50 protein-coding genes, 4 tRNA genes and 1 other RNA gene (2 of these 55 cut by a window edge) are annotated in these 57,671 nt (G+C 60.1%); 38 read left to right on the top strand and 17 right to left on the bottom strand.

Features of this window, described 5'->3' with window-relative positions; all coding sequences use genetic code 11:
• Positions 1-1,881 carry the 3' portion of a DNA helicase Rep gene (rep, locus tag EKL15_RS21895; protein ID WP_004934177.1) on the top strand. The gene continues 144 nt to the left of window position 1, outside the view, so 1,881 of the gene's 2,025 nt are visible here — the last part of the coding sequence; the start codon falls outside the window, past its left edge; its stop codon occupies positions 1,879-1,881.
• A gap of 178 nt (positions 1,882-2,059) precedes the next feature.
• Here the strand turns inward: rep and ppx are convergent, their stop codons facing one another.
• Positions 2,060-3,556 carry an exopolyphosphatase gene (gene ppx, locus EKL15_RS21890; protein ID WP_047729463.1) on the bottom strand — a complete coding sequence of 499 codons (1,497 nt, stop codon included), beginning with the start codon at positions 3,554-3,556 and terminating at the stop codon, positions 2,060-2,062.
• 5 nt (positions 3,557-3,561) lie between these two features.
• Positions 3,562-4,848 carry an ATP-dependent RNA helicase RhlB gene (rhlB, locus tag EKL15_RS21885; RefSeq protein WP_060424233.1) on the bottom strand — a complete coding sequence of 429 codons (1,287 nt, stop codon included), beginning with the start codon at positions 4,846-4,848 and terminating at the stop codon, positions 3,562-3,564.
• 131 nt (positions 4,849-4,979) lie between these two features.
• On the opposite strand from rhlB, the gene trxA reads away from it, so the two are divergent.
• The 20 genes from trxA (at position 4,980) to EKL15_RS21785 (ending at position 22,741) form a co-directional block, all read left to right on the top strand.
• A complete protein-coding gene (gene trxA, locus EKL15_RS21880) occupies positions 4,980-5,306 on the top strand; it encodes a thioredoxin TrxA (RefSeq protein WP_004934187.1) in 327 nt (108 codons plus the stop codon).
• A gap of 400 nt (positions 5,307-5,706) precedes the next feature.
• The gene (gene rho / locus EKL15_RS21875; protein ID WP_004934188.1) at positions 5,707-6,966 is read left to right on the top strand and encodes a transcription termination factor Rho; all 1,260 of its coding nucleotides are present in this window, start codon (positions 5,707-5,709) and stop codon (positions 6,964-6,966) included.
• 296 nt (positions 6,967-7,262) lie between these two features.
• Positions 7,263-8,360 carry a UDP-N-acetylglucosamine--undecaprenyl-phosphate N-acetylglucosaminephosphotransferase gene (gene wecA / locus EKL15_RS21870; RefSeq protein ID WP_004934192.1) on the top strand — a complete coding sequence of 366 codons (1,098 nt, stop codon included), beginning with the start codon at positions 7,263-7,265 and terminating at the stop codon, positions 8,358-8,360.
• A gap of 20 nt (positions 8,361-8,380) precedes the next feature.
• Positions 8,381-9,433 (top strand): ECA polysaccharide chain length modulation protein, encoded by a 1,053-nt coding sequence (gene wzzE / locus EKL15_RS21865; protein ID WP_029988858.1) that lies wholly within the window; start codon positions 8,381-8,383, stop codon positions 9,431-9,433.
• Positions 9,434-9,518: 85 nt separating this feature from the next.
• Entirely contained in the window at positions 9,519-10,649 is a 1,131-nt protein-coding gene (gene wecB / locus EKL15_RS21860; RefSeq protein WP_060424231.1) for a non-hydrolyzing UDP-N-acetylglucosamine 2-epimerase, read from the top strand.
• Positions 10,646-11,908 (top strand): UDP-N-acetyl-D-mannosamine dehydrogenase, encoded by a 1,263-nt coding sequence (gene wecC, locus EKL15_RS21855; RefSeq protein WP_060441219.1) that lies wholly within the window; start codon positions 10,646-10,648, stop codon positions 11,906-11,908. The genes wecB and wecC overlap by 4 nt, the downstream gene beginning before the upstream one ends.
• Positions 11,899-12,972 carry a dTDP-glucose 4,6-dehydratase gene (gene rffG, locus EKL15_RS21850; protein ID WP_183907057.1) on the top strand — a complete coding sequence of 358 codons (1,074 nt, stop codon included), beginning with the start codon at positions 11,899-11,901 and terminating at the stop codon, positions 12,970-12,972. Before wecC ends, rffG begins: the two co-directional genes overlap by 10 nt.
• Positions 12,973-13,020: 48 nt before the next feature.
• On the top strand, positions 13,021-13,902 hold the full coding sequence (rfbA, locus tag EKL15_RS21845; protein WP_060441218.1) for a glucose-1-phosphate thymidylyltransferase RfbA: 882 nt from the start codon (positions 13,021-13,023) through the stop codon (positions 13,900-13,902).
• Positions 13,880-14,611 (top strand): dTDP-4-amino-4,6-dideoxy-D-galactose acyltransferase, encoded by a 732-nt coding sequence (gene rffC / locus EKL15_RS21840; RefSeq protein WP_203090381.1) that lies wholly within the window; start codon positions 13,880-13,882, stop codon positions 14,609-14,611. Before rfbA ends, rffC begins: the two co-directional genes overlap by 23 nt.
• The gene (gene rffA / locus EKL15_RS21835; protein ID WP_203090373.1) at positions 14,598-15,728 is read left to right on the top strand and encodes a dTDP-4-amino-4,6-dideoxygalactose transaminase; all 1,131 of its coding nucleotides are present in this window, start codon (positions 14,598-14,600) and stop codon (positions 15,726-15,728) included. The genes rffC and rffA overlap by 14 nt, the downstream gene beginning before the upstream one ends.
• Position 15,729: 1 nt before the next feature.
• Positions 15,730-16,980, top strand: coding sequence for a lipid III flippase WzxE (wzxE, locus tag EKL15_RS21830; RefSeq protein ID WP_048232375.1), 1,251 nt, complete (start codon positions 15,730-15,732; stop codon positions 16,978-16,980).
• Entirely contained in the window at positions 16,977-18,062 is a 1,086-nt protein-coding gene (locus tag EKL15_RS21825; protein WP_197803953.1) for a TDP-N-acetylfucosamine:lipid II N-acetylfucosaminyltransferase, read from the top strand. Before wzxE ends, EKL15_RS21825 begins: the two co-directional genes overlap by 4 nt.
• Entirely contained in the window at positions 18,059-19,426 is a 1,368-nt protein-coding gene (gene wzyE / locus EKL15_RS21820) for an ECA oligosaccharide polymerase (RefSeq protein ID WP_087762624.1), read from the top strand. Before EKL15_RS21825 ends, wzyE begins: the two co-directional genes overlap by 4 nt.
• Positions 19,427-19,440: 14 nt before the next feature.
• Positions 19,441-20,181: a lipopolysaccharide N-acetylmannosaminouronosyltransferase gene (wecG, locus tag EKL15_RS21815; protein ID WP_060424217.1), complete on the top strand. Its 741-nt coding sequence runs from the start codon at positions 19,441-19,443 to the stop codon at positions 20,179-20,181.
• Positions 20,182-20,546: 365 nt separating this feature from the next.
• A complete protein-coding gene (locus tag EKL15_RS21810) occupies positions 20,547-21,950 on the top strand; it encodes an amino acid permease (protein WP_193158548.1) in 1,404 nt (467 codons plus the stop codon).
• A 135-nt stretch (positions 21,951-22,085) separates the two neighbouring features.
• Positions 22,086-22,162 (top strand) — tRNA-Arg (locus EKL15_RS21805).
• A 63-nt stretch (positions 22,163-22,225) separates the two neighbouring features.
• Positions 22,226-22,301 (top strand) — tRNA-His (locus EKL15_RS21800).
• Between the two features lie 41 nt (positions 22,302-22,342).
• Positions 22,343-22,429, top strand: a tRNA-Leu gene (locus tag EKL15_RS21795).
• A 74-nt stretch (positions 22,430-22,503) separates the two neighbouring features.
• Positions 22,504-22,580 (top strand) — tRNA-Pro (locus tag EKL15_RS21790).
• A gap of 32 nt (positions 22,581-22,612) precedes the next feature.
• Positions 22,613-22,741: non-coding RNA, RtT sRNA (locus tag EKL15_RS21785), on the top strand.
• A gap of 706 nt (positions 22,742-23,447) precedes the next feature.
• On the opposite strand, the gene hemY is transcribed toward EKL15_RS21785, so the two are convergent.
• From hemY to hemC, 4 genes are read right to left on the bottom strand one after another with little or no spacing between them, the layout of a single operon-like run.
• Complete coding sequence (gene hemY, locus EKL15_RS21780; RefSeq protein ID WP_019452550.1) at positions 23,448-24,644, bottom strand: protoheme IX biogenesis protein HemY; 1,197 nt, start codon at positions 24,642-24,644, stop codon at positions 23,448-23,450.
• A 3-nt stretch (positions 24,645-24,647) separates the two neighbouring features.
• Complete coding sequence (hemX, locus tag EKL15_RS21775) at positions 24,648-25,772, bottom strand: uroporphyrinogen-III C-methyltransferase (RefSeq protein WP_038874084.1); 1,125 nt, start codon at positions 25,770-25,772, stop codon at positions 24,648-24,650.
• 22 nt (positions 25,773-25,794) lie between these two features.
• Entirely contained in the window at positions 25,795-26,535 is a 741-nt protein-coding gene (gene hemD, locus EKL15_RS21770; protein WP_060441211.1) for a uroporphyrinogen-III synthase, read from the bottom strand.
• Positions 26,532-27,473 (bottom strand): hydroxymethylbilane synthase, encoded by a 942-nt coding sequence (hemC, locus tag EKL15_RS21765; protein WP_038874089.1) that lies wholly within the window; start codon positions 27,471-27,473, stop codon positions 26,532-26,534. The genes hemD and hemC overlap by 4 nt, the downstream gene beginning before the upstream one ends.
• 316 nt (positions 27,474-27,789) lie before the next feature.
• Here hemC and EKL15_RS21760 point away from each other — a divergent pair, with 316 nt between their 5' ends.
• Positions 27,790-30,342, top strand: a complete 2,553-nt coding sequence (locus EKL15_RS21760) for a class I adenylate cyclase (protein WP_019452546.1) — start codon at positions 27,790-27,792, stop codon at positions 30,340-30,342.
• A gap of 36 nt (positions 30,343-30,378) precedes the next feature.
• Here EKL15_RS21760 and cyaY read toward each other — a convergent pair whose 3' ends face one another.
• The gene (gene cyaY, locus EKL15_RS21755; protein ID WP_049200053.1) at positions 30,379-30,699 is read right to left on the bottom strand and encodes an iron donor protein CyaY; all 321 of its coding nucleotides are present in this window, start codon (positions 30,697-30,699) and stop codon (positions 30,379-30,381) included.
• Between the two features lie 78 nt (positions 30,700-30,777).
• On the opposite strand from cyaY, the gene EKL15_RS21750 reads away from it, so the two are divergent.
• The 6 genes from EKL15_RS21750 to uvrD all read left to right on the top strand — a co-directional run bounded on the left by EKL15_RS21750 (position 30,778) and on the right by uvrD (position 36,455).
• The gene (locus tag EKL15_RS21750) at positions 30,778-30,984 is read left to right on the top strand and encodes a lipoprotein (protein ID WP_048232385.1); all 207 of its coding nucleotides are present in this window, start codon (positions 30,778-30,780) and stop codon (positions 30,982-30,984) included.
• Positions 30,985-31,055: 71 nt separating this feature from the next.
• Positions 31,056-31,880 (top strand): diaminopimelate epimerase, encoded by an 825-nt coding sequence (gene dapF / locus EKL15_RS21745; protein WP_197862238.1) that lies wholly within the window; start codon positions 31,056-31,058, stop codon positions 31,878-31,880.
• Entirely contained in the window at positions 31,877-32,590 is a 714-nt protein-coding gene (locus EKL15_RS21740; protein ID WP_060424209.1) for a DUF484 domain-containing protein, read from the top strand. The genes dapF and EKL15_RS21740 overlap by 4 nt, the downstream gene beginning before the upstream one ends.
• Entirely contained in the window at positions 32,587-33,498 is a 912-nt protein-coding gene (gene xerC / locus EKL15_RS21735) for a tyrosine recombinase XerC (protein WP_203090357.1), read from the top strand. Before EKL15_RS21740 ends, xerC begins: the two co-directional genes overlap by 4 nt.
• Positions 33,498-34,214, top strand: a complete 717-nt coding sequence (gene yigB / locus EKL15_RS21730) for a 5-amino-6-(5-phospho-D-ribitylamino)uracil phosphatase YigB (protein ID WP_197848232.1) — start codon at positions 33,498-33,500, stop codon at positions 34,212-34,214. The genes xerC and yigB overlap by 1 nt, the downstream gene beginning before the upstream one ends.
• A 78-nt stretch (positions 34,215-34,292) precedes the next feature.
• Positions 34,293-36,455: a DNA helicase II gene (gene uvrD / locus EKL15_RS21725; RefSeq protein ID WP_038874108.1), complete on the top strand. Its 2,163-nt coding sequence runs from the start codon at positions 34,293-34,295 to the stop codon at positions 36,453-36,455.
• Positions 36,456-36,500: 45 nt separating this feature from the next.
• Here the strand turns inward: uvrD and EKL15_RS21720 are convergent, their stop codons facing one another.
• A complete protein-coding gene (locus EKL15_RS21720) occupies positions 36,501-36,974 on the bottom strand; it encodes a WbuC family cupin fold metalloprotein (protein ID WP_025160392.1) in 474 nt (157 codons plus the stop codon).
• A gap of 445 nt (positions 36,975-37,419) precedes the next feature.
• Here EKL15_RS21720 and corA point away from each other — a divergent pair, with 445 nt between their 5' ends.
• Positions 37,420-38,370: a magnesium/cobalt transporter CorA gene (gene corA / locus EKL15_RS21715; RefSeq protein WP_004934262.1), complete on the top strand. Its 951-nt coding sequence runs from the start codon at positions 37,420-37,422 to the stop codon at positions 38,368-38,370.
• A gap of 16 nt (positions 38,371-38,386) precedes the next feature.
• On the opposite strand, the gene rarD is transcribed toward corA, so the two are convergent.
• The gene (rarD, locus tag EKL15_RS21710) at positions 38,387-39,274 is read right to left on the bottom strand and encodes an EamA family transporter RarD (RefSeq protein ID WP_060424204.1); all 888 of its coding nucleotides are present in this window, start codon (positions 39,272-39,274) and stop codon (positions 38,387-38,389) included.
• A 66-nt stretch (positions 39,275-39,340) separates the two neighbouring features.
• Positions 39,341-39,811, bottom strand: a complete 471-nt coding sequence (locus EKL15_RS21705; protein ID WP_033649641.1) for a thioesterase family protein — start codon at positions 39,809-39,811, stop codon at positions 39,341-39,343.
• A gap of 203 nt (positions 39,812-40,014) precedes the next feature.
• On the opposite strand from EKL15_RS21705, the gene pldA reads away from it, so the two are divergent.
• From pldA to rhtC, 3 genes are read left to right on the top strand one after another with little or no spacing between them, the layout of a single operon-like run.
• Complete coding sequence (gene pldA / locus EKL15_RS21700; RefSeq protein WP_004934270.1) at positions 40,015-40,893, top strand: phospholipase A; 879 nt, start codon at positions 40,015-40,017, stop codon at positions 40,891-40,893.
• 43 nt (positions 40,894-40,936) lie between these two features.
• Positions 40,937-42,769 (top strand): ATP-dependent DNA helicase RecQ, encoded by a 1,833-nt coding sequence (gene recQ / locus EKL15_RS21695; RefSeq protein ID WP_060424201.1) that lies wholly within the window; start codon positions 40,937-40,939, stop codon positions 42,767-42,769.
• Between the two features lie 12 nt (positions 42,770-42,781).
• Complete coding sequence (rhtC, locus tag EKL15_RS21690) at positions 42,782-43,402, top strand: threonine export protein RhtC (protein ID WP_060441209.1); 621 nt, start codon at positions 42,782-42,784, stop codon at positions 43,400-43,402.
• A 47-nt stretch (positions 43,403-43,449) separates the two neighbouring features.
• Here the strand turns inward: rhtC and rhtB are convergent, their stop codons facing one another.
• Positions 43,450-44,070, bottom strand: coding sequence for a homoserine/homoserine lactone efflux protein (rhtB, locus tag EKL15_RS21685; protein WP_025304879.1), 621 nt, complete (start codon positions 44,068-44,070; stop codon positions 43,450-43,452).
• A gap of 147 nt (positions 44,071-44,217) precedes the next feature.
• On the opposite strand from rhtB, the gene pldB reads away from it, so the two are divergent.
• Together pldB and yigL are read left to right on the top strand one after the other, a co-directional pair.
• Positions 44,218-45,261: a lysophospholipase L2 gene (pldB, locus tag EKL15_RS21680; RefSeq protein WP_194571638.1), complete on the top strand. Its 1,044-nt coding sequence runs from the start codon at positions 44,218-44,220 to the stop codon at positions 45,259-45,261.
• A 4-nt stretch (positions 45,262-45,265) separates the two neighbouring features.
• On the top strand, positions 45,266-46,063 hold the full coding sequence (gene yigL / locus EKL15_RS21675) for a sugar/pyridoxal phosphate phosphatase YigL (RefSeq protein WP_019452532.1): 798 nt from the start codon (positions 45,266-45,268) through the stop codon (positions 46,061-46,063).
• A gap of 217 nt (positions 46,064-46,280) precedes the next feature.
• Here yigL and glpQ read toward each other — a convergent pair whose 3' ends face one another.
• Positions 46,281-47,360 (bottom strand): glycerophosphodiester phosphodiesterase, encoded by a 1,080-nt coding sequence (glpQ, locus tag EKL15_RS21670; protein WP_015376272.1) that lies wholly within the window; start codon positions 47,358-47,360, stop codon positions 46,281-46,283.
• 83 nt (positions 47,361-47,443) lie between these two features.
• Positions 47,444-48,796 (bottom strand): glycerol-3-phosphate transporter, encoded by a 1,353-nt coding sequence (gene glpT / locus EKL15_RS21665; protein WP_047729425.1) that lies wholly within the window; start codon positions 48,794-48,796, stop codon positions 47,444-47,446.
• A 364-nt stretch (positions 48,797-49,160) separates the two neighbouring features.
• On the opposite strand from glpT, the gene glpA reads away from it, so the two are divergent.
• From glpA to glpC, 3 genes are read left to right on the top strand one after another with little or no spacing between them, the layout of a single operon-like run.
• Entirely contained in the window at positions 49,161-50,810 is a 1,650-nt protein-coding gene (gene glpA, locus EKL15_RS21660) for an anaerobic glycerol-3-phosphate dehydrogenase subunit A (protein WP_203090348.1), read from the top strand.
• Entirely contained in the window at positions 50,800-52,068 is a 1,269-nt protein-coding gene (gene glpB / locus EKL15_RS21655) for a glycerol-3-phosphate dehydrogenase subunit GlpB (RefSeq protein WP_203090344.1), read from the top strand. Before glpA ends, glpB begins: the two co-directional genes overlap by 11 nt.
• Positions 52,065-53,264 carry an anaerobic glycerol-3-phosphate dehydrogenase subunit GlpC gene (gene glpC / locus EKL15_RS21650; protein ID WP_194572542.1) on the top strand — a complete coding sequence of 400 codons (1,200 nt, stop codon included), beginning with the start codon at positions 52,065-52,067 and terminating at the stop codon, positions 53,262-53,264. The genes glpB and glpC overlap by 4 nt, the downstream gene beginning before the upstream one ends.
• Positions 53,265-53,298: 34 nt before the next feature.
• Here glpC and EKL15_RS21645 read toward each other — a convergent pair whose 3' ends face one another.
• The 3 genes from EKL15_RS21645 to EKL15_RS21635 all read right to left on the bottom strand — a co-directional run bounded on the left by EKL15_RS21645 (position 53,299) and on the right by EKL15_RS21635 (position 55,078).
• Positions 53,299-53,862 carry a DcrB family lipoprotein gene (locus EKL15_RS21645; protein ID WP_047729417.1) on the bottom strand — a complete coding sequence of 188 codons (564 nt, stop codon included), beginning with the start codon at positions 53,860-53,862 and terminating at the stop codon, positions 53,299-53,301.
• Between the two features lie 80 nt (positions 53,863-53,942).
• On the bottom strand, positions 53,943-54,377 hold the full coding sequence (locus EKL15_RS21640; RefSeq protein WP_203090341.1) for a GNAT family N-acetyltransferase: 435 nt from the start codon (positions 54,375-54,377) through the stop codon (positions 53,943-53,945).
• A gap of 41 nt (positions 54,378-54,418) precedes the next feature.
• The gene (locus EKL15_RS21635) at positions 54,419-55,078 is read right to left on the bottom strand and encodes a 7-cyano-7-deazaguanine/7-aminomethyl-7-deazaguanine transporter (protein ID WP_060424186.1); all 660 of its coding nucleotides are present in this window, start codon (positions 55,076-55,078) and stop codon (positions 54,419-54,421) included.
• 220 nt (positions 55,079-55,298) lie between these two features.
• Between EKL15_RS21635 and tusA the strand changes: the two genes are divergently transcribed.
• On the top strand, positions 55,299-55,544 hold the full coding sequence (tusA, locus tag EKL15_RS21630; protein ID WP_004934314.1) for a sulfurtransferase TusA: 246 nt from the start codon (positions 55,299-55,301) through the stop codon (positions 55,542-55,544).
• Between the two features lie 89 nt (positions 55,545-55,633).
• Here the strand turns inward: tusA and EKL15_RS21625 are convergent, their stop codons facing one another.
• Positions 55,634-57,671, bottom strand: partial view of a zinc/cadmium/mercury/lead-transporting ATPase gene (locus EKL15_RS21625; RefSeq protein WP_203090339.1) — the 3' portion only. 281 nt of this gene lie beyond the right edge of the window; only the last 2,038 of its 2,319 coding nucleotides appear in the window; its start codon lies off the right edge, out of view; the stop codon is at positions 55,634-55,636.

Here is a 57,671-nt window from a genome sequence, read left to right as displayed (position 1 = left end):
CACATCGCCGCCGTGACCTTTACCAACAAGGCCGCACGCGAGATGAAAGAGCGCGTGTCGCAAACCCTGGGGCGTAAAGAGGCGCGCGGGCTGATGATTTCCACCTTCCATACCCTGGGGCTGGAGATCATCAAACGGGAATACGTGGCGTTGGGGATGAAGTCCAACTTCTCGCTGTTCGATGACCAGGATCAGCTGGCGCTGTTGAAAGAGCTGACCGAAAAGTGGCTGGAAAGCGACAAAACGCTGGTGGCGCAGCTGATCTCGACCATCTCCAACTGGAAAAACGACCTGATCGATCCCCAGCGGGCGGCGGAGCTGGCGCGCTCGGAGCGCGACAAGCTGTTCGCCCACTGCTACGGCCTGTACCACGCCCATATGCGGGCGTGCAACGTGCTGGACTTCGATGACCTGATCCTGTTGCCGACGCTATTGTTGCAACGCAACGAAGAGGTGCGCGAACGTTGGCAGCAGCGTATTCGCTATCTGCTGGTGGATGAGTACCAGGATACCAACACCAGCCAGTACGAGCTGGTTAAGCTGCTGGTGGGCAACCGCGCGCGCTTTACCGTGGTGGGTGACGACGACCAGTCGATCTACTCCTGGCGCGGCGCGCGGCCGCAGAACCTGGTGCTGCTGAAGGAAGATTTCCCGGCGCTGCAGGTGATCAAGCTGGAGCAAAACTACCGTTCCAGCGAGCGTATTCTGAAGGCGGCCAACATTCTGATCGCCAATAACCCGCACGTGTTTGAAAAACGGCTGTTTTCCGAGCTGGGGTATGGTGAAGAGCTGAAAGTGGTGACTGCCAACAACGAGGATCACGAAGCCGAGCGGGTGGTGGGGGAGCTGATCGCCCACCACTTCGTGAAAAAGACCAACTACGGCGACTATGCGATCCTGTACCGCGGCAACCACCAGTCGCGGGTGTTTGAAAAGATGCTGATGCAGAACCGCATCCCGTACAAGATTTCCGGCGGCACGTCGTTCTTCTCGCGCCCCGAGATCAAGGATCTGCTGGCCTACCTGCGCGTGCTGACCAACCCGGAGGACGACAGCGCCTTCCTGCGCATCGTCAATACCCCCAAGCGCGAGATCGGCCCGGCGACGCTGCAGAAGCTCGGCGAATGGGCCAACCAGCGCAACAAGAGTTTATTCCACGCCAGTTTCGATCTGGGGCTGAGCCAGCACTTGACCGGGCGCGGGCTGGAATCGTTGCAGCGCTTTACCCACTGGCTGGGCGGCATCGCCCAACAGGCGGAGCGTGAGCCGGTGGCGGCGGTGCGCGATCTGATCCGCGGCGTGGATTATGAAAGCTGGCTGTTTGAAACCTCGACCAGCCCGAAGGCCGCCGAAATGCGGATGAAGAACGTCAACACGCTGTTCGGCTGGATGACCGAGATGCTGGAAGGCAACGATCTGGACGAGCCGATGACGCTGACCCAGGTGGTGACGCGCTTCACCCTGCGCGACATGATGGAGCGCGGTGAAAGCGAAGAAGAGCTGGATCAGGTACAGCTGATGACGCTGCACGCTTCCAAAGGGCTGGAGTTCCCCTACGTATTCCTGGTGGGCATGGAAGAGGGCCTGCTACCGCACCAGAGCAGCATCGATGAAGACAATGTAGATGAAGAGCGGCGTCTGGCCTATGTGGGGATCACCCGCGCGCAAAAAGAGCTGATCTTCACCCTGTGCCGCGAGCGCCGTCAGTACGGCGAACTGGTGCGGCCGGAGCCGAGCCGCTTCCTGCTGGAACTGCCGCAGGACGATTTGGCGTGGGAAACCGAGCGCAAAGTGGTGAGCCCGCAGGAGCGGATGCAGAAGGGGCAAAGCCATCTGGCCAATATCCGCGCCCAGCTGGCCAAGGCCAAAGGCGGGAATTAAAAAGACAGGGCTAGATTACTGACAAAGGAGGAAAAAACGTGGTTTTTCCTCCTTTGAGGTTATCAGCCGAAAATCAATGAATTGATTTTCCTTATTTTTTATATGCTGTCTTCTGTAAACCTGGCAATGTCATCAGGTTTGCCATTAACCTTCAGGCGCTCATCGCGCCCTGGTCATTTCAACGCTGTTCTTCCAACCGCAGCGTCCAATGGACGTAGCTCTGCCAGTGGCTTTCCTGCTCCAGCGCCTCGGCGCGCAGCGGATGCTGTTCCAGCCAACCCGGCGGCAAGATCACCGTCAGTTCGTCGTCCTGATTGGCGCGTAACCGCACCGCCGGCAGCGTGTCATCGCGGCGGCGGCTGGCGAAGATGATCGCCAGGCGCAAAATGCGGCACAGACGCTGCGCAGTGCGCGGCGGCAGGGCGTTTTGCTGGTTCAACAGCGACAGGTCGAGGGTGTTGCTCTGGTTTTGCAGCAGGGTGGCCAGCAGTTTTTTCTGCGCCGGGGTAAAGCCGGGTAAGTCCAGGTGGCGGATCAGGTAAGCGGCGTGTTGCGGCGCCTGCTTGAAATCGACGCTGAGGCCGAGTTCGTGGATCAGGCTGGCGCTGTGCAACAGCTCGCGACATCGCGCATCCAGCTGCCACTCGTTGGCGACCTGCTGCGAGAAGTTGGCGGCGAGTTGGCTGACGCGTTCGGCCTGCTCGGTGTCGATCAGGTAGCGACGCTGCAGGTTGCGGATGGTGCGGATGCGAATATCCTGCTCCACCGGCAGATGCAGCATGCCGTAAACCAGGCCTTCACGCAGGGCCCCGCCGGCCAGCATCATGCTCTCGATGCCCAGCTCCTGGAAGATGGCCAACAGAATGGACAGGCCGCTCGGGAACACCAGCGCGCGCTCCAACGTCAACCCTTCGATCTCCAGCTCTTCCAGCTTGCCGCACTGAATGGCGCGCTGTTTCAGCTGGCGCAGCTTGGGCAGGGTGATGCGTTCATCCATGCCTTGCGCCACCATGATCTCCTGCAGCGCCTGCACGGTGCCGGAAGCGCCGACGCAGATCTGCCAACCTTGCTGGCGCAGCTGCGGTGCGATCGGCCGCACCATTTCGCGCGCGGCCTGTTCGGCGCGCTCGAAGTTTTCTTGCCCAAGGTTGCGATCGCTGAAGTAGCGCTCCAGCCAGGTGACGCAGCCCATCGACAGGCTATACAGCTGCGATGCCTGTGCGCCGGTGCCGGTGACCAGTTCGGTGCTGCCGCCGCCGATGTCGACGACCAGCCGCCGATCCGGCCCGCCGGTGGTGTGCGCAACGCCGTGATAAATCAGCCGCGCTTCTTCTTCGCCGCTGATCACCTGCACCGGGCAGCCGAGGATTTGCTCGGCGACCTGCAGAAACTCATCGGCGTTGGACGCCAGGCGCAGCGTGGCGGTGGCGACGACGCGGATCTGCTCGCGCGGAATGTCCTGCAGGCGTTCGGAGAACAGCCTCAGGCACTGCCAGCCGCGTTGCATGGCCTCATGCGACAGGTGATTGTTCTGATCCAGCCCGGCCGCCAGGCGCACCTTGCGCTTGATCCGCGCCAGAGTCTGAATGCTGCCGGCCACCTCGCGCACCACCAACATGTGGAAGCTGTTGGAGCCGAGATCGATGGCAGCATAAAGCGTGCTGGAACTGAGCATGGCGATCAGCTCGAACGTTTACGGTTGCTGCGCGGCGCGCCGCCGCGACGAGGCGCGGAGTTGCGACGTGGGCCGTTGCCGCCGCGCGGACGCGACAGGCGCTTCGGCGCCGGCAAATCGGTCAGCAGCGCATCGCTGTTGTACTTGCTCACCGGAATGCTGTGGTCGATATAGGTCTCGATCGCCGGCAGGTTGAGCGCGTACTCTTCACACGCCAGGCTGATGGAGTGGCCGCTGGCGCCTGCGCGGCCGGTACGGCCGATGCGGTGCACGTAGTCTTCGCAGTCGTCAGGCAGATCGTAGTTGAAAACGTGCGTGACGGAAGGGATGTGCAGACCGCGCGCGGCGACGTCGGTGGCGACCAGGATATCGAGGTTGCCTTTGGTGAAGTCGTCGAGGATACGCAGGCGTTTTTTCTGCGCCACGTCACCGGTCAGCAGGCCGACGCGGTGACCGTCGGCGGCCAGATGGCCCCAGATGTCTTCGCAGCGGTGCTTGGTGTTGGCGAAGATGATGGCGCGATCCGGCCACTCTTCTTCAATCAGCGTCTGCAGCAGGCGCATTTTTTCTTCGTTGGACGGGTAGAACAGCTCTTCTTTAATGCGGTGGCCGGTTTTCTGTTCCGGTTCCACTTCAACATATTCGGCGTTGTTCATCTGCTCGAAGGCCAGTTCGCGTACGCGATAGGACAGGGTGGCGGAGAACAGCATGTTCAGGCGTTGATCGGCCGTAGGCATACGGCGGAACAGCCAACGGATGTCTTTGATAAAGCCGAGATCGTACATGCGATCGGCTTCATCCAGCACGACGACCTGCATCGCGCCGAGATCGACATAGTTCTGTTTGGTGTAATCGATTAAACGGCCGGTGGTGCCAATCAGAATGTCCACGCCGCTTTCCAGCACTTTCAGCTGTTTGTCGTAGCCGTCGCCGCCGTAGGCCAGGCCCAGTTTCAGGCCGGTGCTCTGGGAGAGCGCTTCTGCATCGGAGTGGATTTGCACCGCCAGTTCACGCGTAGGCGCCATGATCAAGGCGCGCGGCTGATTGGTCTGGCGATCCTGTTTCGCCGGGTGAGTCAGCAAATAGTGAAAAGTAGACGCCAAAAACGCCAGCGTCTTTCCGGTACCGGTTTGCGCCTGACCTGCAACGTCACGCCCGGAGAGCGTGAGCGGCAATGCTAACGCCTGGATGGGCGTGCAATTGTGAAACCCTTTTTTCTCAAGGGCTTCAAGGACTAACGGGTGCAGGGCGAAGTCGGAAAACTTCTGTTCGGTCAAGTGTGTTTTGCTCATAGTGTGGTAGAATATCAGCTAACTATTGCTTTACGAAAGCACATCCGTTGAAATAAACGCGGTGCAATAAAATCACCTTGAGTTGGTTAATGCTACACCAACAAGGTAGACATAATCCTGTGGAGTAGAACATGAGCGATAAAATTATTCACCTGACTGACAGCAGCTTCGAAGCCGATGTGCTGAAAGCGGAAGGGCCGATCCTGGTCGATTTCTGGGCTGAATGGTGTGGGCCGTGCAAGATGATTGCTCCGATTCTGGATGAGATTGCCGAAGAGTTCGAAGGCAAACTGACCATCACCAAGCTGAATATCGATCAGAACCCGGCTACCGCGCCTAAGTACGGTATCCGTGGTATCCCTACGCTGTTGCTGTTCAAGAACGGTGAAGTGGCCGCGACCAAGGTTGGCGCGTTGTCCAAAGGTCAGCTCAAAGATTTCCTGAACGCGAATCTGTAATCGGGCGGGAAGCCCAGTATCAGGCGCCTGGCGGTGATGTTCAATTCACCGCTAGACGCCTGCCAAGAAGCGTGTTAAGTTTAACCACACTGCATATAGAACTTGCCCGAAGTTTTAAATCTAAAGAGTTTGAATCTAAAGCTATACTCTGTGTCGAACCACTGGCGTTGAAAGTAAACTGAACTCAGCCCGTGTTTTGGCAATCAAACGGTTTTGCAAAAATCATTTTTAAGGTACCTTCGATCTTCAACCGTCAATGCGTGCGCCCGATGTAAGCCATTTCTTACCGCGACGGCTCTGCGCCCGGTGATCGAACGTCCAGTAAACAGGCACGCATCTCGCTGCCATACCATTCACGATACAAGTTCGAGACATACCCCGAGTTTAAGAACCCACCACTATGAATCTTACCGAATTAAAGAATACGCCGGTTTCTGAGCTGATTACTCTCGGCGAAAATATGGGGCTGGAAAACCTTGCCCGCATGCGCAAGCAGGACATTATCTTCTCCATTCTGAAGCAACATGCGAAAAGCGGAGAAGATATCTTCGGCGACGGCGTGCTCGAGATATTGCAGGATGGATTCGGTTTCCTCCGCTCTGGAGACAGTTCCTACCTCGCCGGTCCCGACGACATCTATGTATCCCCTAGCCAAATCCGCCGCTTCAACCTCCGCACAGGTGACACCATTTCCGGTAAGATTCGTCCGCCAAAAGAAGGCGAGCGCTATTTTGCCCTGTTGAAAGTCAACGAGGTCAACTACGACAAGCCGGAAAACGCCCGCAGCAAGATCCTGTTCGAGAACTTGACCCCGCTGCACGCCAATTCCCGTCTGCGGATGGAGCGCGGCAACGGTTCGACCGAAGACCTGACGGCGCGCGTACTGGATCTGGCGGCGCCGATTGGCCGCGGCCAGCGTGGCCTGATCGTGGCACCGCCGAAAGCCGGTAAAACCATGCTGCTGCAGAACATTGCGCAGAGCATCGCCTACAATCACCCTGACTGCGTGCTGATGGTGCTGCTGATCGACGAACGTCCGGAAGAAGTGACCGAGATGCAGCGTCTGGTGAAAGGCGAAGTGATCGCATCGACCTTCGACGAACCGGCTTCGCGTCACGTGCAAGTGGCCGAAATGGTGATCGAGAAGGCCAAGCGCCTGGTTGAACACAAAAAAGACGTGATCATTCTGCTCGACTCCATCACTCGTCTGGCGCGTGCCTACAACACCGTGGTACCGGCCTCAGGCAAGGTGCTGACCGGTGGTGTGGATGCCAACGCCCTGCATCGTCCGAAGCGTTTCTTCGGTGCGGCACGTAACGTGGAAGAGGGCGGCAGCCTGACCATCATCGCGACCGCGCTGGTTGATACCGGTTCGAAGATGGACGAAGTGATCTACGAAGAATTTAAAGGTACCGGCAACATGGAATTGCATCTGGCGCGTAAAATCGCCGAGAAACGCGTATTCCCTGCGATCGATTACAACCGCTCCGGTACCCGTAAAGAAGAGCTGCTCACCACCTCCGAAGAGCTGCAAAAAATGTGGATCCTGCGCAAAATCATCCATCCGATGGGTGAGATTGACGCGATGGAGTTCCTCATTAATAAGTTGGCGATGACTAAAACCAACGATGAATTCTTTGATATGATGAAACGCTCATAATTCGTTAAAAAATTCGCTGAACGCCACGCCTAGTCGTGGCGTTTTTCGCTTTTGGCGGATACGATAAGTAGCAGTAATGGAAAAGTAAGTTGTTTCCTCGACTTATTGAGAATTCATCTTGTTTGTCGGTCGGTTTCTCGCCGGTCGGCTTTGCTGCTGTCGTTTTGTCAGCCGAAGCGAAGAAAATAGGCATGAATCACCGTTGTCATAGGAAATGACCGAAAGGTGGCGGGGGCCGATGGCACAAGCTATTGCCCGTGGTAAGCTGCCTTATCTTCTACAGAGATCTGTTAACTGTGAACTTACTCACTATGAGTACTGAAATTCTATTTGTTTTCCTGTTTTCTTTGGCTTTTCTCTTTGTTGCCCGCAAGGCGGCAAAACGTATTGGTCTGGTAGATAAACCCAATTATCGCAAACGCCATCAGGGGCTGATTCCGCTGGTCGGCGGTATTTCCGTTTATGCCGGGCTGTGCTTCGCGTTTTGGATTTCTGAACAACCTATCGCGCACGCCAAGCTTTATCTTACCTGCGCCGGCATTCTGGTGTTTGTGGGCGCGCTCGACGATCGTTTCGACATCAGCGTTAAAATCCGCGCCCTGGTGCAGGCGTTGGTCGGCATCGCCATGATGGTGTTCGCGGGCCTCTATCTGCGCAGCTTCGGCCATGTGCTGGGCGACTGGGAGATGCTGCTGGGGCCGTTCGGCTATCTGGTGACGCTGTTCGCGGTATGGGCGGCGATCAACGCCTTCAACATGGTCGACGGCATCGATGGCCTGCTGGGGGGCTTGTCGTGCGTCTCCTTCGGCGCGCTGGGCCTGTTGCTGTACCTGAGCGGCCATCATGAGCTGGCGTTCTGGTGCTTTGCGATGATTGCCACCATCGTTCCCTATATTTTGCTCAACCTCGGCATCCTTGGCCGCCGTTATAAGGTGTTCATGGGGGACGCCGGCAGTACCCTGATCGGCTTTACCGCCATTTGGCTGCTGCTGCAAAGCTCGCAGGGAAAGGCACACTCGATTAACCCGGTGACCGCGCTGTGGATCATCGCTATTCCGCTGATGGACATGATAGCAATCATGTATCGTCGTTTACGCAAGGGGATGAGCCCCTTCTCTCCCGATCGTCAACATATTCACCACCTGATCATGCGCGCCGGCTTTACGCCGCGGCAGGCTTTCGTGTTGATCACCCTGGCGGCCGCATTGCTGGCGGCGGTTGGCGTGATCGGCGAACGCCTGACTTTTATCCCAGAGTGGGTTATGTTGGCATTATTCTTGCTTGCTTTCTTCCTGTACGGTTACTGCATCAAGCGCGCCTGGCGGGTTGCGCGGTACATTAAGCGCATCAAGCGTCGCCTGCGGCGTTCGAGCGATAACAAGCAAGTATCTTAACCAGAGGCTTTTTGGCTGTGATGAATCCAGAAACAACGTCTGACAAGCATACCCCGGCGGTGGATAACGAACTCGATATCCGCGGCCTGTGCTGCACCCTGTGGCGCGGCAAACCGTGGATTATCGGCATTGCGGTGCTGTTCGCGGCGGTCGCGCTGATCGTCTCTTATCTGGTTAAGCAAGAGTGGAGCGCGACCGCCATCACCGACAGACCGACGGTGAATGCGCTGGGCGGTTACTACTCGCAGCAGCAGTTCCTGCGTAATCTGGACGTGCGCACGCTGCCGGCGACGGCCGGCGATCAGCCGAGCATCGCGGATGAAGCGTACAATGAGTTCATCATGCAGCTGGCGGCTTACGATACGCGTCGCGATTTCTGGCTGCAGAGCGATTACTACAAGCAGCGTCAGGAAGGGGATGCCCGCGCCGATGCGGCGTTGCTCGACGAACTGATCAACAACATCCTGTTCACGCCGCGCGACGACAAGAAAGTGCCGAACGACGGCGTGAAGCTGACGGCGGAAACCGCCGCCGACGCCAACCGCCTGCTGCGTCAATACGTGGCCTTCGCCAGCCACCGCGCAGCCCTGCACCTGAACGAAGAGATCCAGGGGGCGTGGGCCGCCCGCACCACCTCGATGAAGGCGCAGGTCAAACGTCAGGAAGCGGTGGCGGAGTCGGTTTACAAGCGTGAGCTGAACACCACGCAGCAGGCGCTGAAAATCGCCGAGAGCCAGGGGATAAGCCGCACGCAAACTGACACCCCGGCCGAGCAACTGCCGGATTCGGATCTGTTCCTGCTGGGCCGGCCAATGCTGCAGGCGCGTCTGGAAGGCCTGCAGGCTTCCGGCCCGACCTATGACCTGGATTACGATCAGAACCGCGCGATGCTGGCGACGCTGAACGTTGGCCCAACGTTGGATGAGAAGTTCCAGACCTATCGCTATTTGCGTACGCCGGAAGAGCCGGTAAAACGCGACAGCCCACGCCGGGTCTTCTGGCTGATTCTGTGGGGTGCGATGGGCGCTTTGGTTGGCGCGGGTGTTGCCTTGGCGCGTCGGCCGCGTAGTTAAAAATAATATAATAATCTGATGCAGGGCGCGTGAGCGCCCCATTCGCAGGCGGGGCCTGCGATTAACCGACCAAAAGAGATTCGCTGTGAAAGTGTTGACTGTTTTCGGCACCAGGCCGGAAGCCATTAAAATGGCGCCGCTGGTACATGCACTGGCCCAGGATGAGGCCTTTGACGCAAGAGTCTGCGTAACGGCACAGCATCGTGAGATGTTGGATCAGGTATTGCGGTTGTTTGAGATTACGCCGGATTACGACCTGAACATCATGAAACCCGGTCAGGGGCTGACGGAAATCACCTGCCGCATCCTGGAAGGGCTGAAAGGGGTGCTGGAAGACTTCAAACCGGACGTGGTGCTGGTGCATGGCGATACCACCACCACGCTGGCGACCAGTCTGGCGGCGTTCTATCAACGCATCCCCGTCGGGCATGTCGAAGCCGGGCTGCGCACCGGCAATCTGTATTCTCCCTGGCCGGAAGAGGCCAACCGCAAACTGACCGGCCATCTGGCGATGTACCATTTTGCGCCAACCGAAAACTCGCGCCAAAATCTGCTGCGTGAGCTGCTGCCGGACAACCGTATTTTCGTGACCGGCAATACGGTGATTGATGCGTTGTTCTGGGTGCGCGACCGTGTGATGAGCGATGCCGCGCTGCAGGCTGGCCTGGCGCAGCGTTACCCGTTCCTCGACGCCGACAAGAAACTGATTCTGGTCACCGGCCATCGCCGCGAAAGTTTTGGCGGCGGCTTTGAGCGAATTTGCAGCGCGCTGGCGGAGATTGCCCGCAACCACCCGGAAGTGCAGGTAGTGTATCCGGTGCATCTCAATCCGAACGTCAGTGAGCCGGTGAATCGCATCTTGAAAGGCATCGACAACGTCATGCTGATCGAGCCGCAGGATTATCTGCCGTTTGTCTATTTGATGACTCAGGCCTATATGATCCTGACCGATTCCGGCGGTATTCAGGAAGAGGCGCCATCGTTAGGCAAACCGGTGCTGGTGATGCGCGACACCACCGAACGCCCGGAAGCGATAGATGCGGGCACGGTACGCCTGGTCGGTACCGATGTAGCCAAAATTGTTGAAGCGGTGACCCGGCTGTTGACGGACGAAAGCGAATATCACGCGATGAGTCGGGCGCACAACCCATACGGTGACGGGCATGCCTGCCAGCGTATCCTCGAAGCTTTAAAGAATCATCAGGTGACACTATGAGTTTTGACACTATTTCGGTTATCGGCCTGGGTTATATCGGCTTGCCAACGGCGGCGGCGTTCGCTTCCCGCAAGAAAAAAGTGGTGGGTGTAGATGTTAACCAACATGCAGTAGATACCATTAACCGCGGTGCGATCCACATCGTCGAGCCGGATCTGGACAAAGTGGTCAAGGACGCCGTCGACGGTGGTTTCCTGCAGGCGGTGACCAAACCGCTGGCGGCCGATGCGTTCCTGATCGCGGTGCCTACGCCGTTCAAGGGCGATCACGAGCCGGATCTGGCCTATGTCGAAGCGGCGGCGAAATCGCTGGCGCCGGTGCTGAAAAAGGGCGATCTGGTGATCCTTGAGTCCACCTCGCCGGTGGGTGCCACCGAACAGATGGCGGAATGGCTGGCGCAGGCGCGCAGCGATCTCAGCTTCCCGCAACAAGCGGGCGAAGCGGCGGACGTTAATATCGCCTACTGCCCGGAGCGCGTGCTGCCGGGGCAGGTCATGGTGGAACTGATTCAAAACGACCGCGTGATCGGTGGCATGACGCCGAAGTGCTCGGAACGTGCCAGCGCGCTGTACAAGATTTTCCTCGAGGGCGAATGCGTGATCACCAACTCGCGCACTGCCGAGATGTGCAAGCTGACGGAAAACAGCTTCCGCGACGTGAATATCGCCTTTGCCAATGAATTGTCGTTGATCTGCGCCGAACAGGGGATCAACGTCTGGGAACTGATCCGCCTGGCGAACCGCCATCCGCGGGTGAATATTCTGCAGCCGGGGCCGGGCGTCGGCGGTCACTGCATCGCCGTCGATCCGTGGTTTATCGTGGCGCAGAACCCGCAGCAGGCGCGCCTGATCCACACCGCTCGCCTGGTGAACGATGGTAAACCGCTGTGGGTGGTCGACCGTGTGAAAGCGGCGGTGGCCGATTGCCTGGCCGCCACCGACAAGCGCGCGTCCGAGGTCAAAATTGCCTGCTTCGGCCTGGCCTTCAAGCCGAATATCGACGATCTGCGTGAAAGCCCGGCGGTCGAGGTCGCACATCTGATTGCCGAATGGCACGTCGGCGAAACGCTGGCGGTGGAACCGAACGTCGAACAGCTGCCGAAGTCGCTGGCGGGCCATGTGACGTTGACGCCAATCGCTGAGGCGTTGCAGCAGGCCGATGTGATCGTGATGTTGGTCGATCACCAGCAGTTCAAGGCCATCCGGCCGGAAGATGTAAAACAAACATGGGTTGTTGATACCAAAGGAGTATGGCGTTGAAACGTATTTTAGTTACCGGTGGTGCCGGTTTCATTGGCTCCGCAGTCGTGCGGCACATCATTGAGGCCACCGGCGATAGCGTGGTGGTGGTGGATAAGCTGACCTATGCCGGTAACCTCGAGTCTTTGGCGGTGGTGGCTGATAGCGAGCGCTATGCTTTCGAGCAGGTCGACATCTGCGATCGCGCCGAGCTGGATCGGGTATTTGCCCAGTATCAGCCGGACGTGGTGATGCACCTGGCGGCGGAAAGCCACGTCGATCGCTCTATCGACGGCCCGGCGGCCTTTATCGAGACCAACGTGGTTGGCACTTACACTATGCTGGAAGCGGCGCGCCATTACTGGCAGCCGTTGGCGGCGGAGAAGAAGCAGTCTTTCCGTTTCCATCATATCTCCACCGATGAAGTGTACGGTGACCTGCACGGTACCGACGATCTGTTTACCGAAACCACGCCGTATGCGCCGAGCAGTCCGTATTCCGCCTCCAAGGCGTCGAGCGATCATCTGGTGCGTGCCTGGTTGCGCACCTACGGTTTGCCGACTCTCGTGACCAACTGTTCGAATAACTATGGCCCTTATCACTTCCCGGAGAAGCTGATCCCGCTGGTGATCCTGAATGCGGTGGCCGGCAAACCGCTGCCGGTTTACGGCAACGGCGCGCAGGTGCGTGACTGGCTGTATGTCGAAGATCACGCGCGCGCGCTGTATCAGGTCGTGACCGAAGGTGTGGTGGGCGAAACTTACAATATCGGTGGCCATAACGAGCGCAAGAATATCGAAGTGGTGCAGACCATTTGCGATCTGCTGGAAGAACTGGCACCGAACAAGCCGCAGGGCGTGGCGAACTACCGCGATCTGATCACTTACGTGAAAGATCGCCCGGGCCACGATATGCGTTATGCCATCGACGCCGGCAAAATCGATCGTGAGTTGGGCTGGCGGCCGCAGGAAACCTTCGAAAGCGGCATTCGCAAGACGGTGGCCTGGTATCTGGCTAACGAAACCTGGTGGCGCCGGGTGCAAGACGGTTCTTATGCCGGTGAGCGTTTGGGGCTGTCAGATTAATTTAACGCCGCGCCGCTTTGCGCCGGCGCGGTGGGTTTTGGAGTAAGTATGAAAGGTATTATTCTGGCTGGCGGTTCCGGTACGCGTCTGCATCCGATTACTCGTGGCGTGTCCAAGCAACTGCTGCCGATTTATGACAAGCCGATGATCTATTACCCGATGTCGGTACTGATGTTGGCGGGGATCCGTGACATTTTGATCATCTCGACCCCGGAAGATCTGCCGTCCTTCGAGCGTTTGTTGGGTAACGGCGAACAGTTCGGCGTCAATCTCAGCTACGCTGCGCAGCCTAAGCCGGAAGGTCTGGCGCAGGCGTTTCTGATCGGCGAGGAGTTTATCAACGGCGATTCTTGCTGCCTGGTGTTGGGAGATAACATCTTCTTCGGCCAATCTTTCAGCCCGAAATTAAAAACCGTCGCGGCTCGCACCGAAGGTGCCACCGTGTTCGGTTATCAGGTGATGGATCCTGAACGCTTTGGCGTCGTGGAGTTTGACGAAAATTTCCGCGCGCTGTCGATCGAAGAAAAGCCGAAGAAACCGAAATCCGATTGGGCGGTGACCGGCCTGTACTTCTACGATAGCCAGGTGGTGGAGTTTGCCAAGCAGGTGAAGCCTTCCGAACGCGGCGAGCTGGAAATCACCAGCATCAACCAGATGTATCTGGAGCGCGGTGAACTGACCGTCGAGCTGTTGGGGCGTGGTTTCGCCTGGCTGGACACCGGGACTCACGACAGCCTGCTGGAAGCCAGCAGCTTCGTGCAGACGGTAGAAAAGCGCCAGGGCTTTAAAATCGCCTGTCTGGAAGAGATCGCCTGGCGTAACGGCTGGCTGGATGACAAGGGGCTGAAACGCGCCGCCACCTCATTGTCCAAAACGGGCTACGGCAAGTATTTGTTGGACCTGCTGCATGTGCGTCCACGCCACTATTGAGCCTTTGGCGTGGGAAAGCGAGTTTTTCGCGCTAGACAGCGCGAAACTCGGCTTCTCCTCCTCGGCCCCGGCGCTTGCCGAAGCCGACTTGGCGGCTTATGCCCTGGTGCAGGCAAAAATTCCCGCGCAGCAACTGGCATTGGCGGATAGTCTCGCCGGCTTGGGATTTCGTCTGGTTGGGGGTGAGGTCGATCTGGTCCTGGCTCTTGAGCGTGAACGAGCGGCGGAACCCGGCGACGGAGCCGAGACTTCCCGTCTGGCAACCGAGTCCGATATCCCGGCATTGCGTGCCGCGGCGGCTCAGGCGTTCACCGTCAGCCGCTTTCGCGCACCTTGGTATCAACCTGATGACAGCGGCCGGTTTTATGCTTTGTGGATTGAAAAGGCCGTTTTAGGCACGTTCGATCATCAGTGCCTGTTGGCTCTGGACAACCAGGGGCAACCCGAAGGCTTTGTCAGCCTGCGTGACATTGGCGGCCAGGAAATGCGTATCGGCCTGCTGGCGGCTTTCCCCGGCGTATCCGGCCGGGGCATTGGCACTCGGCTGATGACGGCGGCGATCGCCGAATGTCGACGTCAAGGTATGCAGCGCCTGCGGGTCGCGACCCAGATAAGCAATATCGCCGCATTACGACTCTATCAACGACAGGGTGCCGTGATTGAAAGCACCGCGTACTGGTTATACAGAGGTAGACATGATTCCATTTAACGCTCCACCGGTTGTTGGCACTGAACTGGAATATATGCAGGCTGCTATGGGCAGCGGCAAGCTATGCGGCGACGGCGGCTTTACCCGCCGCTGCCAGCAGTGGATGGAACAGCGTTTCGGCAGCGCGAAAGTGTTGCTGACGCCTTCCTGCACCGCGTCGTTGGAAATGGCCGCCATCCTGCTGGATATTCAGCCGGGTGACGAAGTGATCATGCCGAGTTTTACCTTCGTTTCTACCGCCAATGCCTTTGTGTTGCGCGGGGCTAAAGTGGTGTTCGTCGACCTGCGTCCGGATACCATGAACATCGATGAAACCAAAATCGAAGCGGCGATCACCGATAAAACCCGCGCGATCGTGCCGGTGCACTACGCCGGCGTCGCCTGCGAGATGGATACCATCATGGCGCTGGCGAAGAAATATAACCTGTTCGTGGTGGAGGACGCCGCGCAGGGCGTGATGTCGACCTACAAAGGCAAGGCATTGGGCACCATCGGCCACATCGGCTGTTTCAGCTTCCATGAAACCAAAAACTATACCGCCGGCGGCGAAGGTGGTGCGACGCTGGTGAACGATCCGGCTCTGGTCGATCGGGCGGAAGTCATCCGCGAGAAAGGCACCAACCGCAGCCAGTTCTTCCGTGGTCAGGTCGACAAATATACCTGGCGCGACATCGGCTCCAGCTATCTGATGTCTGACCTGCAGGCCGCCTACCTGTGGGGCCAGCTGGAAGTGGCGGAACGCATCAACCAGCGCCGCCTGACGCTGTGGCAGAAGTACTACGACAGTTTCCTGCCGTTGGCGAAGGTCGGCCGCATCGAGCTGCCGAGCATACCGGCAGATTGTAGGCACAATGCGCACATGTTCTATATCAAGCTGCGGGATATCGACGATCGCACGGCCTTTATCGACTACCTGAAGGAAGCCGAGATCATGGCGGTGTTCCACTATATCCCGCTGCATGACTGCCCGGCCGGCGAACGTTTTGGTCGCTTTGCCGGCGAAGACCGTTACACCTCGCAGGAAAGCGCGCGCCTGGTGCGCTTACCGCTGTTCTACAATATGTCCGATGTCAATCAGCGTACGGTAATCAATACCATCCTGAGCTTCTTTGCCTGATATGTCGCTGGCAAAAGCATCGATATGGACTGCCGGCTCCACGCTGATCAAAATCGGCGTGGGGTTGTTGGTGGTGAAGCTGCTGGCGGTGGCGTTTGGCCCCAGCGGGGTGGGGCAGGCGGGTAACTTCCGCCAGTTGATTACCGTGCTGGGCGTGCTGTCCGGCGCGGGTATTTTTAACGGCATCACCAAATACGTGGCGGAGTACCACCAGGATCCGCAGCGTCTGCGTCTGGCGGTAGGCACTGCGTCGAGCATCGTGCTGGGTTTTTCGACCTTGCTGGCGCTGGTGTTTCTGTTCGCCGCCGAACCGATCAGCATCGGGCTGTTCGGGCATGCCGATTACGTCGATGTGGTGCGCGCCGTCGCCTTCATTCAGATGGGGATCGCCTACGCCAACCTGTTCATGGCGGTGCTGAAAGGCTATCGCGATGCGATGGGCAATGCGCTGGCGGTGATCGGCGGCAGCCTGATTGGCGTGGTGGCTTATTACCTGTGCTTTAAGCTGGGTGGCTATGAAGGCGCGCTGGCGGGGCTGGCGCTGGTGCCGGCGTTGGTGGTATTGCCTGCCGGGCTGATGCTGTGGCGGCGCAAAACGCTGCCGCTGCGCTATCTGGCGCCGCGTTGGGACAAACTCGTGGCCGGTAACCTAGGCAAATTCACCCTCATGGCGTTGATCACGTCGGTGACGCTGCCGGTGGCCTACGTGATGATGCGTAACCTGTTGGCCGCCCATTACGGCTGGGATGAGGTGGGGATTTGGCAGGGCGTCAGCAGCATTTCCGATGCCTATCTGCAGTTTATCACCGCTTCGTTTACCGTCTATTTGCTGCCGACGCTGTCGCGGCTGACGGACAAGGGCGCCATCTCACGGGAGATCGTGCGTTCGCTTAAATTCGTGCTGCCGGCGGTAGCGGCGGCGAGCTTTACGGTTTGGGTGCTGCGCGATTTCGCTATTTGGCTGCTGTTCTCGGACAAGTTTGTCGCCATGCGCGATCTGTTTGCCTGGCAGCTGGTGGGCGACGTGCTGAAAGTCGGGGCCTATGTGTTCGGCTATCTGGTGATCGCCAAAGCGTCGCTGCGCTTCTATATCCTGACGGAAGTCAGCCAGTTTCTGCTGCTGACGCTGTTCTCGCACTGGCTGATCCCGCTGCACGGCGCGTTGGGGGCGGCTCAGGCCTATATGGCAACCTACATCGTGTATTTCGCGCTCTGTAGCTGCGTGTTCCTTATTTATCGTAGACGAGTATGACCATACTGATTCACGTTCTGGGATCCGATATCCCGCATCATAACCAGACGGTGCTGCGCTTCTTCAACGACGTGCTGGCGCCGCGTTTGCCGGCTGAGCAGACGCGGCATTTTATGGTGGCGGCCAAGGATGTGGCGGCACTGGGTGATTTCCCCGCCCTGAACATTGAGCCCTACGCAGACAAGAAAAGCCTGGCGGCGGCGGTCATCGCCCGTGCCCAGGCCGATCGCGATGCGCGCTTCTTCCTGCACGGCCAGTTCAATCCGGGGCTGTGGTTGGCGCTGCTGAGCGGCAAGATCAAGGCGCGTCAGGTCAGTTGGCATATTTGGGGCGCCGATCTGTATGAAGACGCCACCAGCTGGAAATTCCGGCTGTTCTATCTGCTGCGCCGCATTGCGCAGGGGCGAGTAGGGAACGTGTTTGCTACTCGCGGCGACGTGATTCACTACCAGCAGCGCCATGCGCGGGTGCCGGCCTCGCTGCTGTACTTCCCGACCCGCATGGATCCGGCGCTGACCGACGTTCACGTCGAGAAAAACCTGGCCGGGCCGATGACGATTCTGGTGGGCAACTCCGGCGATCGCAGCAATCGGCATATCGAAGCGCTGCAGGCGATTCATCAGCAGTTCGGCGCCGACGTGCGCGTGATCCTGCCGATGGGTTATCCGGCCAACAACGATGCCTACATCGAGCAGGTGCGCGCCGCCGGGTTGCCGCTGTTCGGCGAGAAAAACCTGCAGCTGCTCACGCAGCAGGTGGCGTTTGAGGACTACCTCAATATTTTACGCGCCTGCGATCTGGGCTATTTCATTTTCAATCGCCAGCAGGGGATTGGCACCCTGTGCCTGCTGATTCAGTTCGGCGTGCCTTTCGTGCTCAGCCGGCAAAACCCGTTCTGGCAGGATTTGGCGGAACAGCACCTGCCGGTGCTGTTCTACGGCGATTCGCTGGACGAGGCGGTGGTGCGCGAAGCGCAGCGTCAGCTGGCGGCGGTGGATAAACAGGCGATCACCTTCTTCAATCCGAACTATGTCGACGGCTGGCAGCAAGCCCTGGCGTTGGCGGCGGGAGAGCACTCATGACGTTGGCGCAATTCGGCGGCCTGTTTGTCGTCTATCTGGTCAGCCTGACGTTTATTCTGACGCTGACCTACCAGGAGTTTCGGCGCGTGCGCTTTAACTTCAACGTCTTCTTCTCGCTGCTGTATTTACTGACGTTCTATTTCGGTTTTCCTTTGACCTGCCTGCTGGTGTTCCAGTTTGACGTCGAGGTGGTGCCGGTGGAGTTTCTGCTGTACGCCCTGCTGTCGGCGACGGCGTTTTACGCCATCTATTACGTCACCTACAAGACCCGGCTGCGCAAGCGCCGCACAGAGCCGCGTGCGGCGCTGTTTACCATGAACCGGGTAGAGACTCATATGACCTGGGTGCTGCTGGCATTGGTGGCGATCGGTACCGTTGGGATCTTCTTCATGCAGAACGGCTTCCTGCTGTTCAAGCTCAATTCTTACAGCCAGATTTTCTCCAGCGACGTGTCCGGCGTGGCGCTCAAGCGGTTCTTCTACTTCTTCATTCCGGCGATGCTGGTGGTCTATTTCCTGCGGCAGGATCTGCGCGCCTGGTTCTTGTTCCTGGTGGCGACGGTGGCGTTCGGTATTCTGACCTACGTGATCGTCGGCGGCACCCGCGCCAACATCATCATCGCCTTCGCGCTGTTCCTGTTTATCGGCATCGTGCGCGGCTGGATCACGCTGTGGATGCTGGCGGCGGCGGGCATATTCGGCGTAGTCGGCATGTTCTGGCTGGCGTTGAAGCGTTACAGCCTGGACGTCAGCGGCGCGGAAGCGTTCTATACCTTCCTCTACCTGACCCGCGATACCTTCTCGCCGTGGGAAAACCTGGCGCTGCTGCTGCAAAATTACGACAAGATCGATTTCCAGGGCCTGGCGCCGATCGTGCGTGATTTCTACGTCTTTATTCCAACCTGGCTATGGCCGGGCCGGCCGGACGTGGTGCTGAACTCGGCCAACTATTTCACCTGGGAAGTGCTGAACAATCACTCCGGGCTGGCGATTTCCCCGACGCTGATCGGTTCACTGGTGGTGATGGGCGGCGCGCTGTTTATCCCGCTCGGCGCGATTCTGGTGGGCATGATCATCAAGTGGTTCGACTGGCTGTATGAGTTGGGCAAAACCGAACCGAACCGCTATAAGGCGGCCATTCTGCAGGGCTTCTGCTTCGGTGCGGTGTTCAACATCATCGTGCTGGCGCGTGAAGGGGTGGACTCTTTCGTGTCGCGCGTGGTGTTTTTCTGCATTATTTTCGGCGCCTGTCTGGTGCTGGCGAAGTTGCTGTATTGGCTGTTCGATACCGCCGGGCTGATCAAGGCCAGAGTGACGCGCGCCCGCGCGCTGGCGTCTGTGCCTCGGGCGAACGGTCTTTTGTAAGGGTAATGAGAACGATGGAAGCAAAGATTTCGGTGCCGCAGTATGAGCTGCGCGGTTTCAGCCTGTGGGGCTTTCGCGATATGGCGCACTGCATGGACTTTTTGTTCGACGGCGGCCGGGTAAAACAGGGCACGCTGGTAGCCATGAACGCGGAAAAGATCCTGAAGGCGGAAGAGGACCCGGCGCTGCATGCGTTGCTGGATGAGGCGGAGTACAAGTACGCCGACGGCATCAGCATGGTGCGTTCGATTCGCCGCAAATACCCGGCGGCGGACGTTTCGCGCGTGGCGGGTGCCGATCTGTGGGAAGCCTTGATGCAGCGCGCCGGCCGTGAAGGCACGCCGGTCTTCCTGGTCGGCGGCAAGCCCGAGGTCTTGGCGGAAACCGAGCAAAAGCTGCGCAGCCAATGGAATGTCAACCTGGTGGGCAGCCAGGACGGCTATTTCAAACCGGATCAGCGAGAGGCGCTGTTCGAGCGTATTCGTGCCAGCGGCGCCGCTATCGTGACGGTGGCGATGGGATCGCCGAAGCAGGAAATTCTGATGCGTGACTGTCGCAAGGTGCATCCGCAGGCGCTGTACATGGGCGTGGGCGGCACCTACGACGTCTTTACCGGCCATGTGAAGCGTGCGCCCAAGGTGTGGCAGAACCTCGGTCTGGAATGGCTCTACCGCCTGCTCAGCCAGCCCAGCCGCATCGGCCGACAGTTGAAGCTGCTGAAGTTTGTCGGCTACTACTACAGCGGCAAGATGTAATCCCTCATCCGGGGCGGAAAGTGCTGTTCCGCTCCGGTCTGCTGTACCAATAATCTGCTTTTGCACGTTTCTCCCGCATATCTATAACCCCCGGCCCTAAACGTCGCTGCATTTATTCCATAAAGTTTTAAATTGCGGTTTGCTTATAGCGGCGAAATGCGAAACGATACCGCCCGGAAATTATCCCTGGCCGCTGAAGCCTGATGCGACAGCGCTGAACGATGTCCCTCTCACGGTAACTTCGCTCCGACTACCCGTTGATGCCAACCCGATCGGCAGGGGATGATTTATTCTTTTAATAATGACAATAACGACCGGCAGCGGCCGGCAGGCAAACACAACCCGAGAAAAATTATTGAGGATTTATGGCACACAAAGAGAAACCGCAAGGGCTACACCGGGGCCTTGAGGCCCGGCATATCGAGCTTATCGCTCTGGGGGGCACCATCGGTGTCGGCCTGTTTATGGGGTCGGCCAGTACGCTGAAGTGGGCGGGGCCGTCGGTGCTGCTGGCTTATATCATCGCCGGGCTGTTCGTGTTCTTCATTATGCGTTCGATGGGAGAAATGCTGTTCCTCGAGCCGGTCGCGGGCTCGTTTGCCGTTTACGCGCATAAGTACATGAATCCCTATTTCGGTTACCTGACCGCCTGGGGCTACTGGTTTATGTGGATTGCCGTCGGCATTTCCGAGATCACCGCCATCGGGGTGTATGTGCAGTTCTGGTTCCCGGAAATACCGCAGTGGGTGCCGGCGCTGATCGCCGTGGCGATGGTGGCGCTGGCCAACCTGGCGGCGGTGCGCCTGTATGGGGAGCTGGAGTTCTGGTTCGCCATGATCAAGGTCACCACCATCATCGTGATGATTCTGGTGGGGCTGGGGGTGATCTTCTTCGGCTTCGGCAACGGCGGTGAACCTATCGGTTTCGCCAATTTGACGGCGCACGGCGGTTTCTTTGCCGGCGGCTGGAAAGGCTTCCTGTTTGCGCTGTGCATCGTGGTGGCGTCCTATCAGGGGGTTGAACTGGTGGGTATCACCGCCGGGGAAGCCAAGAACCCGCAGGTGACGCTGAAACGCGCGATCAACAATATCCTGTGGCGCATCCTGATCTTCTATGTCGGCGCAATCTTCGTCATCGTCACCATCTTCCCGTGGAACGGCATCGGCACTACCGGCAGCCCGTTCGTGCTGACCTTCGCCAAGATCGGCATCGTTGCCGCCGCCAGCATCATCAACTTCGTGGTGTTGACCGCCGCGCTCTCCGGCTGCAACAGCGGTATGTACAGCGGCGGCCGCATGCTGTACGCCCTGGCCAAGAACCGCCAGCTGCCGGCGGCGCTGACCAAGCTTTCCGCCAGCGGCGTGCCGGTGAACTGCATCGCCGTCACCATCGGCTGCTTGTTGGTGGGTTCCGCGCTGAACTACATCATCCCGAATCCGGAGCAGGTGTTCGTCTATGTCTACAGCGCGAGCGTGCTGCCGGGCATGGTGCCGTGGTTCGTGGTGCTGATAAGCCAGCTTTATTTCCGCCGCGCCCATAAGGAAGCGATCAAAAATCACAGCTTTAAGTCGATCATGTTCCCGTATGTGAACTATCTGACCATCGCTTTTCTGATTTGCGTGCTGGTCGGCATGGGAATCAACCCGGATACGCGGATTTCCCTGCTGGTCGGGGCGATTTTCTTAGCCGGCGTCAGCCTGTGCTACTTCGCTTTCGGCATGCACAAGAAACATCATCCGGCTGAAAATCGGGTAGAAACGCGCCAATAAACGGTGAAAAGGGGCTACGGAGTGCGCTTTTGTGCGCGGGAGTGAGCAAAGCGTAATCAAACGCAACATTTCTGCGAAAAAGCACTAGACAGAATTGGCGTAAATCCGTAGTATCCCCTCCCGCAACGGCGCTACGCGCCCGTAGCTCAGCTGGATAGAGCGCTGCCCTCCGGAGGCAGAGGTCTCAGGTTCGAATCCTGTCGGGCGCGCCATTAAGTTTGTGCGCAGGAGCTGCGGTGGTAATATTACCGCGTGAGTAAGAAGAAGTAGTAATGGTGGCTATAGCTCAGTTGGTAGAGCCCTGGATTGTGATTCCAGTTGTCGTGGGTTCGAGTCCCATTAGCCACCCCACTTCCTAACGAAGTGAAGATTTAGCAGTATTTTGTGACAGTGCGAAGGTGGCGGAATTGGTAGACGCGCTAGCTTCAGGTGTTAGTGTTCTTACGGACGTGAGGGTTCAAGTCCCTCTCTTCGCACCACGCAAAATATCTGATAAATATAAGATTTATATGGACAACGGTCTGATAAATCAGGTAGTATGAGCAACACAAATCGGCGAGTAGCGCAGCTTGGTAGCGCAACTGGTTTGGGACCAGTGGGTCGGAGGTTCGAATCCTCTCTCGCCGACCACTTTCAAAGAAACCGACGCAAGTCGGTTTTTTTACGCCTGCAGTTTATGAGGATGAGCATCTCCGCAGGAGGTTCGAGCCTCGCGTAGCGAGACAACGTTGCTTCAGCAACGGCCCGCAGGGCGCGCATCAAAGATGCGCGTAATCCTCTCTCGCCGACCACATTCGAAAAGCCTGCTTTTTAAAGCAGGTTTTTTTTCGTCTGTCGTTTATGAAAGCAAGTTCTTCTCAGCATGACGAAGGGAACATCGACAAGCCCGTGCAGCACCGCACGGGCTTTTTGCCTTCCAGGGGGAGCATCTGGTGTCGGCCTGCAAACGTGTTGGTTTTCAGCGACAATACCATCCTGCGCTGTCGTCAGGTTGAGACAAATAATTCATTGATTTTAAAAGATAAAGCTAGCTTTGACTTAAGTCGTCGTTTCGAGGCGACAACCTGATAAAGGCCGCCGGCAAGGAACACCAGAGAGTGATTTGTGACGGGAAAGGAAGGGTTAAATAAAAATTCAATAATTTCAATATATTGAGGTATGTTTTTCTATTTTAGAGCCTGAATTTAAAAGTTGGCACGCCAAATGCAATATCTCTTGCGTAGATGCTCATTCCACCTCTTATGTTCGCCTTAGGCCTCATAAACCCTGGGAATGACGCAGAGCCGATTTAGGGTGCCTATCGCCCACGAGAACGATGACTAACCCGTCATCACGCTCAGGGCAGAACGTTGAGTGAGGCACCGCCCCTGTTGTCCTAGACCTGATTGCTTCTTTATACACTTGCCCTGCGGCAAGTGTTTTTTTTTGCGCTTCAGAAAGCCATTGGGCAAAAAAAGCGCGGCATCGGGGCCGCGCTTTTCTCTCTCAGGCAGGGCGTTATTCGCCGCCGTTCTGTTTCAGCGTCAACATCAGCCCCTCACGCCGCATCTGCGCCGCTTCATCCGAACGATGCAGTTTCTCCAGCGTATCGGCCAACCAGGCGTAGTCGTAGGCATCCGGGCGCTGTTTCAGCGCTTCACGGAAGGCGTCGGCCGCTTGCTGCCACTCGCCGTGCTTCATCAACAGCTGCCCCAGCGTGCTGTTCAGCAGCGGCGTCGCGCCGTGTTGTTTCATCTGCTGACGCAGCGCTCTTTCCAACTGCTCGGGGTTGCCGGATTTCAGCCGCGGCAGCAACAGCACCAGGCGCTCGTCGTATTGGCGCTTCAGGCTGTCGAGCACAATCTCCTGCGCCAGTTCGTGGTCGTTGCATTCGATCAGGTGTTCCACCATCGCGATTTGCAGCGGCACTTCGTGACGCGTCTTGCGGCTCTGATCTTTCCACCAGCGCTTCAGGCCTTCGCTGCCTTCGTCCGCCATCGCCTGATTCATCAGCCCGATGTACGCCTGTTGCTGCAGAGCCTGCAGCTGTTCTTCGCTGTGGAGTTCGATTTTACGCATCGACGGCAGCACTTCCAGCAGCGACGCGTAGGCGCCAGTGCGCAGATAGGCTTGTTCCGCCAGACGCAGCACTTCCGGATGACGCGGCGCCTGGTTCAGCAGGCGATCGACGCCGTGGCGCGCGGCGTGGTTCTCGCCCTGCGCCAGCTGGATGCGAACCCGGGTAATGTCCACCGGCAGCTGATCGGTGTCGGCCGCTTCGGCGGCGCGCTCCAGATACTGATTGGTACGGAAGTCGTCGCCGCGTTGCTGTGCGGCCTCGGCGGCCAGCAGGTAGTTCACGACCGGCTGTTCGGCGTGGTCGGCGTTGCGCGTCATCAGCTTCTCGACCTGTTTGTAGTCGCCTTCCGCCAGCTTGATCAGCGCGGCTTTGGTTTGCTGGCGCGCGCGGGTGCGCTTGCGGCCGATAAACCAACCGCGCGTGCGGGCGCCGGTACGGAAGATGCGGCGCAGGATCCACTCGATCGCCAGCAGCACCACGAACAGCAGCACCAGCATAATCACCAGGCCGGTGACGCTGGTTTCAATATTGTAATTGTCGGTCTGGATCAGCACATAGCCCTGATGCCCGGCCAGCATCGGCCCGAGCACCACGCTGGCGATCACCACCAGGAACAGAAATAGCACGCGTAACATGGCTTAACCCTCCTGGTGAGCGGCAGGGGACTGGGTCATCAGGTTGCGCACCCGGGTCTGCATCACTTTTTCCAGCAGCGGCTGGCTTTTCAGCTGATCCGGCACGTCCATCGAGATCGACTGTTGGCTCAGGCTGTCCAGCTCTTCCAGGAAGGCCTTGGTCGCCGGATCGGTGGTGTCGAAATAGGCGCGCACCCAGGTGGAGACGGTTTCCAGCGATTGCTTGTAGGTCTCGTTCTGGTGGCGCGGGATGGCCTGTGCGGCCACCAGCAGGCGCGAACGGATGTTTTCGCGCAGGTAGATGTCTTGGTTCGGTGCCAGCAGCGGCTCGGCGCTGGTGTCGCGGCGACGGATGGTGATGAAGTCGGCCATGAAATTGCGCCAGCTCTTGGCCAGGTTCTGCCGCCACTCGCCGATCGAGCTGGAGAGTTCGCTGCTGTTTTGATCCATCGGCGCTTCGTCGGTGTCGTTATCCGCCAGACGCAGGTTATCCACCTGATTGGACAGCTGATTGACCTTGAGGATGATGCCGTCGTAATCGACCTGGGTCAGCGTAGAAAGCGTGCTGATGTCTTCGGTAATGGCGCGGCGCACGTCGAGCAGGCTCGGATCGTTCATGTCCGCCAGGCTGGCGTCGGCGCTTTTCAGCAGCGCGGCGGCGCTGGTGACGTCCTGATCGCTCCACAGCTTGCGGCCGGCCATTTTCACCAGGAAATCGGCCTGCGCCAGCAGCCAGGTTTTGGCGTCGCTGCCGGAGATGGTCGCCACTTTTTCCTGCAGTTCGCTCAATTGGCGCGCCAGATTCGCCTGCTCGCGGTCGGCGGCGTCCAGGGTTTTACCCTGCTGCTGCAACAGGCCCTCCAGCGCATTTCTTTCCTGCTGTTGGCTCTGCTTCACGCCTTCAAGCTGCTGCTGCAGCGCCTGATTGGCGGCGATCAGCTGTTGCGCCTGCTTGTGCGTGTGGTAATAGCCGCCCGCGCCGAGGGCGATGACCAGCACGATAGCGATCGCGCCGAGCACCGGGCCGGTGTTCTTTCCTTTGCGGCTGGCAGCGGCTGGCTGCTGGGAGCTCTCAACCGCGGTGGTTGGCTCTTCAACCGGGGCGGATGGGGTATTTTGTTCCGTCATAGTGGCACATCCCATAGTCAGATTATTGTAGCGCGCGGATCAGCGCGTCATTATCGGCGTTGTCAGCTACCCGAATCGTACGCCAGCCCAAGTCCCGGGCGAGGGTAGCCAGGCGTTCGCTCACTACTACCAGGCGGCAACGCAGCAGCCATGAAGAACGATAGTAATCAGGAACTAAAGTATAGAGCTGTTGTAACATTTCACCGCTGGTCACCACCAGCGTATCCACACCGGCACGCTGCCAGTGGGCGCTTTGCTCGCTGCCGTCGTAGTGCACCGGGCTGCGTTGATAGCATTCATAATAGCTGACGTCGGCGCCGCGCTCGCTCAGCGTCGTGCCCAGCAGCTCGCGGCCGCCGTTGCCGCGCAAAATCAGCGCGCGTTTGCCCGCCAGTTTTTGCAGCGCCGGCAGCAGCAGCAGCGTTTCGCTGATCTCGCGTTCACGCGGGTATTCCACCGGCAAACTGCTGATGCGGTGCAGCGCCAGCCCGGTGGTGCGGCCGATGGCGTAATAAGTCAGGTGCGCGGGCCAGCTCAGCCCGGCGCGGCCGATGACCGAATCGGCATAGTTCACCGAATGCTGCGACAGCACGAACACCAGATCGCCGACGCTAAGCTGCTGCAACGCCTGCGGCAGCTGCGGCAGATCGCCGCCGGGGGCGAAGTCGATCAGCGGTGCATGATAGGCAACCCGGCCGAGTGCGCGCAGCCGGCTCACTAACTGCTCGCCCGAAGGCGATGGACGGGTTACCAGGATCGTCATGCCGGCGGATTTCCCTGGTAAACTTCGCGCAGGATCTCGCGTGCGCCGCGCGCCAGCAGCTCTTCCGCCAGTTCAACGCCCATCCGTTCGGCCTCGGCGGCCGGGCCGCGGCGTTCGCCGCGCACCATCTGGCTGCCGTCCGGCGCACCGACCAGGGCACGCAGCCACAGGCTGTCGCCATCCAGTTCGGCATAGCTGCCGATCGGCACCTGGCAGCCGCCTTCCAGACGGGTGTTCATCGCCCGTTCGGCGCGTACGCGGGTTTCGGTGGCCGCATGGTTTAGCGGCACCAGCAGCGCGCGGGTGACGCTGTCGTCGAGGCGGCATTCAATGCCGACCGCACCCTGGCCGACCGCCGGCAGGCACTCTTCGGCGCTCAGCGGGCTGCGGATGCGTTGCTCCAGCCCCAGGCGTTTCAGGCCGGCCACCGCCAGAATAATCGCGTCGTAATCGCCGTTGTCCAGCTTGGCCAGGCGAGTGCCGACGTTGCCGCGCAGGTCGCGCACGATCAGATCCGGGCGACGTTCACGCAGTTGGCACTGGCGGCGCAGGCTGGAAGTGCCGACCACGCTGCCCTGCGGCAGCTGATCGAGCGAGGCGAAACGGTTAGAAACAAAAGCGTCGCGCGGATCTTCGCGTTCGCAAATGGTGGTCAAACCCAGGCCGGCAGGGAAATCGACCGGCACGTCTTTCATCGAGTGCACGGCGATGTCGGCGCGACCTTCCAGCAGCGCCAGCTCGAGTTCTTTAACAAACAGGCCTTTACCGCCGACTTTCGCCAGCGGCGTATCCAGAATAACGTCGCCGCGCGTGACCATCGGCACCAACTCGACCTGCAGGCCGGGATGGCAGGCCATCAGACGTTGCTGCACATAATGTGCTTGCCAAAGTGCAAGCGGGCTTTGTCGGGTGGCAATTCGAATAATTTTGTCTAACATGCTTGTTACCGTTTTTATATTTCGCCATCCATCCTACCACTGAGAGCCAATACTGTCAGTGCAAGAAGCCGGAGGCGGAAAAAGGACAACGGAATCAAAGGGACGTGTGATGTGCTTTGGGGCAGTTAACACTGCGGGTAAATCGTTTAGGGAAGCGCTACAATAATTGTGAAGCGTTACCTCCTTTACGGTCAATCAGCAAGGTGTTAAATTGATCACGTTTCCAGCAATAAGTCGCCAAATATTCTTCTTACACTAACGGCGCTTATGGAATACGGGTTTTTTTCTAAACACCGGGATAATCAGGCGAGACGTCTTGTACCTCTACATCGAGACATTGAAGCAGAGACTGGATGCGATCAATCAGCTACGCGTCGATCGCGCCCTGGCGGCTATGAAGCCCGCGTTTCAACGGGTATACAGTCTGCTGCCCACCTTACTGCACCACCACCACCCGCTGATGCCGGGTTACCTGAACGGTAACGTTCCCCATGGCATTTGCCTCTACACGCCTGATGAAACTCAACAAGATTACCTGAACGATTTAGAAGACAAATGGGGCAGCCCGTTTGACAAACCGGCCAGCGGCGAGCTGCCGATCACCGGCGTCTACTCGATGGGCAGCACCTCGTCTATCGGCCAAAGCTGCAGCTCGGATCTCGACATCTGGGTCTGCCACCAGTCCTGGCTGGACAACGAAGAACGCACCCGCCTGCAGCAAAAATGCAGCCTGCTTGAGAAGTGGGCCGCCTCGATGGGGGTGGAAGTCAGCTTCTTCCTGATCGACGAAAACCGCTTCCGCCATAATGAAAGCGGCAGCCTGGGCGGCGAAGACTGCGGCTCGACGCAGCATATCCTGTTGCTCGACGAATTCTACCGCACCGCGGTGCGCCTGGCCGGCAAACGCATCCTGTGGAACATGGTGCCGGGCGAAGAAGAAGCGCACTACGATGAATACGTGCTGTCGCTGTACGCGCAGGGCGCGCTGACGCCGAACGAGTGGCTGGATCTCGGCGGCCTGAGTTCGCTGTCGGCGGAAGAGTATTTCGGCGCCAGCCTGTGGCAGCTGTACAAGAGCATCGATTCGCCTTACAAGGCGGTGCTGAAGACCCTGCTGCTGGAAGCCTATTCCTGGGAATACCCCAATACCCAGCTGCTGGCGACGGACATCAAACACCGCCTGCATCAGGGGGAGATCGTCAGCTTCGGGCTCGATGCCTATTGCATGATGCTCGAGCGCGTGACCCGCTACCTGACCGACATCAACGACACCACCCGCCTCGATCTGGCCCGCCGCTGTTTCTACCTGAAAGTGTGTGAAAAACTGTCGCTGGCCAAGGCCTGCGTCGGCTGGCGGCGCGAGATCCTCAGCCAGTTGGTCAGCGAGTGGGGCTGGAGCGAAGAGCGTCTGGCGATGCTGGACAACCGCGCCAACTGGAAAATCGAACGGGTGCGTGAAGCGCATAACGAGTTGCTCGACGCGATGATGCAGAGCTACCGCAACCTGATCCGTTTCGCCCGCCGCAACAACCTCAGCGTCAGCGCCAGCCCGCAGGATATCGGCGTGCTGACCCGCAAACTGTACGCGGCGTTCGAGGCGCTGCCCGGCAAGGTGACGCTGGTGAACCCGCAGATTTCGCCGGACCTGTCGGAAAACGATTTAACCTTTATTCACGTGCCGGTTGGCCGCGCCAACCGCACCGGCTGGTACCTGTATAATCAGGCGCCGGCCATGGATTCGATCGTCAGCCATCAGCCGCTGGAATATAACCGCTACCTGAACAAGCTGGTGGCCTGGGCCTATTTCAACGGCCTGCTGACCCCGCAGACCCGCCTGCACATCAAGAGCGGCAACCTGTGCGACACCGCCAAGCTGCAGGAACTGGTGGCCGACGTTTCCCATCACTTCCCGCTGCGCCTGCCGGCGCCGACGCCGAAAGCGCTGTACAGCCCGTGCGAAATTCGCCATCTGGCGATCATCGTCAATCTGGAAAACGATCCGACCGCCGCCTTCCGCAATCAGGTGGTGCACTTCGATTTCCGCAAGCTGGACGTGTTCAGCTTCGGCCAGCAGCAGCAGTGCCTGGTCGGCAGCATCGATCTGCTGTATCGCAACTCCTGGAATGAAGTGCGCACCCTGCATTTCAGCGGCGAGCAGTCGGTGCTGGAAGCGCTGAAAACCATTCTCGGCAAAATGCACCAGGACGCCGCGCCGCCGGAGTCGGTGGAAGTGTTCTGCTACAGCCAGCACCTGCGCGGCCTGATCCGCACCCGTATCCAGCAGTTGGTATCGGAGTGCATCGAGCTGCGCCTGTCCAGCACCCGCCTGGAGCCCGGCCGCTTCAAGGCGGTACGCGTCGCCGGGCAGACCTGGGGGCTGTTCTTCGAGCGCCTGAGCGTGTCGGTGCAAAAGCTGGAGAACGCGGTGGAGTTTTACGGTGCGATCTCCAACAACAAGCTGCACGGCCTGTCTATCAAGGTGGAAACCGATCAGGTGCATCTGCCGCCGGTGGTGGATGGCTTCGCCAGCGAGGGGATCATCCAGTTCTTCTTCGAAGACACCTCGGACGACAAGGGCTTCAACATCTATATTCTGGACGAGTCGAATCGGGTGGAGGTGTATCACCACTGCGAGGGCAGTAAAGAGGAGCTGGTGCGCGACGTCAGCCGCTTCTACTCTTCATCGCACGATCGCTTTACCTACGGCTCCAGCTTCATCAACTTCAACCTGCCGCAGTTCTATCAGATCGTGCAGCTCGACGGGCGCACGCAGGTGATCCCGTTCCGCAGCAACGTGCTGTCCAGCCTGTGCGTGACGGTGGCCGATGGCGCCGCACAGCCGCTCAAACAGCAGTTCCAGCTGCATTGACGCCGCAAGGGCTCGGTTGCCGAGCCCTGCATCGCCTCAGGAAAACTGCAGTTCCTCACCGGCCTGTGCGCTGGCCGCTTCGCTGAGCAGCTGATAAAACGGCTGCCCGCTGCGATCGCATAGCCAGACGCCGTCGCGGTAGTTGAAGTGGTAACCGCCGGCCTTGGTGGCGAGCCACACCTGGTGCAGCGGCTCTTGGCGGTTGATGACGATTTTGGTGCCGTTTTCGAAGCTCAGCGTCATCACGCCGCCATTGGTTTCGTAATCGATGTCCGCATCGCCGTCAAAATCGTCCAGTGTCTCTTCAATATTCAGCATCAGCTGGTCGGCCAACTGATGAAACTCGCTGTCGTTCATATTCAATTCCTATTGCTTTTCATGATCCACCTGCGATTATAGAGACCTTGGACGCATGAATTACAGGCATTAATGCAAATGAAAAAACAACTACGCTATGCGCTGATGGCAGTTCTGCTTACCGGCCTCGCCGGCTGTGGTCTGAAGGGCCCGCTTTACTTCCCACCTGCCGATTCCGCCGGCCAAAAACCGGCCAAGCCGCCGGTGCAAACGGGCGATCAGGTGCAAAAGAACCAGCAGGAGCAGTCTGGCTCTCAGCAAAAACCGTCGATGGTCGACCAGTAACACCCTGTTTGCGGTGGCGAGCGCCGCCGCAAAATCAAGACGGATAGCGCGTCCAGATAGCGGAGTATGATATGCAGTTCTCCAAAATGCACGGTCTGGGCAACGACTTTATGGTGGTCGATGCCGTTACACAGAATGTCTATTTTTCACCTGAGCTGATCCGCCGGCTGGCCGATCGGCACCTGGGCGTCGGCTTTGACCAGATGCTGGTGGTAGAACCGCCTTACGATCCCGAGCTGGATTTTCACTACCGAATTTTCAACGCCGACGGCAGCGAAGTGGCGCAGTGCGGCAACGGCGCACGCTGCTTCGCGCGCTTTGTGCGGCTGAAAGGGCTGACCAACAAGCGCGATATCCGCGTCAGCACCCAAACCGGGCGCATGGTGCTCAGCGTCACCGACGACGAGCTGGTGTGCGTCAACATGGGCGAGCCGAACTTCGATCCGCAGGCGGTGCCGTTCCGCGCCGCCAAGGCCGAAAAGACCTACATCATGCGCGCGGCGGAACAGACCGTGCTGTGCGGCGTGGTGTCGATGGGCAACCCGCATTGTGTTTTGCAGGTGGATGATGTAAAAACCGCCAAGGTGGAGCTGCTCGGGCCGGTGCTGGAAGGGCATGAGCGCTTCCCGGAACGGGCCAACATCGGCTTTATGCAGGTGGTCAGCCGCGATCACATCAAGCTGCGCGTTTACGAGCGCGGCGCCGGCGAAACGCAGGCCTGCGGCAGCGGCGCCTGTGCGGCGGTAGCGGTGGGGATCCAACAGGAATTGCTGTCAGAAGAGGTGCATGTAGAACTGCCGGGCGGCAGCCTGCATATTCGCTGGAAAGGGCCGGGCAACCCGCTGTTTATGACCGGCCCGGCAACCCATGTCTATGACGGATTTATTCATCTATGAAGAGCGTAGAAGAACAGAGCGTCGCCGGCCTGGCGCTGGATGACGACACCGTAATGCAGTATCTGCTGCAGAACCCGGATTTCTTTATTCGCAACGCACGCCAGGTTGAGCAGATGCGCGTGCCGCACCCGGTGCGCGGCACCGTTTCGCTGGTGGAATGGCATCTGGCCCGCCAGCGCAATCACATCGAACGGCTGGAAGAAGAGATCACGCTGTTGATGGAACAGGCCAGCGCCAACGAAGCGCTGTTCGCCCGGTTGCTGCACCTGCAGGCCGATTTGGCCACCGCCGACAGCCTGCAGGACATGCTCAACCGGCTGCAGCGCTGGGCGCGCGGCTTCGGTTTGGCCGGTGCCACGGTGCGCCTGTTCGCCGAACGCTGGAAGATCGGCGCGCCTTCCGACTTTACCCACCTGGCGCTGACGCGTTCGGCGTTCGAGCCGTTCCGCATTCAGCGGCTGGGCAGCGAACAACACTACCTCGGCGGCCTGAACGGCCCCGAACTGCTGCTGCTGCTGCCGCAGGCCAAACAGATTGGCCAGATTGGCTCGGTGGCGCTGTCGATGCTGGGCGACGACGGCGAACTGGGCATGGTGATCTTCAGCAGCCGCGATACGCAACACTATCAGCAGGGCATGGGCACGGTGATGCTCAATCAACTGGCGCGCATGCTGCCGGAACTGCTGGAACGCTGGGTCGAACGCGCATGACGCCGATTGCGCCCAGCCTGCGGCAGCCGGTGGACGCTTTTCTGCGTTATCTCAAGGTAGAACGGCAACTCAGCCCGCTGACGCAGCTCAGCTATTCGCGCCAGCTGGCGGCGCTGATGCGCCTGGCGCAGGAGATTGGCGTCACCGACTGGACGGCGCTGGACGCCGCCCGGGTGCGCATGCTGGCGGCGCGCAGCAAACGCGCCGGCCTGCAGTCCGCCAGCCTGGCGCTGCGGCTCTCTTCGTTGCGCAGTTTCCTCGACTGGCTGGTCAGCCAGGGCGTATTGCACGCCAACCCCGCCAAGGGCATCCGCACGCCGCGCAGCGGCCGCCATCTGCCGAAAAACATCGACGTCGATGAAATGAACCAGCTGCTGGAGATCGATCTCAACGATCCGCTGGCGGTGCGCGATCGCGCCATGCTGGAGGTGATGTACGGCGCCGGCCTGCGCCTCTCCGAGCTGGTGGGGCTGGACTGCCGCCATGTCGACATGGCCGCCGGCGAGGTGTGGGTGATGGGGAAAGGCAGCAAAGAGCGCAAATTGCCGATCGGGCGCACCGCCGTCACCTGGCTGGAACACTGGCTGGCGATGCGCGATCTGTTCGGGCCGGAAGATGACGCGATGTTCCTGTCCAATCAGGGGCGGCGCATTTCGACGCGCAACGTGCAAAAGCGCTTCGCCGAATGGGGCGTGAAACAGGGCGTCAACAGCCATATCCACCCGCACAAGCTGCGCCACTCCTTCGCTACCCACATGCTGGAGTCCAGCGGCGATCTGCGCGCGGTGCAGGAGCTGCTTGGCCACGCCAATCTGACCACCACGCAAATTTATACCCACCTCGACTTTCAACATCTGGCGAACGTGTACGATGCCGCGCATCCGCGCGCCAAACGGGGGAAATCCTGATGCATTTTTATCGCCCGCTGCGCCCGCTGGCGGCGCTGACTTTCGATCTGGACGACACGCTGTATGACAATCGCCCGGTGATTAGACAGACCGAACAACAGTCGGTGGCCTTCCTGCAGAGCTACCATCCCGGTCTGAGCAGCTTCCAGTCGGCGGATTTCCACCGCCTGCGCCAGGAGCTGCGCGAGCAGGATCCGGAGATCTACCACGACGTCACCCAGTGGCGCTGGCGCGCTATTCATCTGGCGCTGAGCCGGCAGGGGCTGCGCGATGCCGACGCGGCGATCGGGGCCGATGCGGCGATGCAAAACTTCGCGCTGTGGCGCAGCCGCATCGAGGTACCGGAAGCGACCCACGCCACGCTGAAGGCGCTGGCCGCGCGCTATCCGCTGGTGGCGATCACCAACGGCAACGCCGATCCGGCACAGTGTGGCCTGGACGGCTACTTCCAGTTCGTGTTGCGCTCCGGGCCGGACGGCCGCGCCAAACCGTACCAGGACATGTATCACCTGGCCGTCGAGCGGCTGGGCGTGGCGCCCGAGCAGATTCTGCACGTGGGCGACGATCTGACTACCGACGTCGCCGGCGCGCTGCGCGCGGGGCTGCAGGCCTGTTGGATCAACGATCGGCAACGGGATCTGATGCGGGCCGCCGACAGCCGCCTGTTGCCGCATATTGAGATTTCGCAGTTGGCATCGCTGACAGCATTGTTATAATCCCTGCCAGAACTCTGTATAAATTTCCAGTGAAAAACCCGCCAGCGGCGGGTTTTCCCTTAACCATTAGTGGTGCCTATGGACGTCTCCGATCTGCTCGACAGCCTGAATGAAAAACAACGTGAAGCCGTGGCGGCGCCGCGCAGCAACCTGTTGGTTCTGGCCGGGGCGGGCAGCGGCAAGACCCGGGTACTGGTGCATCGCATCGCCTGGCTGCTGTCGGTGGAGAACTGTTCGCCGTATTCGATCATGGCGGTGACCTTCACCAACAAGGCGGCGGCGGAAATGCGCCACCGTATCGAACATCTGATCGGCACCAGCCAGGGCGGCATGTGGATCGGCACCTTCCACGGCCTGGCGCATCGTCTGTTGCGCGCCCACCATCTGGAAGCCAACCTGCCGCAGGATTTCCAGATCCTCGACAGCGACGACCAGCTGCGGCTGCTCAAGCGCATCATCAAGGCGCTGAACGTCGACGAGAAGCAGTGGCCGCCGCGTCAGGCGATGTGGTACATCAACGGCAAGAAAGACGAGGGCCTGCGCCCACAGCACGTCGAAACTTACAACAACCCGGTAGAGGCCACCTGGCTGCGCATCTATCAGGCCTATCAGGAAGCCTGCGATCGCGCGGGGCTGGTGGATTTCGCCGAGCTGCTGCTGCGCGCGCACGAGCTGTGGCTGAACAAGCCGCATATCCTCAACCACTACCGCGAACGTTTCACCAACGTGCTGGTGGACGAATTCCAGGATACCAACAGCATCCAGTACGCCTGGATCCGTCTGCTGGCGGGCGGCAACAGCAACGTGATGATCGTCGGCGACGACGATCAGTCGATCTACGGTTGGCGCGGCGCGCAGGTGGAAAACATCCAGCGCTTCCTGAAAGATTTCCCCGGCGCGGAAACCATCCGCCTGGAGCAGAACTACCGTTCCACCAGCAACATCCTGAAAGCGGCCAACACCCTGATCGCCAACAACGACGGGCGCATGGGTAAAAACCTGTGGACCGAAGGCGGCGAAGGCGAACCGATCTCCATTTACTGTGCCTTCAACGAACTCGACGAAGCGCGCTTCGTGGTCAACCGCATCAAGACCTGGCAGGACAACGGCGGGGCGCTGAACGACTGCGCCATCCTGTACCGCAGCAACGCTCAGTCGCGCGTGCTGGAAGAGGCGCTGCTGCAGACGGCGATGCCGTACCGCATCTACGGCGGCCAGCGCTTCTTCGAACGCCAGGAAATCAAGGATGCGCTGGCTTACCTGCGCCTCATTTCCAACCGCAACGACGATGCGGCCTTCGAGCGCGTGGTCAACACCCCGACGCGCGGCATCGGCGATCGTACCCTCGACGTGGTGCGCCAGGCGGCGCGCGATCGCCAGCTGACGCTGTGGCAGGCGACGCGCGAGCTGATGCAGGACAAAGTGTTGGCCGGCCGCGCCGCGTCGGCGCTGCAGCGCTTTATCGAACTGGTGGAGTCGCTGGCGCATGAAACCGCCGACATGCCGCTCCACGTGCAGACCGACCGGGTGATCCGCGATTCCGGGCTGTTCATCATGTATGAGCAGGAGAAAGGCGAAAAGGGGCAGGCGCGCATCGAAAACCTTGAGGAACTGGTGACGGCGACGCGCCAGTTCAGCTATCAGGAAGAAGATCAGGATCTGATGCCGCTGCAGGCGTTCCTGTCGCATGCGGCCCTGGAGGCGGGCGAAGGCCAGGCCGACGCCTACCAGGACGCGGTGCAGCTGATGACCCTGCACTCCGCCAAGGGCCTGGAGTTCCCGCTGGTGTTTATCGTCGGCATGGAAGAAGGCATGTTCCCGAGCCAGATGTCGCTGGATGAAGGCGGCCGTCTGGAAGAGGAGCGCCGCCTGGCCTATGTGGGCGTAACGCGCGCCATGCAGAAACTGACGCTGACCTATGCCGAAACGCGCCGTCTGTACGGCAAAGAGGTTTACCACCGGCCGTCGCGCTTTATCGGCGAGCTGCCGGAAGAGTGCGTGGAAGAAGTGCGCCTGCGCGCCAGCGTCTCGCGCCCGGTCAATCACCGCCGCATGGGCACGCCGATCAGCGAGAACGATACCGGCTACAAGCTGGGCCAGCGCGTGCGCCATCCCAAGTTTGGCGAAGGCACCATCGTCAATTTGGAGGGCAGCGGCGAGCACAGCCGGCTGCAGATCGCTTTCCCGGGCGAGGGCATCAAGTGGCTGGTGGCGGCCTACGCTCGCCTGGAAACGGTATAAAGAGCGGGGAGAGTTGCAGGGGCACGCCCCTGCAATCGTTCATTATCAGTGAGGGTAGCGATCGCCGACCTGCGCGGTGGCATACCAGCGCATTACCGCTTCGGTGCCTTCGCCGCCTTCCTGCGGCGCCCATTGCATGCAGTCCTCTTCGGTCAGCGCCTGATACGGGCCCTGCTTCACTTCGAACACCACGCCGCCGGCATCGACCGACAGCACCGCATGCCAGGTAAATGCCGGCATCTCCAGCACTTTGGTTTCTTCGCCGAGCAGGGTGCGCTGCGTGACGACGCCGTCATCGTTGAACTGCAATACGACAAAACGGCCGCGCAGCGGCGTCAGCAATTCCCAGGTTTGCGGGTGACGGTGCGGGCGGATATAGGTGCCGGGTTCCATGGCGATCGCCAGGCGTTGCACCGGGTCGCTCAACTCTTCGTGTAAAGTGCGGTGCGCGCGCAGGCGGGCCACGCTGGCGGCCTGTTCGCTCATCGCGGTCAGTTCATGGGCGGTAATCTGTTTCATCATTTAAATCCGCATGCTTGTCGTACCATTAGGGTGATGTCATCTTAACAACATTCTTGGTGGCGGTAAGCGATCGCCGCGACTTTTTCAGCACGGTTTAAGCGCCATTTTTACCATTGATCATCGTGATGATTTGTTGCGCAATTATCCCGCCTAACGTGTTGACAGGCTTTTTCCTCTCGGCGTAACATGCGCGCACTATTATCATTGAGGACAGACGCCTTGGACACACCCAGTAGATACTGGCTCACTGACCTGCGCCGCAGGTATAACTTCTAAGGCTCTCCGTTTTTGCTGATAGCCTTCGTGGTTGTCGGCGACCCCGCAAAGCGTCGCTATGAGTCAGATCTCTTCATGGTCTGAAACAAATCGGTGATACGCATCCCCTCTGTTTCTGTGCTTCAACGCGTTGTCCGCACCCGTTACCTTCACGGAGTTTTGGCACATGCTGAGCGCTTTTAAATTAGATAACCGCCGCTTGTCCCGTCTGGAGCTGGACGACTCGGATGATCTCACGTCATCGCTGTGGGTTGACCTGGTCGAGCCGGAAGAGGGCGAGCGTGAGCGCGTGCAGAATGAGCTGGGACAAAGCCTGGCGACGCGTCCCGAGCTGGACGACATCGAAGCCTCCGCCCGTTTCTTCGAAGACGAAGACGGTCTGCATATCCACTCCTTCTTCTACTTTGAAGATGCGGAAGATCACGCCGGCAACTCCACGGTGGCGTTCACCATCCGCGACGGCCGCCTGTATACCCTGCGCGAGCGTGAACTGCCGGCGTTTCGCCTGTACCGCATGCGCGCCCGCAACCAGACCATGCTCGAAGGCAACGCCTACGAACTGCTGCTGGATCTGTTCGAAACCAAGATTGAGCAGTTGGCGGACGAGATAGAGAACATCTACAGCGATCTGGAACAGCTCAGCCGGGTGATCATGGAAGGGCATCAGGGCGACGAATACGACGCCGCGCTGTCGACGCTGGCGGAGCTGGAAGATATCGGCTGGAAGGTGCGTTTGTGTCTGATGGATACCCAGCGCGCGCTCAACTTCCTGGTGCGCAAGGCGCGTCTGCCGACCGGCCAGCTGGAGCAGGCGCGTGAAGTGCTGCGCGACATCGAATCCCTGCTGCCGCACAACGAATCGCTGTTCCAGAAGGTGAACTTCCTGATGCAGGCGGCGATGGGCTTCATCAACATCGAGCAGAACCGCATCATCAAGATCTTCTCGGTGGTGTCGGTGGTGTTCCTGCCGCCAACGCTGGTGGCCTCCAGCTACGGCATGAACTTCGAATTCATGCCGGAGCTGAAATGGTCGTTCGGCTACCCGGGCGCCATCACCTTGATGATCCTGGCCGGCCTGGCCCCTTACCTGTACTTCAAGCGCAAGAACTGGCTGTAACCCGGCGGCGCCGGGCTCAGCGCAGCTTGCGCTGGGTATAGAGCGCGTCGAGGGTGAACAGGATCAGCGCCGCCCAGATAAAGCCGAAGGTCACCAGTTTGTCCTGGCCGACGGTTTCGCCGTAGAAGGTGACCGCCAGCAGGAACATCAGCGTCGGGCCGAGATACTGGAAGAAACCGAGCGTCGACAGGCGCAGCCGGGTGGCCGCCGCGGTGAAGCACAGCAGCGGCACGGTGGTGACGATGCCGGCGGCGACCAGCAGCAGGTTCAGCGACCACGGGTTGGCGCTCAGGTGGCTGGTGGGACTGTCGGCGAACAGGAACAGATAGGCCGCCGCCACCGGCAGCAGCCACAGCGTTTCGATCAGCATGCCGGTCTGGGCGTCGATGGCGATTTTCTTGCGCAGCAGGCCGTAGAAGGCGAAGCTGAACGCCAGCCCCAGACCGATGATCGGCAACGAGCCGAACTGCCAGAGCTGTACCAGCACCCCGGTGAACGCCAGCGCCACCGCCACCCACTGCATGCGGCGGAAGCGTTCGCCGAGAAACAGCATCCCCAACAGCACGTTAACCAGCGGGTTGATGAAGTAGCCCAGGCTGGCCTCGAGCATATGGTGGTTGTTCACCGCCCAGATGAACAGCAGCCAGTTGCCGCCGATCAACAGCGCGGTGACCGCCAGCAGCAGCAGCCGTTTGCGATTTTGACAGGCGGCCCGCACTTTCGGCCAGCTGCGGCCCAGCGAGATCAGCGCCAGCATGAAGAAAAACGACCAGATGATCCGGTGGGTGAGGATCTCATCGGCGGGCACTTGCTGAATCAGTTTGAAATAGGCCGGGGCGATGCCCCACATAAAATAGGCGGCCAGGGCGAAGAAAATGCCCTGACGCGTTTGCTTTGCGTCCATGACGTCACTCGGGTGGGGAACGTAAGATGCGGTGAGTGTACTGAAGACGCTCACCGCACACAATCATCAGCCGACCAGATAGGTGGCGGTGGCGCTCGCGATATGCAGGCCGTCGTGGTTATGCAGCTCTACGCGCGCGACGGCGACCTTGTTGCCGCTGCGCAGCACGCTGGCGGAGGCGACGAAGTGCTCGCCGCGGCCGGGGCGCAGGTAATCGACGCGCAGATCGATGGTGCCCATGCGCGACAGCTTGGCGGCGATCTCCTCTTCGATCAGCGGCTCCAGGCGCGTCAGCACGCCGCCGGCGCAGGCCAATCCGGCGGCGACGTCAAGCACCGCGGCGATCACGCCACCGTGCAGAATTTCCTGTGCCGCGTTGCCCACCAGCTTGCGTTGGTTGGTGAAGCTCAGCTCGACGTAATCATCGTCGAAGCGGCGTAGCTCCAGGCCAAGCTCGCGGTTGAACGGCATGTGGTAGACAAAGATTTCGCCGATCTTGCGGCGGGCGGCTTCCAGGGTCAGTGGTGTGGTCGACATAGCGGGTTTCCGTTTTTCTTTTGCGTTTTAAGGGAGCTAACTGGTCAGTCCAGGTTAATGGAATGTTGATTTTATGCTTAACCTTTGTTGCTTTCCAGACTATTCCAATAAAACCGACCTGCGCTGCGGTAAAGCCTCCTTTGTGTGTAAAATGGCCTGATTTTTTCCGGGCTTGCCCTTTTTCGTTGGAGTGAGGAGAGGTTATGCGCATTTTGTCAGGGATCGTTTCCGCCACGCTGCTGATGCCAGCGCTGGCATTGGCTGAGGAAGCCAAAGAGCAGCAGATTCACGATAAGCCGGCGGTGCGCGGCAGCATTATCGCCAACCTGCTGCAGGAGCACGATAATCCGTTCACGCTGTATCCTTACGATCCCAATTATCTGCTGTACACCGACACCAGCGATATCAACAAAGAGGCCATCAAGACGTACAACTGGGCCGACAAGGCGCGCAAGGACGAGGTGAAATACCAGCTTAGCCTGGCGTTTCCGCTGTGGCGGGGCATTGCCGGCGACAACTCGGTGCTCGGCGCGTCTTATACTCAGCGCTCCTGGTGGCAATTGTCCAACCGCGGCGAGTCTTCGCCGTTCCGCGAAACCAACTACGAGCCGCAGCTGTTCGTGGGGTGGGCGACCGATTACCGCTTTGCCGGTTGGACGCTGCGCGATGTTGAAATCGGCGTTAACCATCAGTCTAACGGCCGCTCGGATCCGACGTCGCGCAGCTGGAATCGCGGCTATGCGCGGCTGATGGCGCAAAACGGCAACTGGCAGGTGGATCTCAAGCCCTGGTTCCGTTTCTCGGAGAGCTCGAGCAACGACGACAACCCGGACATCACCAAATACATGGGATACTACCGGCTGAAGGTCGGTTACGCCTGGGGCGACAGCGTGTTCAGCGTCGACAGCCACTACAACTGGAACAGCGGCTACGGCGGCGCGGAACTGGGATGGAGCTATCCGATCACCCGCAACGTGCGTTTCTATACCCAGGTGTTCAGCGGCTACGGCGAATCGCTGATCGACTACAACTTCCGGCAGACACGGGTGGGCGTTGGTGTCATGCTGAACGATATTATGTAATCATACCCGGTGGGTGTGTACCGATGAAAAAATGGGGAAGTGTGTGTCAACCGCAGCAGTGATTAACAGAGAGTTGCTGGCCGAGCAGGTATTGCGCGATACCTTTGGCTACCAGCAATTCCGTCCGGGCCAACAAACGATTATCAACGCCGCGATCGGCGGGCAGGATTGCCTGGTGGTGATGCCGACCGGCGGCGGCAAGTCGCTGTGTTACCAAATCCCGGCGCTGGTGATGGACGGCCTGACGCTGGTGGTTTCCCCGCTGATCTCGCTGATGAAGGACCAGGTCGACCAACTGTTGGCCTACGGCGTTTCCGCCGCCTGCTACAACTCGACGCAAACCCGCGAGGAGCAGCTGGACGTTATGGCCGGCTGCCGCAACGGTACCATCAAGATGCTGTACATCGCGCCGGAACGGCTGATGATGGAAAGTTTCCTCAGCCTGCTCGATCACTGTCCGCCGGCGATGCTGGCGGTGGATGAGGCGCACTGTATTTCGCAGTGGGGCCATGACTTCCGGCCGGAATATCGCGCGCTGGGTCAGCTGAAACAGCGCTTCCCGTCGATGCCGGTGATCGCGCTGACCGCCACCGCCGACGAGTCCACCCGCGGCGATATCGTGCGCCTGCTGTCGCTGCAGGACCCGCTGGTGCAGGTCAGCAGCTTCGACCGGCCGAACATCCGCTACACGCTGGTGGAAAAATTCAAACCGCTCGATCAGCTGTGGCGCTTCGTGCAGGATCAGCGCGGCAAGAGCGGCATTATCTATTGCAACAGCCGCGCCAAGGTGGAAGACACCGCCGCACGTCTGCAAAGCCGCGGGCTGAGCGTCGGCGCCTACCACGCCGGGCTGGACAACGATCGCCGCGCGCAGGTGCAGGAAGCGTTCCAGCGTGACGATTTGCAGGTGGTGGTGGCCACCGTCGCCTTCGGCATGGGCATCAATAAACCCAACGTGCGCTTCGTGGTGCATTTCGACATCCCGCGCAATATCGAATCCTATTATCAGGAGACCGGCCGCGCCGGGCGTGACGGCCTGCCGGCCGAAGCCATCCTGCTGTACGATCCGGCCGACATGGCCTGGCTGCGCCGCTGCCTGGAGGAAAAACCCGCCGGACAGCAGCTGGACATCGAACGCCACAAGCTGAACGCCATGGGCGCGTTCGCCGAGGCGCAAACCTGCCGCCGTCTGGTGCTGCTCAACTACTTCGGCGAAGGCAAGCACGAGAACTGCGGCAACTGCGACATCTGCCTCGATCCGCCCAAGCGCTACGACGGACTAGAGGACGCGCGCAAGGCGCTGTCCTGCGTGTACCGCGTCGGCCAGCGCTTCGGCCTCGGGTACATCGTGGAAGTGCTGCGCGGCTCCAACAACCAACGCATTCGCGAATACGGCCACGATAAGCTGCCGGTATACGGCATCGGCCGCGATCAAACCACCGAACACTGGACCAGCGTGCTGCGTCAGCTGATCCACCTGGGCTTTATCACCCAGAACATCGCCATGCACTCGGCGCTGCAATTAACCGAGGCGGCGCGTCCGGTGTTGCGCGGCGAGGTGGCGCTGCAGCTGGCGGTGCCGCGCATCCAGAGCCTGAAGTCGCGCAGCAGCGCCAACCAGAAATCCTACGGCGGCAATTACGATCGCAAGCTGTTCGCCAAGCTGCGCAAACTGCGCAAATCGATTGCCGACGAAGAAAATATTCCACCCTACGTGGTGTTCAACGACGCCACGCTGCTGGAAATGGCCGAACAGATGCCGATCAAGGCCGGCGATCTGCTGAGCGTCAACGGCGTCGGCCAGCGCAAACTGGAGCGTTTCGGCGCGCCCTTTATGGCGATGATCCGCGACCATCTCGACAATGACGAAGACTAAGGGCGATAAATCATGCTGATGCTGTTTCTTACCGTGGCGCTGGTGCATCTGATTGCGCTGATGAGCCCGGGGCCGGACTTCTTTTTCGTGTCGCAAACCGCTGCCAGCCGCTCGCGCCGCGAGGCGATGATGGGCGTGGTCGGCATTTCTCTCGGCATCGTGGTGTGGGCCGGCGTGGCGTTGATGGGTCTGCATCTGATCCTGCAGAAGATGGCTTGGCTGCATCAGATAATCATGGTCGGCGGCGGCATTTACCTGTGCTGGATGGGGTGGCAACTGCTGCGCTCCGCGCGGGCGCAGCAAGCGCAGCCTGCGGCGGAGGCCCAGGTGGCGTTGCCGAAGGCCGGGCGCAGCTTTATTCGCGGTTTTCTGACCAATCTGTCCAACCCGAAAGCGGTGATCTATTTCGGCAGCGTGTTCTCGCTGTTCGTCGGTGACAGCGTCGGCGCCGGAGCGCGCTGGGGGCTGTTTTTGCTGATCGTCGCCGAGACCTTCGTCTGGTTCAGCCTGGTGGCGATGGTGTTCGCGCTGCCGGCGATGCGCCGCGGCTACCAGCGGTTGGCCAAGTGGATCGACGGGGTCGCGGGCGTGCTGTTTACCGGCTTCGGGTTACACCTGATCTTTACCCGCTAACCGCAGTGAAATGCCAAAGGCCGAGCAGCGATGCCCGGCCTTTTTTGTCAGGCTTTGCGGGCGGTCGCCAGCAGCCCCGCCACCAAAATGAACAGCGAACCGAACACCCGGTTGAGCAGCTGCATCTGGCGCGGCGTTCTCAGCCAGCCGGCGATGCGCGTCGCCAGGGTGGCGTAACCGATCATCACCAGAATATCCACCACCACGGTAGTGACGCCGAGCACCAGATACTGCTCGGCCTGCGGCTGATTAGGCAAGATGAACTGCGGGAACAGCGCAGCGAGGAACACGATGCTTTTCGGGTTGGTCAGGTTGACCAGCACCGCGCGGCGGAACAGACGGCGGCGCGGCATGCTGCCCGCCAGCGCATGCAGATCCAGCGCCCCGGCGGCGCGCCATTGCTGGATGCCGAGCCACACCAGGTAGGCGGCGCCCAGCCATTTCAGCAGCTCGAACGCCAGCAGCGATTGAGAAATCAGCGCGCCGAGGCCGATGCCCACCAGTACGATGTGCGCGCTCAGACCGACCTGCAGCCCGGCGATCGACGCGGCGGCGCCGCGATAGCCGTGGCTGATGCCGGTGCTCATGGTGTTGATTGCGCCTGAGCCGGGGGACAGGCTGAGGATAAGCGTGGTCAGCAGGTAGGTTAACCACCAGTCCAAGGTCATGGTTCTCGGCTCCCTGAAAGTGTCGTTTTGTGCCACAATGCGCCGAGGCGGCGCCGTTTTTTGTAAGAATTGAATCACAATACGCTAGTATGATTTCTTGTGCCAGCGGTCACATTTTCCGCCGGCCCCACAGGGAAAACGCTCTCGATGACCTCGTTCACTCTCAGCTCCGATGACTGGTTAACGCGTGAAACGCAGTTCGCTGCCTTCGCCACCGGGCCGCTGCTGGACTTCTGGCGGCTGCGGGAAGAGGGCGAGTTCAGCGGCGTGGACGGCGTGCCGATCCGCTTTGTGCGTTTTCGCTCCGCGCGACATCAGCGGGTGGTGGTGGTCAGCCCCGGCCGCATCGAAAGCTACGTGAAATACCCCGAGGTGGCCTACGATCTGTTCCACTGCGGTTACGACGTGGTGATCGTCGATCATCGCGGCCAGGGGCGCTCCGGCCGTTTACTGGCGGATACGCACCGCGGTCATGTGGTAAACTTCGCCGACTACGTGGACGATTTCGAGCAGCTTTGGCAGCGCGAGGTCGAATCGCGCGGTTATCGGCAGCGCTTCGCGCTGGCGCATTCGATGGGCGGCGCGATCCTGGCGCAGTTCCTGCAGCGTCGGCCGCAGGCATTCGACGCGGCGGCGTTTTGTGCGCCGATGTTCGGCATCCAGTTGCCGATGCCGGGCTGGCTGGCCGACCGTATTCTCGACTGGGTGGAGACGCGCCCGGCGATCCGCGACTATTACGCGGTGGGCACCGGCCAGTGGCGTCCGTTGCCCTATGTGGTCAACGTGTTGACCCACAGCCGCGAGCGCTATCGGCGCAGCCTGCGCTATTACGCCGATTACCCCGAGCTGCAGGTGGGCGGGCCGACCTACCATTGGGTGCGGGAGAGCATCCGCGCCGGCCGGCAGATTATCGCTCAGGCCGGGGAGATAACAACGCCGCTGTTGCTTTTGCAGGCCGGTGAGGAACGGGTGGTCGACAACCGTTCGCATCAGGCTTTTTGTCAGGCTCTGTCAGACGCGGGGCGCCCTTGCGAAGGGGGGATCCCGTGGGTTATCAACGGCGCACGCCATGAGATCCTGTTCGAGCGGGACGCGATGCGCGCCGAAGCACTGAACGCAATCCTGCGCTTCTTTGCTCAACACTTAGGCGGCGCGCTGCCGCCGACAACTCCATCAGAGGTTAGAACATAACGCTATGTATCACGTCGTCGCTTCCGATTTAGATGGCACGCTGCTGTCTCCCGACCATACCCTGTCGCCGTACGCCAAAGAAACGCTGAAGTTGCTGACCCAGCGCGGCGTGCATTTCGTGTTCGCCACCGGCCGCCACCATATCGACGTGGCGCAGATCCGCGACAGCCTGGAGATCAGCGCCTTTATGATCACCTCTAACGGCGCGCGGGTGCATAACACCGCCGGCGAGTTGATCTTCAGCCATAACCTGGACGGGGATATCGCCCGCGATCTGTACGGCATGCTGCACGACGATCCGGAGATCACCACTAACGTCTACCGCAACGATGACTGGTTCATCAACCGCGAAAGCCCGGAGCAGGAAGAGTTCTTCCAGGAGTCGGTGTTCAAATATCAGCTGTTCGAGCCGGGCCTGCTGGAAACCGACGGCGTCTGTAAGGTCTACTTCACCTGCGAAGATCACGAGCGGCTGCTGCAGGTGGAAGATGCCATCAACGCGCGCTGGGGCGATCGGGTCAACGTCAGCTTCTCGTTCCCGACCTGCCTGGAAGTGATGGCGGGTGGCGTGTCGAAAGGGCATGCGCTGGAAGAAGTGGCCAAGATCATCGGCTATACGCTGCAAGAGTGCATCGCCTTCGGCGACGGCATGAACGATCTGGAGATGCTGTCGATGGCCGGTAAGGGCTGCATCATGCGCGATGCGCATCAGCGCCTGAAGGATATGCTGCCGGAGCTGGAGGTGATCGGCTCCAACGTCGATAACGCGGTGCCGCACTACCTGCGCAAGATGTTCCTCTGAAATCACCCGGCCGTTTCTCTGAAATAATAAGGGCGCCTTGCGGCGCCCTTAAAGTCAATGATAAACCGGATGACGTTGCCGAGCTGACAGAGGGCAATATCTAAAAAAACAAGGAAAATCAATTCATTGATTTTCGACCGATATCCACAAAGGAGGAAAAACCACGTTTTTTCCTCCTTTGTCAGCAATTCAAGGGCGCCTTGCGGCGCCCTTGACATTACTTGTGCTGGCCCTGCTTCTGCAGGAACTGCACGCCCTTGTCCGGGAAGTCGGTGAACACGCCGTCGACGCCGGCCTGGTTGTAAATCACGTCATACAGCTGGTTCACGTCGGTCACGTACTTCGGCAGCGCATCGGCGCGGATGGTGAACGGGTGCACCGCCAGCTTGCTGGCATGCGCTTCTTTCACCATGTCGGTCAGCACGATGTGGCCCGGCTTGGATTGATCCGCGACCACCAGCATGTGGTAGTCCGGCCCGATGCCGTCGGCATACTGAGCGATTTTCTTCATTGCGCCCGGCTTGAACATCCAGTCGTAGTCGTATTCTACCCACTTGCCGTCGGCTTTCTGCTCGTAGGTTTCCTGCCAGTCGTTATAGGCGATCAGCTGCACCAGCTTCAGATCCATGCCCAGTTTCGGCTCCAGCTCGTTCTTGATGCGTTTGAGCTCGTTGGCGTCGAAGCACTGCAGGTAGACGTTATCGTTCTTGCCGGTGTAACCGTACTGCTTGAGTACCGCCAGCACTTTGCTGGAGATGTCTTTGCCTTCCTGTTTGTGGAACCAAGGTGCCTTGATTTCAGGGTAGATGCCGATGTTTTTGCCGGTCGAATGGTTCAGACCCTGCACGAACTCGATCTCTTCCTGGAAGGTGTGCACGCGGAAGTCGGATTTGCCCATCGGGAAGCGGCCAGGATAACCCTGTACCTTCTTGCCGTTTTCGATTTCAAAACCTTCGGTGAACTTCAGCGATTTGATCTCCGCCAGCGTAAAGTCGATGGCGTAGTAGCGGCCGTCTTTGCGCGCGCGGTCCGGGAAGCGTTCGGCGACGTCGGTGACGCGATCGAGGTAATGGTCGTGCAGCACCACCAGCTCGTTGTCCTTGGTCATCACCAGATCTTGTTCGAGGTAATCGGCGCCCTGGGCGTAGGCCATCGCCTTCGCCGGCAGGGTGTGTTCCGGCAGGTAGCCGCTGGCGCCGCGGTGGGCGATCACCACTTTGTCCGCTGCCTGTGCGGCGCTGACCATCGAGGTGGCGAGAATGATCCCTGTCAGCAGGGCTTTGACTTGAGTCCGCATTCCGTTTTTCTCCGTGTTGTTGGGGGCAGGGTAGTAAAAAGGCCGCAGGGCGGCCTTTAAATCATGCAAAAGTCGTGTGACGCTTAACCGCGCTTGGCGGCGATTTCCGCGTGGTGTTTCTTTTCGTTCAGCATGGTCAGCAGCAGCAGGATAACCGCCAGCACGCCGCCGCCGATCATCACCATGAAGCCGCCGTCCCAACCGAAGAAGTCCACGGTGTAACCGACGATGGCGCTGGCCGCAACCGAGCCGCCCAGGTAGCCGAACAGGCCGGTGAAGCCCGCGGCGGTGCCGGCGGCTTTCTTCGGCGCCAACTCCAGCGCGTGCAGGCCGATCAGCATCACCGGGCCATAGATCAGGAAGCCGATGACCAGCATACAGATCATGTCCACGGTCGGGTTACCGGCCGGGTTCATCCAGAACACCACGGTGGCGATGGTCACCAGCGTCATGAAGAACACACCGGTGGCGCCGCGGTTGCCTTTGAACACTTTGTCCGACATCCAGCCGCACAGCAGGGTGCCCGGGATACCGGCGTATTCATACAGGAAGTAGGCCCAGGACGACTTGTCCAGCGCGAAGTGTTTCACTTCTTTCAGGTAGGTCGGCGACCAGTCCAGAATGCCGTAACGCAGCAGATAGACGAACACGTTGGCGACCGCGATGTACCACAGCAGCTTGTTAGGCAGAATGTACTGCATGAAGATCTGCTTGGCGGTCAGCTCTTCTTCGTCTTTTTCGCTGTAGTCGTCCGGATAGTCGTTTTTGTACTCTTCAATCGGCGGCAGGCCGCAGGATTGCGGGGTGTCGCGCATCAGGGCGAAGGCGATCAGGGCCACCAAGATGGCGCCGAAGGCCGGCATGTACAGCGCCGCGTGCCAGTCGTTGAACCAGGCCATACCCAGCAGGAACAGCAGCGGCGGAAGGCCGCCACCCACGTTGTGGGCGCAGTTCCAGATGGAAACGATGCCGCCGCGTTCTTTCTGCGACCACCAGTGCACCATGGTGCGGCCGCACGGCGGCCAACCCATGCCCTGGAACCAGCCGCACAGGAACAGCAGGACGAACATGATGGCGATGCTGGAGGTGGCCCACGGCACGAAGCCCATGAACAACATCACCGCCGCCGCCAGGATCAGGCCGGCAGGCAGGAACACCCGCGGGTTGGAACGGTCGGAGACCGAACCCATGATGAATTTGGAGAAGCCGTAGGCGATGGAGATGCCCGACAGCGCGAAGCCGAGGTCACCGCGGCTGAAGCCTTGTTCGATCAGGTAAGGCATGGCCAGGGTGAAGTTCTTACGCACCAGATAGTAAGCGGCGTAACCGAAGAAGATCCCCAGGAAAATTTGCCAGCGCAGCTTACGGTAGAGCGGGTCTACCTTATCGCTCGGCACACGGGCGGTGTGTGCGGCCGGCTTAAAAATACTCAACATGAGCGCCTCCGATGGCTTTATCTGTTATCACATCAATATGACCTTTTACGTTCATTTGATGATTGAGCGGATATCGAATGTGGTGTTTTTGTGTTCCATAACGAGCGCCATTGTCATCAAATACGCCTGGTGTCGCTGTGACGAATGGCGCAATTGTTACACTTTCATGAAACCACGGCGGATTTTGAGCGATTCGTTAACGTTATGAAATAGAAAAACGTCCAAAAATCGTGATTATGATCACATTGATGGTTTTTTGTGGACATTTTTATTTCGTTTCATGTTCGTTATTGTTCCTTATCAAACAAAGACCCTAATAACCGTGGCTCAATAGGCTCATAACTACCGATCCTGAGGGAGCGACATGAGCAGCTATTTTGACGGCGGCGAAACGGATGTGATCATCATCGGCGGCGGCGCCACCGGTGCAGGCATCGCCCGCGACTGTGCGCGGCGCGGCTTGCGCTGCATCTTGCTGGAGCGCCACGACATCGCCACCGGCGCCACCGGCCGCAACCACGGTTTACTGCACAGCGGCGCGCGCTATGCGGTGACCGACGGCGAGTCGGCGCGCGAGTGCATCGAAGAGAACCGCATCCTGAAACGCATTGCCCACCACTGCATCGAGCGCACCGATGGGCTGTTCATCACCCTGCCGCAGGACTCGCTGGACTATCAGCAACAGTTTATCGCCGCCTGTCGCCAGGCCGACATCGACGCCGAAGCGATCGACCCGCAGCTGGCGCTGCGCCTGGAGCCGGCGGCCAACCCGGCGCTGATCGGCGCGGTGCGGGTGCCGGACGGCACCGTCGATCCCTTCCGGCTGACCGCCGCCAACATGCTGGACGCGCGTGAACACGGCGCGCAGATCCTGACCTACCACCAGGTGGTGGGGCTGCTGCGCAGCGGCGACCGGGTGACGGGCGTGCGCGTTTACGACCATCAGAATCAGCGGCGTTATGAGCTGCATGCGCCGGTGGTGGTCAACGCCGCCGGCATCTGGGGCCAGCAGATCGCCGAATACGCCGATTTGCGCATCCGCATGTTCCCGGCCAAGGGGGCGCTGCTGATCCTCGGCCATCGCATCAACAACATGGTGATCAACCGCTGCCGCAAACCGGCGGACGCCGACATCCTGGTGCCGGGTGACACCATCTCGCTGATCGGCACCACCTCGACCCATATCGACTACGACCAAATTGACAACATGCTGGTGACCCCGCAGGAGGTGGACATTCTGATCCGCGAGGGGGCGCTGTTGGCACCCACCCTGGCGCAGACCCGCATTTTGCGCGCCTATGCCGGGGTGCGGCCGCTGGTGGCCAGCGATGACGACCCTAGCGGGCGCAACGTCAGCCGCGGCATCGTGCTGCTCGATCACGCCAGCCGCGACGGGCTGGAAGGGTTTATCACCATCACCGGCGGCAAGCTGATGACCTACCGACTGATGGCGGAGTGGGCCACCGACAAGGTGTGCGAAAAGCTTGGCGTAAACCGCCCGTGCACCACTGCGCAAGACGCGTTGCCCGGATCCCGCCAGTCGGCGGAGGAAACGGTGCGCAGCGTGGTTTCACTGCCCGCCAGTATTCGCGGCTCAGCAATTTACCGCCACGGCGATCGCGCCAGCCAGGTGCCGGCGGCCGATCGGCTCGACACCAGCCTGGTGTGCGAATGCGAGGCGGTGACGGCCGGGGAAGTGCGCTATGCGGTCAATTCGCTGACCGTCAATAACCTGGTGGATCTGCGCCGCCGCACCCGCGTCGGCATGGGTACCTGCCAAGGCGAACTCTGCGCCTGCCGCGCCGCCGGGCTGCTGACGCGCTTTAACGTCAGCACGCCGCAGCAATCTATCGCGCAGCTGTCGCAGTTCCTCAACGAACGGTGGAAAGGCGTACGGCCGATCGCCTGGGGCGATGCGCTGCGCGAGAGCGAATTTACCAGTTGGGTTTACCAGGGGTTATGCGGGCTTGAGGCCCAGGCCGACAAGGAGCAGGAGGCGGATGATGCGATTTGACGTAGTGGTGATTGGCGGTGGCCTGGCGGGCCTGAGCTGCGCCATTGCCGTGGCCGAACAGGGCAAACGCTGCGCGGTGGTCAGTTCCGGCCAGAGCGCGCTCTACTTCTCCTCCGGCTCGCTCGATCTGCTGGCGAGATTGCCGGACGGCACGCCGGTCGAGATGCCGCTGGCGGCGTTACCGCAGCTGGCGCAGCAGGCGCCGCAGCATCCGTATGCCCTGATCGGGCCCGGTCGGGTGGCGGCGCTGTCCGCCGCCGCGCAGCGGCTGCTGGAGCGCTGCGGGCTGAACCTGCAGGGCGAGGGCGCTAATAACCATCTGCGTATTACGCCGCTGGGCACGCGCCGCGCCACCTGGCTCAGCCCGCAGGCGATCCCGACGCTGCCGCTGACCGGCCAACTGCCGTGGCGGCGTATTGCGGTGATCGGCATCGAGGGGTTCCTCGACTTCCAGCCGCAGATGGCCGCCGACTCTCTGAGCCGGGAGCTCGGCGTAGAGACGGAGGTAGCCTATCTGCACATGCCGGCGCTGGACAGATTGCGCAATAACCCCAGCGAGTTCCGCGCGGTGAACATCGCCCGGGTGCTGGATTTGATGGAAAGCCTGCCGCCGATGGCCGAGGAGCTGCGGCGGCTGGCGGGCGAGGCCGACGCGCTCTTCCTGCCAGCCTGTCTGGGCCTGGAGGACGATACGTCGCTGGCGGTGCTGCAGGATGCGGTCGGCAAACCTATCCGGCTGCTGCCGACGCTGCCGCCTTCGGTGCCCGGCATGCGTTTGCATCAGGCACTGCGGCGGCGTTTCCAACAGCTGGGCGGCGTTTTCATGCCTGGCGACAGCGTGCTGCGCGCCGAGTGCGAAGCCGGCCGCGTCACCGGCCTATATACCCGCAACCACGGCGATATTCCGCTGCGGGCGCAGCAGGTGGTGCTGGCCAGCGGCAGCTTCTTCAGCAATGGGCTGGTGGCGGATTTCGACGGGGTGCGCGAGCCGATCTTCGAACTGGACGTGCACAGCCGCGCCGATCGCGCCGACTGGAGCCGGCGCGAGCTGTTTGCACCTCAGCCTTATCTGCAGTTTGGCGTGCGCACCGACGGCAGGCTGCGGGCAATGAAGCAGGGAATGCCGTTCGACAATCTGTATGCCATCGGCGCGGTCGCCGGCGGCTACGATCCGCTGCATCAGGGCTGCGGCGCCGGCGTGTCATTGATCGGTGCGCTGCACGTCGCGCAGCAGATCGCCGCGGAGGAAAACGCATGAGCCTGCATCTGGACCACAGCTTTGAAAGCTGCATTAAATGCACCGTCTGCACCACCTACTGCCCGGTCGCCAAAGTGAACCCGCTCTATCCGGGGCCAAAACAGGCGGGGCCGGACGGCGAGCGGCTGCGGTTGAAAGATCCGGCGCTGTACGACGAAGCGCTGAAATACTGCACCAACTGCAAGCGTTGTGAAGTGGCCTGCCCGTCCGACGTCAAAATCGGCGACATCATTCAGCGCGCCCGCGCCGACTTCGCCCAGAGCAAGCCGACGCTGCGCGACGCCATCCTCAGCCACACCGACATCATGGGCTCGCTGTCGACGCCGTTCGCGCCGATCGTCAACGCCGCTACCGGGCTGAAACCGGTGCGCAAGCTGTTGGACAAGGCGCTGAAGATCGATCACCGTCGCGAACTGCCGAAATACTCGTTCGGCACTTTCCGCCGCTGGTACCGGCAACAGGCGCAGGCTCAGCAGCGTTATGCCGAGCAGGTGGCGTTTTTCCACGGCTGCTTCGTCAACTATAACCATCCGCAGCTGGGCAAGGATTTGATCCGAGTGTTCAACGCGCTGGATATCGGCGTGCAGCTGCTGAAACGCGAGAAATGCTGCGGCGTGCCGCTGATCGCCAACGGGTTTATCGAGCAGGCCAAAAAGCAGGCCAGGGTCAACGCCGAGTCGCTGCATGAAACGGTGCTGGAGCGCGGCATTCCGGTGGTGGCGACCTCATCGAGCTGCACCTTCACCCTGCGCGACGAATACCCTCATCTGCTGGACGTGGACACTACCCCGGTGCGCGATCGGGTGGAGCTGGCGACGCGCTATCTCTACCGCCTGATCAATCAGGGGCGCAGCCTGCCGCTGAAGCACACGCCGCTGCGGGTGGCTTATCACACGCCTTGCCATATGGAGAAGATGGGCTGGACCGCCTACACGCTGGAGCTGCTGCGGCAGATACCGGGGCTGGAGCTGGTGGTGCTGGATTCCCAGTGCTGCGGCATCGCCGGCACCTACGGGTTCAAATCGGAGAACTACGCCACTTCGCAAGGCATCGGCGCACCGCTGTTCCGGCAGATCGAAGAGAGTGGGGTGGATCTGGTGGTGACCGACTGCGAGACCTGCAAATGGCAGATAGAAATGTCCACCAGCAAGCGCTGTGAACATCCGATCACCCTGCTGGCGCAGGCGCTGGCGTAAAAACGAAAGGGCCGGCAAGCCGGCCCCTGTGGGATTACTGCTTCAGCTTCAGGGTGGAGATGATGCCTTCGGCCTCGGTCTGCGCCTGCTGCTGATTGTCCGCCGGCAGCGTCACCTGAATGGTCAGCATGTTGTTGTTCAGCGAGCCGATCAGGACGGAGGAATAGGCTTTTTCGCCGCTGCTGGTGATGATGCTGTCCAGCTGACGCAGCGGCACGCCGTTGACGTCGAGCGCCTTGTTGGTGATCACCTGCAGGTTGGCGTCACGCGCGCGCTGGGTATTCTCCAGGCGCTTGGCCAGAGTCTCCAGGCTGTCGGCGGTCTTGTCGCCCAGGATCACGATCACCGCGCGCTGACCAGTGCTGTCTGCGTAAACATGCATGTTGTTGGCCTGGTTACCCAGCTTGCCGCTCTGATCCGCCATGCCGACCGGCAGGGTGAACGCCAGTTTACCGTCCAGCAGGCTCACCTGCTGCCCGGCCGGTGCGCTGGCCGCCGCGCCGTCTGGCGCTGCCTTGGTGTCTTTGGTGTTGCCGTCGCAGGCCGCGAGGCCAAGCGCCAGCAGGCTGATACCCATCAATTTCGCTACTTTACGCATCGGGCTTCCTTATTCCTTTCCGGTAGGGATTCACTGTCGTATCGCAACCTATTCCAGGTTGAAATGCAAGGCAGATGTTGTCACAAGTTTTTTTCCAGTAATAGCCGATAATCAGCCACTTCGCCTTTCTTTTCCAGCTGAACAATCTGATAGTGATGGGTGAGCAGCATCGTCAGCATGGCGCGGAACCGGTTACGGGTTTTGACCGTCAGCTGGCGATAGCCCTGCGCCTGCGCCCAGCGTTCCTGTTCGGCCAACAAGGCCTGCGCCACGCCGTGGCGACGAAACGCCGGCAGCACCCCCCCCAGCCAGCTGTAAAACACCGTTTCCTGCTGTTGATAACCGAGCTTAAAACCGGCCGGCTGACCGTCGATTTCGGCGATCAACAGGCTGGCGGGGGCGATGCCGATGCGCCGCTGTAGATCGGCCAGGCTATGCCGGCTGCCGAATTCGGGGATGCGTTGGTAAAGGCGGTGGATTTCTTCGAGCGTGGCGTTGCGAACGATTGGGGTCATGAGCGGCCTCCAAAGGATAGGGCCGCCCAGCATAGCACGGCTCAGCTCGGCTGCAGGCTGCCGCTGCGCGCCGCGATGCGTTTGAGCAGCATGTTCAGCAACACGCCGTACATCGGCAGGAAGAACAGCAGGCAGATCATCACCTTGAAGCTGTAATCCACCAGCGCGATCTCCACCCAGTTGTTGGCCATGAAGGGATCGCTGCTCTTGTAGAAGGCGATGAAGAAGAACGCCAGCGTATCGCTGATGTTGCCGAAAAACATCGCCGCCGCCGGCGCTACCCACCAGGCGCTGCGCTGGCGCAGGCGGTTGAAGACGTGAACGTCGAGGATCTGGCCGAGCACGTAGGCCATAAAGCTGGCGACGGCGATGCGCGCCACGAACAGGTTAAAACTGCCCAGCGCCGCGAATCCCTGCCACTCTCCCTGATAGGTGACGGTGGAGATCACGTAAGAGATGAACAGCGCCGGCACCATCACCGCCAGGATAATCCGCCGCGCCAGCGGCGCGCCAAAAATGCGCACGGTCAGATCGGTCGCCAGGAAGATAAACGGGAAGGTAAAGGCGCCCCAGGTGGTATGGAAGCCGAAAACGGTGATCGGCAGCTGCACCAGGTAGTTGCTGGAGGTAATGATGGCGATATGAAACAGCGAAAGCCAGACCAACGCCGTGAAGCGCTGCTGTGCGGTAAACGAATACATATTGTAGCCTTTTTAGCAGTGGGGTGAGGGAACCCAGTGTGTCTTGTTAAAACAGCAAAAAACGCTGCGCGGCGGCATGATACGCGTTTGCGCAACCAATGCAATGGTTAAATTTAACGCAAACGTTAACGCATCTTGCGCAGAAAAACTACCGGCGTAAACTAGGCGCTAATGAGATGCGGCGAGCGTTCGCCGATCGTTTTTGAACGAGAAAAATTGCATGACTGACTTATTTGCCCAGGCAGACCAGACGCTCGACGCGCTGGGCCTGCGTTGCCCGGAACCGGTGATGATGGTGCGTAAAACTGTGCGCCATATGGACAACGGCGAAACGCTGCTGATTATCGCCGACGATCCGGCTACCACCCGCGATATTCCGGGGTTCTGCCGCTTTATGGAGCACACGCTGGTGGCGCAAGAGACCGAGCAGGTGCCATACCGTTATTTGCTGCGTAAAGGCGTATAACGGCGACAAGGTCATGTTGATGAAGGAAAAGTCTCTTTCCCCGAAATGACAACGGGCGCGGCATGCCGCGCCCGTATTGGTTTCCGAACTTAGCTGCGCTTTTTCAACAGCCGCAGCGCGTTGGCGGTGACCAGCGCGGTGGCACCGGAGTCGGCCAGCACCGCCAGCCACAAACCGGTCAGCCCCAGCAGGCTGGTGATCAGGAAGACCCCCTTCAGCCCCAATGCGATGGTGATGTTTTGCCGGATATTGGCGTGGGTGGCGCGCGAGATGCGGATCATCTCCGCGACGCCCACCAGCCGGTTGTGGGTCAGGGCGGCATCGGCGGTTTCCAATGCCACGTCGGTGCCGCTGCCCATGGCGATGCCGATGCTGGAGGCCTTCATCGCCGGGGCGTCGTTGATCCCGTCGCCGATCATCGCCGTCGGGCGCAGTTCGCTCAGTTCGGTAACCGCGCTGACCTTATCTTCCGGCAGCAGACCGGCGCGATAGTCGAGGCCCAGCTCGCCGGCGATCGCCGCGGCGGCGCGCGGGTTGTCGCCGGTCAGCATCACGCCGCGAATACCCAGCGCGTTCAGTTCGGCTATGGCCTGTTTGGCGTCGCCGCGCAGCGTATCGCGTAGCGCCAGCAAGCCGATAGGTGCGCCGTCTTCCAGCACCACCACCGCCGTTTTGCCGGCGTTTTCCAGCTTGTCTACCTGGCTCTGCCATTGGGCGTCGAGCAGGCCCGGTGCCAGCTTGCCTGGCGCGCTGATCAGCACGGTCTTGCCGTCCACGATCCCTTCCACGCCGACGCCGGCCAGCGCGCGGCGCGCCTGCGCCAGCGGTAGCTCCGTCCCGCTTTCGGCGGCGCGGTTGATGATCGCCTGCGCCAGCGGGTGATGTGAACCGGCTTCCACCGCGGCGGCAAGCTGCAGCAGCCGCTGTTCGGTGAGCGCGCCGATCGGCAGCACGTCGGTCACCGTCGGCTTGCCTTCGGTCAGGGTGCCGGTTTTATCGAAGGCGATAGTTTGGATCTGGCCCAGTTGCTCCAGCGCCGCACCGCCTTTAATCAGCGCGCCGCGCCGCGTGGCGGCGGCCAGCCCGGATGTGATCGCCGCCGGGGTCGAGATCACCAATGCGCATGGGCAGCCGATCAGCAGCAGCGTCAGGCCGCGATAGATCCAGGTATCCCACGGCTGCGAGAACAGCAGCGGCGGCACCAGGATCACCGCGACGGCCAGCAGCATAATGGCCGGGGTGTAATAACGGCTGAACCGATCGAGGAAGCGTTCGATCGGCGCGCGGCGCTCTTCGGCCTCTTCAATCAGCTGCAAAATGCGGTCGATGGCGTTTTTGCCGGGCTCGGAGATCACCTTCATCTGCGCCGCCTGATCGACGGACAGGCTGCCGGCGGCCACTTTCTCACCCTGTTGGCGCTCGACCGGCACCGATTCGCCGGTCAGGGCGCTTTCGTCGAAGCTGGCGAACGGATTGAGCAGCTCGGCGTCGGCCGGCAGGCGCCCGCCGGGTGCGATTTCAATCACATCGCCCGGACGCAGGCTGGCGACCGGCACGCGTTTGCGCTCTGCACCTTGCAGCAGCAGCGCATCTTCCGGCACCAGCTCCATCAGCGCCGTCACGCCGCGCCGCGCGCGGTTGGCGGCGTAGGATTCCAGCAGTTCACCGACCATAAACAGCAGCAGCACCATCGCCGCCTCGGCGGTGGCGCCGATGAACAGCGCGCCGATGGCCGCCACGCTCATCAGCGTTTCGATGGCGAACGGCGTGCCGGAACGAATCAGACGCAGCGCCTTGGTGGCAACCGGTGCCAATCCGACCAGCGTGGTGGCGATAAAGGCGATGCGGCCCAGCTCCGGGTTAACCCGATCAAGCACCCAGCTGACGACCATCAGGGTGGTCAACAGCAGCAGCGGTGCGAATTCGCCGAAGCGTGAGGTTTTCGGCGCGGCGGCTTTGGCGGTCTGAGTGCCGAGCAGGGTAAAGCCGGCCTGGGCGACCGCGTCCTGGATCCGCAGGCTGATGTCGGACTGTGCGTCGACCACCAGTTTCTCGGTGGCGAACAACACGCGCGCGCTGTCGACGCCGGGGAGTGCGGTGACGGCATTTTCGATTTTCTTGGCACAG

It is taken from the genome of Serratia sp. 4542 (assembly GCF_016805595.1).
Lineage (GTDB): Bacteria > Pseudomonadota > Gammaproteobacteria > Enterobacterales > Enterobacteriaceae > Serratia > Serratia nevei.
This window is presented reverse-complemented; position numbering and strand designations above follow the sequence as displayed.

Coding starts and splice junctions, on each gene's coding strand:
- ppx (WP_047729463.1), bottom strand. CDS start 3,556: ATGCTCAGTTCCAGCACGCTTTATGCTGCCATCGATCTCGGCTCCAAC.
- rhlB (WP_060424233.1), bottom strand. CDS start 4,848: ATGAGCAAAACACACTTGACCGAACAGAAGTTTTCCGACTTCGCCCTG.
- trxA (WP_004934187.1), top strand. CDS start 4,980: ATGAGCGATAAAATTATTCACCTGACTGACAGCAGCTTCGAAGCCGAT.
- rho (WP_004934188.1), top strand. CDS start 5,707: ATGAATCTTACCGAATTAAAGAATACGCCGGTTTCTGAGCTGATTACT.
- wzzE (WP_029988858.1), top strand. CDS start 8,381: ATGAATCCAGAAACAACGTCTGACAAGCATACCCCGGCGGTGGATAAC.
- wecC (WP_060441219.1), top strand. CDS start 10,646: ATGAGTTTTGACACTATTTCGGTTATCGGCCTGGGTTATATCGGCTTG.
- rffG (WP_183907057.1), top strand. CDS start 11,899: ATGGCGTTGAAACGTATTTTAGTTACCGGTGGTGCCGGTTTCATTGGC.
- rfbA (WP_060441218.1), top strand. CDS start 13,021: ATGAAAGGTATTATTCTGGCTGGCGGTTCCGGTACGCGTCTGCATCCG.
- rffC (WP_203090381.1), top strand. CDS start 13,880: ATGTGCGTCCACGCCACTATTGAGCCTTTGGCGTGGGAAAGCGAGTTT.
- rffA (WP_203090373.1), top strand. CDS start 14,598: ATGATTCCATTTAACGCTCCACCGGTTGTTGGCACTGAACTGGAATAT.
- wzxE (WP_048232375.1), top strand. CDS start 15,730: ATGTCGCTGGCAAAAGCATCGATATGGACTGCCGGCTCCACGCTGATC.
- EKL15_RS21825 (WP_197803953.1), top strand. CDS start 16,977: ATGACCATACTGATTCACGTTCTGGGATCCGATATCCCGCATCATAAC.
- wzyE (WP_087762624.1), top strand. CDS start 18,059: ATGACGTTGGCGCAATTCGGCGGCCTGTTTGTCGTCTATCTGGTCAGC.
- wecG (WP_060424217.1), top strand. CDS start 19,441: ATGGAAGCAAAGATTTCGGTGCCGCAGTATGAGCTGCGCGGTTTCAGC.
- EKL15_RS21810 (WP_193158548.1), top strand. CDS start 20,547: ATGGCACACAAAGAGAAACCGCAAGGGCTACACCGGGGCCTTGAGGCC.
- hemY (WP_019452550.1), bottom strand. CDS start 24,644: ATGTTACGCGTGCTATTTCTGTTCCTGGTGGTGATCGCCAGCGTGGTG.
- hemX (WP_038874084.1), bottom strand. CDS start 25,772: ATGACGGAACAAAATACCCCATCCGCCCCGGTTGAAGAGCCAACCACC.
- hemD (WP_060441211.1), bottom strand. CDS start 26,535: ATGACGATCCTGGTAACCCGTCCATCGCCTTCGGGCGAGCAGTTAGTG.
- hemC (WP_038874089.1), bottom strand. CDS start 27,473: ATGTTAGACAAAATTATTCGAATTGCCACCCGACAAAGCCCGCTTGCA.
- cyaY (WP_049200053.1), bottom strand. CDS start 30,699: ATGAACGACAGCGAGTTTCATCAGTTGGCCGACCAGCTGATGCTGAAT.
- EKL15_RS21750 (WP_048232385.1), top strand. CDS start 30,778: ATGAAAAAACAACTACGCTATGCGCTGATGGCAGTTCTGCTTACCGGC.
- dapF (WP_197862238.1), top strand. CDS start 31,056: ATGCAGTTCTCCAAAATGCACGGTCTGGGCAACGACTTTATGGTGGTC.
- EKL15_RS21740 (WP_060424209.1), top strand. CDS start 31,877: ATGAAGAGCGTAGAAGAACAGAGCGTCGCCGGCCTGGCGCTGGATGAC.
- xerC (WP_203090357.1), top strand. CDS start 32,587: ATGACGCCGATTGCGCCCAGCCTGCGGCAGCCGGTGGACGCTTTTCTG.
- yigB (WP_197848232.1), top strand. CDS start 33,498: ATGCATTTTTATCGCCCGCTGCGCCCGCTGGCGGCGCTGACTTTCGAT.
- uvrD (WP_038874108.1), top strand. CDS start 34,293: ATGGACGTCTCCGATCTGCTCGACAGCCTGAATGAAAAACAACGTGAA.
- EKL15_RS21720 (WP_025160392.1), bottom strand. CDS start 36,974: ATGAAACAGATTACCGCCCATGAACTGACCGCGATGAGCGAACAGGCC.
- corA (WP_004934262.1), top strand. CDS start 37,420: ATGCTGAGCGCTTTTAAATTAGATAACCGCCGCTTGTCCCGTCTGGAG.
- rarD (WP_060424204.1), bottom strand. CDS start 39,274: ATGGACGCAAAGCAAACGCGTCAGGGCATTTTCTTCGCCCTGGCCGCC.
- EKL15_RS21705 (WP_033649641.1), bottom strand. CDS start 39,811: ATGTCGACCACACCACTGACCCTGGAAGCCGCCCGCCGCAAGATCGGC.
- pldA (WP_004934270.1), top strand. CDS start 40,015: ATGCGCATTTTGTCAGGGATCGTTTCCGCCACGCTGCTGATGCCAGCG.
- rhtC (WP_060441209.1), top strand. CDS start 42,782: ATGCTGATGCTGTTTCTTACCGTGGCGCTGGTGCATCTGATTGCGCTG.
- rhtB (WP_025304879.1), bottom strand. CDS start 44,070: ATGACCTTGGACTGGTGGTTAACCTACCTGCTGACCACGCTTATCCTC.
- pldB (WP_194571638.1), top strand. CDS start 44,218: ATGACCTCGTTCACTCTCAGCTCCGATGACTGGTTAACGCGTGAAACG.
- yigL (WP_019452532.1), top strand. CDS start 45,266: ATGTATCACGTCGTCGCTTCCGATTTAGATGGCACGCTGCTGTCTCCC.
- glpQ (WP_015376272.1), bottom strand. CDS start 47,360: ATGCGGACTCAAGTCAAAGCCCTGCTGACAGGGATCATTCTCGCCACC.
- glpT (WP_047729425.1), bottom strand. CDS start 48,796: ATGTTGAGTATTTTTAAGCCGGCCGCACACACCGCCCGTGTGCCGAGC.
- glpA (WP_203090348.1), top strand. CDS start 49,161: ATGAGCAGCTATTTTGACGGCGGCGAAACGGATGTGATCATCATCGGC.
- glpB (WP_203090344.1), top strand. CDS start 50,800: ATGCGATTTGACGTAGTGGTGATTGGCGGTGGCCTGGCGGGCCTGAGC.
- glpC (WP_194572542.1), top strand. CDS start 52,065: ATGAGCCTGCATCTGGACCACAGCTTTGAAAGCTGCATTAAATGCACC.
- EKL15_RS21645 (WP_047729417.1), bottom strand. CDS start 53,862: ATGCGTAAAGTAGCGAAATTGATGGGTATCAGCCTGCTGGCGCTTGGC.
- EKL15_RS21640 (WP_203090341.1), bottom strand. CDS start 54,377: ATGACCCCAATCGTTCGCAACGCCACGCTCGAAGAAATCCACCGCCTT.
- EKL15_RS21635 (WP_060424186.1), bottom strand. CDS start 55,078: ATGTATTCGTTTACCGCACAGCAGCGCTTCACGGCGTTGGTCTGGCTT.
- tusA (WP_004934314.1), top strand. CDS start 55,299: ATGACTGACTTATTTGCCCAGGCAGACCAGACGCTCGACGCGCTGGGC.